The organism is Sphingopyxis macrogoltabida (genome assembly GCF_001307295.1).
In the GTDB taxonomy this organism is placed as follows: Bacteria; Pseudomonadota; Alphaproteobacteria; order Sphingomonadales; family Sphingomonadaceae; genus Sphingopyxis; species Sphingopyxis macrogoltabida_B.
In genome coordinates this window covers 342,815-399,374 of the sequence record NZ_CP012700.1, presented here as the reverse complement: position 1 = coordinate 399,374, position 56,560 = coordinate 342,815, and the positions used below count along the sequence as shown (strand labels likewise).

Genomic DNA, 56,560 nt, shown 5'->3' with positions numbered 1-56,560 from the left:
CAGCTTCTCTTCAGGCGACAATTGTCGCTGCGAGAAGGCATCGAGCTTTGATATGTCGCCGCCCAGAACCGAGCGAAGCAACTCCATCATCAGCCCCGCCTTGTTGCCGAAATAGTAGCTGATCAGAGCAGAATTGAGATCGGCCCGCCGTGCAATATCGGCGAGCGAAACATCAATTGATCCTCGCTCAACCATGAGATTGGCCGTTGCCTCAACCAGCCGATCGCGCGGCGGGGTTTCCGGCTCGGCTGTCTTGGCCCGTCGGCCTCTTGGTTTCATCGCAGGCGCCCTCATCGATCTCCCCAGCGCTTCCTGAATTCGGTCCTGTCGTGCCGACAGGACTCAAGCATACCAGCCGCACCGGCTTTAACAATGGCATAGCGACCGCCTGGGCCGCGCGGCGATGCCAGTATTGCACTTGGAGACCGCGGCGCAGTCTCGCAGGTAGACCAGGCTCGAAAATGGCTTGAGGCGATAAAAACATCTCATGCTCTGTATCAGCGGTTCCCCGAGCCGCTCCGTCCTCGCTTTGCGCCACATCGCAAGATTGCCCACCTGGAGCCCTTGGCGCGCGGAATGACCGCACCGCCGAGATGCAAACTTGTCATCGTTTAATTAATCGAGTAATTTTAGGCTCGGACCGCGGCCGGCTCGATCCTGCGAAGATCGGGTTTTGATCCCGAATCCTGAGGCCTCGAGATGTTGAAGGTAAAAAAATAGTGGAGAGACCGATGAGCCTGTATTCTGCGATTGATTTGCCCCATCACCCTGGAAATCATCCGTTCTGGCAGGAATCCTGGGTATTGGTGTTTCGTGATCCGGACACTGGCCTCGTCGGCTTCCTGCGCACGGGATCCTATGTGAATCAGAAGACCACGCAGACGCATTGGGGGATGGCATTCCCCGACGGAACCCGCTTCCGTCGCCACCTGCTCGACCGTCCTCTGGAGGCAGGCGATCGAACCGATGTCATGGCCAGTTCCGGAACGATGCGATTCACGATTCCCGATATGGAATATTGTCGCTTCGAGGCGTTCGACGACGATGCGGAAGCGGACCTGCGCATCTATGATTGGTATCCTTCGCAGGAATGGGAGGTGGTCGGAGGACCGGGTCATGGAACATTGACTTCGGGAGGCGACGATCATGGCCACCCGGAAAGCGCCGGCCGGGTGGAAGGCCGCGTCCGGATCGGCGACCGGGTGGTCACGATCGAGAATGGCATCGGCTACCGCGATCATGGCTACGGACCGCGCCCGCTACCGATGTTTCGCTCGGCGCGCTGGCATGCCGGCACGGTGGGCGAGAAGCTGAGCTACTCGCTGCTCACGATGCAGGCCGAGGATGGCGCCTTCGCCAAGATGGGCTATGTGATGCTCGATGGAAAGCGCGAGCCTATCCGGGATTTCCATACCGTCAATTGCACGCTGGGCGACGGCCTCTCGTCGATCGGCGGCTGGACTGTGGCGCAGCTCGAGAACGGCCAGACCCTTCGTATCGACGTCGAAGCTGTCGATGGCGTCGTGACTTCCACAGACCTCAACAATGGCGGTCCGAACTCTTCTCCGGCAGGGATCGAAGTTCTGTCTATCCCCAGGTGGCAAGGCCTGGAGGGCGTGTGCGATTTCAACATGATCGATAATGCCCATCGCGGCAATCAGGCGGTGTCGCACCTCTTTCTCGCCAACACGAACGACGGAATTTCCCAGCGGGGATTTGACCCCTCCTGGCTCCGCTAAAAAAGGCAGGCGACCGCGTATGTAACTGCTGCGGTCGCCGCAGCCGCAAGGACTCGCGATCTCGCGAGCGTCGCAGTGCGGAGAGGACGCTCGGGGTCGAGCGAACAAGTGGACCCTAAATTTCAGTCGATCGTGCCCGACGGCGGCAGCAAAATCTCCAGTCCGACCCTGGCGGCCAAATCCGCGGCGATCTTCGGCCCGCGTTCGATGACTGGCAACAACTGGCGCAATATGGGCTCCGGGAAATGCCGGAACGTCAGCACGTTGATGACCGCCAGCCGATAGGCCGTAAACAGCTCGAAATAGGGCATGTTGCGAAGCTTGCGCCCCGACAGTCGCTCATATTCTGCAATCCGCTGCTGATAACTCAGCGTCCCTTCCAGAGCCGGGACATCATTCTGGATGATCTGGTCGCCCATATGCGTGAAACAGACATCGCATTCGGGCGTCCCGAGAAAGCTCATCTCCCAATCGACCACGGCCGACACCGCAGTCCCGAGATAGAGATAATTGCCGAAGTTCGCGTCGCCATGACACAGGACCGTATCAATGTCGGCCGGCTCATTTGCGACGAGCCAATCCCGGAGCGGTCGCAGCGCTTCGAGATAGGGCTTGCAGTCGGCATATTCGAGCGAATCCCAATACCAATTTACCTCGCGCTCGATCGGACGCGCACCCGCCGCGCGCTTTTCCAGCCATTCGAGCCCGAGCGCCCGCCAGTCCAGCGCATGCACGCGCGCGAGCGCTTCGAGATAGCCCAGTTGCATCTCGCGCCGCGCTGCCGGCTCAGCGTCGGCGATGATGCCCGAAGTCATCCAGGTCATCGGCGCGCTCGCCCCCTCGACCATTCCCATCACATAGCCCGGGCGACCGAGAAGGTTGCCGTCCGGATCGAGCCAGATCTGTGGCGGAACCGGCACATCGGTGGCTTCAAGCGCGCGCTGCAGGTTGAACTGCGCGGTGACGTCATAGGCGTGGAACAGGCCGCGCGTCGGCATGAAACGCAAGACGAGACCCGACGAGCGCGGCTCGCCGTCTTCGGTCCAGCTTGCCTCGAACAGAAGAGTTCCGTTCGAACCACCCGCAGCTGTGCCGACTTCGCGCACGTTGGCGACTCGGACGTCCGAGACTCCCGCCTGCGCGCCGATAAACTGCATGAGCCGGTCGCCCCATTGATCGGGAGTGGTTTCGGCGAACCGCGCACCACGCTGATGCTTGACGATAGCTGCGCCAATCTGATCGACATCGAGTTCCGACATGACTCTCCCGTTTCTGTTCTGCCGCGCGGCCGGCTCTCGACCGCAGGTTGGCGCCCATCGCCCAGGCGGGATCCTCGGGCGATCATCCGCGGTGCTCGAACGATTGTGCCATGTTTCGTGACCGCAGACGACGCTCCCGCAACGAGGGCGAAGCACCATCGGGCCGATTGAGCAGCGAAAGTCAACGGATAATTAATTGAATACCTAAAAAATTCGTGGCGCGTGCCCGCTGCCCGTTCCTCCGCCGCAACGCACCGTTAAACCCGCCGCAGCAGCAGCCCTGTTGACGGCGGAAAGAAAATATAATTAGATGAGTAATTAATGAACGAACGATTTCCCGGGTTTCGAGGAATCGCGCGCAATGCGCAATGAAGGGACGAGGCCATGGAAATTTCGAAACTGTCACCGCTGCCGGATGATGTCGAGCTTCCGCACGATCCTGGGGAAGATCCGCAATGGCAGGAAAGCATTGTCCTTGGCTGGGCCGATCCCTCCCAGGAAATCGGCGGCTTCATCCGGATCGGCCATCAACCGAACCTCGGCCTTACCCGGTCCTGCTTTGGCGTGACCTCGCGTAACGGGCTCAACTATTCCCGCACAGCTGAAGGGCTTCCCCTTCGCGAAGCCGACCGGTCCGTCGACACGTTCCATGCCGATGGTTTCCAGTCCGCCACATTCGGCGTCCGCTCAAGCCGGTGGCGTGCCAGCGACGAGAATGTCGATCTCGATATCCAGGTCCGCGATGTGCACGCACCCTATGATTTCTGGGACCTCACTGGCATGCGGAACGAAACGAGCCGCGTGATGGCAGCCAATCATCTCCAGGCCGGCGGCACTTTTTCCGGGTCCGTTCGGATCGGCGACGAGCCCGAGCGCGCCATTTCGGGCTTTACCTATCGCGACCATAGCTGGGGCCCACGGCACATGGATAACCCCAATGCCGACATGTCTGCCGCCTGGTGGCTCGTGGGCTCGCTTGGTGAGGATTTTTCTTTTGGCTTCGGCGGCGGGCGTATGCGCTCCGGGCTCGAAAGTCTTTTCGGCTATATCGTAAAGGATGGCGAAGTGGACACCGCCGTGATCGAGGATGCGTCCGTGCTGATGGCATTTGACGGGCTATCCAATCGGGGCGGAACCGTCGTGGCCGTTTCGGAAAAATTTGGCCGGCTGACTTTCGAGGCCGAAGGATATGGCAATGTCTGGCTGGAACTTGGTCAGAAGCATTTCGAGATGGCGATGCCATGCACAATACGTTGCGGCAATCGCACGGGCGGTGGCCTCATCGACACGATCTTGAACCCACGCAATGGAACCGATCGTCCGACCTTCGTGGCGAGCGGCAGACTCGACAACGGTCTTTACCGCAGCCGGGCCGGGTTGAATCATCCATGAGCGGCTCGCAGACGATCGACCGCGAGGCGATGCGGAAAGGCCTTCGGGCCTGGCTGCGGCAGAAATTCGCCGAACTGGGCGACCTGACCTTGTCGCCCCTGCGTTTTCCCAGCGGCACGGGTAACTCCGCTGAAACGATGTTCGCTACCATGGCTTATGAAGCCGATGGCGAACATCGTGAACGCGCACTCGTCATCAGGCGACAACTCGCCGGGACGGACCTTTTCCTGGACGCCGATATCAGGCTGCCGCACCGGATGATGGAGGCGCTCGCGCTCCACCCCCATATTCCTGCCCCGCGCGCGCTCGGTGTCGAACCCGACCCGGCGCCGATCGGGAGCCCCTTCCTCGTGATGGAGGCGATCGAAGGACGGGTCGTTGACCAGGTGCCGAATTATAACGTCGAAGGGTGGCTCGCCGATTTGCCGATCGAACAGCGACGCGACATATGGCTGCGAGCGATCGGAACGCTGGCGCGGCTCCACCGGATCGACTGGCGGCAAGGCTTTTCCTTTCTGGACGACCGCCAGCGGGGCGAACCCGGCATCGATCAGTTCCTTGCCTGGACCAGAGACTGGTATATCTGGGCCAAAGCTGGTCGCCGGCTCGAAGTTGCCGACGCCGCCCTCGACTATCTCATGGCAAACAAGCCCCGGGACACCGATGTCAGCGTCCTTTGGGGCGATCCGACACCTGCCAATATGATGTTCGGACCCGACCTCAGCGTAGCAGCCCTGATCGACTTCGAAATGGCTTCCCTCGGTCCCGGCGAAGCAGATCTCGCATGGTGGCTCGAGGCCGAGGAAAATTTCTCGACGCTGTCGGGGGTAGCGCGGCTCGAGGGTCTGCCAAGCCGCGCCGAGATCATCGCCCATTACCAAGCCGAACGCGGTCGGCCGGTTGCCGATCTGGACTATTATTCGATGCTCGCCTGGTTCCGCATGAACATCGTGGGAATTCGCTTCTCGGATCGCCTCGTCGGCGAAGGGCGGATGCCAGCGGGGACGGACGTGCTGACAAACAATCCCGCGACGATGCTGATGGCGCGCAAACTCGGTATGCCGGACGCATCGCCGGGCGAAGGTTTCATGGCGATGGTCAATGGCATGGCCGGTGCGGGGGCGTGATCTTTAGTCATTACAAACAGAAAAGAAGGGATTGAGGTAATGGAAGCCGTGTTCTCGGATCATTGGGATTGCCCGCACCAGTTCAGCGACGAACCTAGCTGGCAGGAGAGCGATTGCTACTGGTTCTATGATGTCAAATTGGGCGTGGGAGGCTTCCATCGCATCGGCCAGAAGCCGAACAAGGGCACGGGCCAGCTGATGCTGTTCGTCTTCAAGACGGGCGGTGAACGCTTTGTCCTCAACAGCGCCCCGCGCAACGAGGTAAAATTAGGTGCGGACGCGCGCCAGTCCCGCAAGCAGGTCGTTGGCAGCCACACGGCCGAGGCTCTCGGCGACGGCAGGATGCGCTACACCTGGGACGAGCCTGAGTCTTCGGCTGATATCGAATTTTACGAGAGCTTCTATACACCGCGCAACTGGCCGTCGGGCAAGAATACAGAGCATTTCGAAGAAGCTACCAATTCCGATGGTCACCTCGAATGCGGCGGCCGCATTCGCGGGAAAGTCCGAATTGGCGACAATGAATATGAAATTGACGCTCTTGCCCATCGCGACCGGTCATGGGGGAAGCGCAGCGACAGCGCGCCCATGATGCATCGATATCGCATGTATACCGGCACCTGTGGTTCCGAACTCAGCTTCGCGGGCTTCTTTCTCGATTTCAACGAAACGACCCCGATGACAATGGGCTTCGTCGATCGCAACGGCAAGCAGGAGGCGATCACCAACCTGCGGGTTGCCGTGACCTTTGATTATGATGGCCTGACTCCGCTCGGGAGCATCGGCATCATGACGCTTGAGTCCGGCGAGCAGCTCAGGATCGAATCCAAGGTCGTTCAGGGGTTCCTCACACCTCTGCCGGCGATGGGCACATTCTCGCAGGACAATATCTCGACCTTTGAATATGGCGGGAAAACAGGGTTCGTCGATCTCGAAATGTGTACGAATCCTGGCCGGGGTTCATATATCCCGAACCAGGCGGACGTCAGTTTTCTTGCGATTGCCGAGGGGCTCAGCAAGGCCGAGGATTATATTATTTGAATCGACGTGGGTTGCCGGCGCCCGGAAAAGGCGCCGGCACGGCGACGCCCAGCCGGCAATCGCGTTTGAGAATGCGCGAAAGTGCCGGACCCGATGCTAATGATAGAGGGGCCGCGCAGCTGGCAAGCTGCGCGGTCCCTGTCCATTGTGGCCGGGTGCTGTCCGCCATGCCCCGATCCGCGGCGTCAATCGCCGTATATGCGTTTCGCGTTGGCGAGTTCGGCATGAAGGTGGGCGAGATAATAGGTCCAGACCTGTTCGAAGGCTGGCTGGAAGCTCCGCCCCGATAGCAGGATGCACTGCGTCTTGAAGAGAGGAAACAGTTTGAAAAAGTCATAATGTTCCGCCGGAGCGCCGGCCTCTTCCTCGAACCGAGCAAGATATTCTGCCTCGGTCGGTGTCCCGTCGACATGCTTGTCGAGCTGTTTCATCGTCTCGGTGAGGAAGACGATGAGCGCAAGGTCGGCCTCATTATGGCCGAGATAGGCGAGTTCCCAATCGAGCACCGCCGCAAGCCGCCCGTCGCGAAACATCACATTCGCGATCTGGGAATCGCCCTGTACAAGCGTTCCCTCGCGAACGGCTGGCTGGTGCGCGACCATCCAGCGGTGAGCCTCGACGATGGGCTCGAGCTTCGGATCGTCCGGCTCGGAGCTTAGCCTTGCTTCCGCGAGGAACCAGTTGAGTTCGCGTTCGATATCGGTTTCACCGCTTCCGCGCGCGAGCAGATGCGGCAGTTCGTCGCGTCCGATCGCCTCGCGGCGCAGGCGACCATGAAAGCCAGCGGCCTCGAGCATCATCGCCTTGCGCGCTTCCGGACTGACGTCGGCGAGCGGCCCCTTGGAGTACATTGCGGACGCGGGAGGCGTGCCCTCGATCCGCGCCATGACGAAAGACGGATAGCCGACAGCGGAACCGTCCGCGTCAAGCCATAGCGGCTCGGGCACGGGCAGACCGCGCTTGTATGCCGCGACGAGAGTCAGGAACTCGTCAGAAAAGCTCTTCTGCTTGATCATGGTCGTGCCAGGTGCGTAACGCGCGACCATGTCTTCCCGGCGACGCTCGCCGCTCCGCCCGAACTCGGCCGTGAACAACAGAATGCCGTTACTGGCACCGGATGATTGCGGGACAATGAAATTGCTGAGCGTGACGGGGGGTTCGATGCCGGGCTGCGCAGCAATGAAGGCTGCCAGCCGATCTGCGTCAATTTCCGGGTAGCCCGACTTCGCAGCCGCGACCGACTTGTCGTAGAACCCCTGCAATTCTTCAGTTTCCGCACTCATTTCAAATCAACTTTCCGTGTTCAATATTCTTCGGCGACGGGCCGGCCCGCAGGCCGGCCCTGGTGCCTCAGCGGATTTTCAGTGCCAGTTCCACACCATAGGTGCGTGGCGGATTATAGACCCCCGTGACCCCATTGAGCTGCACCACAGTCCCCTGGATATAATTTGTCTTGGTGATGTTCCGGACAAAGCCACGCACGGTGACCAAATCATTGGGTTCGTACGTCACGAATGCATTATACAGTTCATATGCCTTCTGCCGCAGCGAGGGATCATTATATTCGCGGAGGCGGTATCCGCTTGTAAAATAGGCCTCGCCGCGAAGCGTGATCTTGCCCGAACCGACGGGAAATTCGAGTTGCGTGCCGATCGTACCGGACGCACCCGGAGCCTTGTTGAGAGCCCGTCCCGCCAAATCGGTACCATCGGGCTCGCCAAAGATCGCGCCACCCGTCGACAGGAAGCGCTTATATTCGCTGTGTACGAAGCTCGCGTTGCCATCGAAGCTCAGCATATCATTGACCTGCAGCCGCCCGTCGATGTCCAGCCCGTAGATCTCGCTTTTCGGAGCGCCTACGACATTGGTCCCGAATATCGTCGACTGCTCGACCGAGATATTCTTGTAATCATAGTAGAAGGCCGAGAGGTTAAGCGTCGCACGCCTGTCAAGAAACCGCGTCTTGAGTCCCGTCTCGATGGCGTTGACCGTTTCCGGTTTATACTGATTGCCGCAGGTACTGTTGGAAAAGCCGCCGGACTTGTACCCACGCGACAACTGCCCATAGGCCATGACATCGTCCGACAGATCATGCTGCAGGCCTATGCGTCCCGTAGCCGACCAGTCGGTCACGCGCTGAAGCGGTGCGCCCGGACTGCAATCGGTCTGAACGACCGTGCCGCCGGGAAGCTGGAACGTCACCAACAGATCATTTTGCGACCGCTCGTAAAGACCCCGGACGCCACCAAACAGCCGGGTAGCGTCGCTCACGCTGATCGTGGCATCTGCGAATATGGAGGCGCTTTCGCGCTTCGAGCGGCCGTTGGACACACGGATGAGTGCGGACGGGCTGCCAAGCAGCCGTCCGTCGAGGGTAACTGAGCCGGTCGTTCGGTTGATTTCATTATAGTAAAAGGCCCCCACCAGCCAGTCCACCGGCCCACTGTCGCCCTTGAGGTTGAATTCCTGTGAGAAGGTCGAAACCCGGACACCCTGGGCGATCGGAATGGTCAGATTTGCAAAGATCGGGTCATTCGGATTTCCTTGCGCCAACGAGTCCAGCGAATTGTAATTGACGCGCAGGCGAGAAGCGCCGGTGATCGAGACAAGATTTACGTTGCCGCCGAGATCGAACGTGTTTTTCAGCGATGCCAGCGCGATGGACCGATTGCCGTCAAAAATGAGCGGTGAGTTCAACCGGCGAGGGGTGACGATCGTATCCTGGATCGGCAAGGACAGGCGGTTGAGGTCATAGGGCTGACGCACCGGGCCGTTGCTGGCTTCGCGCCGGTAGGTCAGGCGCGCTTCCATATCCCACCCGGGCGACACGTCGGCGTCGATACCGAAACGGCCACCGATGTAGCGCAGATCGTCGAGATCCTGGCCGGTCTGGAGATTCTTGACATAGCCATCGCGTTGGCCACCTTCGATGTAGAGCCGCGCGCGCACTCCGTCGCTAAGCGGGCCGCTGACATAAGCCGAGCCTTTGAGGTCGTCATAATTCCCGTAGCCCGCCGTAACGCCCGCTTCGAACTCGCGGGTAGGCGCCGCCGATATGAAGTTGACGATACCCGCCGTGGAATTCTTGCCGTAAAGTGTCCCTTGCGGGCCACGCAGCACTTCGATCCCGCCAAGGTCGAACTGGCCGAGGCCAGCGCCCTGAGGGCTCGAAAGATAGACGCCGTCGAGATGCAAGGAGACCGAATTTTCGCCCGCGCCGGTCGTGAAGGTGGTGCCGACGCCGCGAATGGAAATGTTGGAGTTGCCGGAAACAGGGTCGAACTTGAGGCCCGCAACCGCCCCCTGAAGCTCTTCAAGACCGCCAATCTGGCGATCCTCGATCATGCCCGCGTCGAGCGCGTTAATTACTGCAGGAACATCTTGGAGATTCTGGGACCGCTTCTGAGCTGTCACAATAATTTCGTTTAGCCCCGTCGAACTTCCATCGGTGTTGGCCGAGGCATCACGGCTTGCTGGCGCCTCGCTTCCCTCGATAGTGTCAGCCGCGCTGGCAGACGTCGATACACCGAGCATGATGCCCGCCATTGCCAACGCGGACACTGTGGCAAGCTGGTTTGATCGATTAATCACTTCAGTCTCTCCCTTCCCATTCGCGCGTCTCGGCGCGCATCCTTATTTTTGCGGGCTGTGATCTTTGAGGCGCAGACATGCAGCGTGCCCAGCGGCTAAGCGGTAGGCGCCGCACACCCGGCTAAAATCTTCAAAAATATATGATTTTCCATCCTCCCGTCGACTAGCTCAAGCCAGCCCCGAAACCCGCATAGTTTCAACTGGTCTGCGCCAGCATTCAGGCATAAATCCCCCAAGTGGTCATAATTGTCAATATAATAACGTTTTCGCCCAGTTTGCTTTTCAATTCGCCCCTTGAGTTGGGCTGATTGATCGGAAAATGAAGTTTGATCGCACCCCGCAAAGCGCTCGATCCTGATTTGCCGGCAGACTTGTCCGCGCCGGAAACGCAGCATCCGCCACATCAGAAATGGCAACACGCCGCTAAGAGGGACCTGGGCCGGCAAGATCGGGACCTTGGCAAAGCAGTTGTTACGGCTCGACCTGATGCTGCTCGATAAGCTTGGATATCCGCCCTTCAGACGAAGGGAGGGCGCTGCTCCCTCTGATCAGCAAGGCCTATGAGCGCTTCAGTGTGCACATCACTACAAACCCCGCGTTAGCAGACTGGCCCATCATCTTCGGTGATCCCAAGATGACTACGGCGCTGCTCGACCGCGCGATCTCGTCAGGACCGGGGAGGAAAGCCAGCGATGTCAAACGGCGTTCAAAAGGGACCCCCGATCGGCGTCGAAGAGGGACCCCTTTTTCGGATATGATGCTGGTTAGTTGAGGGTCGCCTTGCGCTGCGTGCGGCGGAGGGCGGGCGTAGCCCGACCGGAGGCGCGCGCAGCGCAAGATAGATTTTTGAAGGCGCCGAAGGTGGCGGTCAGCTGCGGTTTTTGAAGCGCCAGCTGTCGTTGCCCGTCTCGATGATATCGCAGTGGTGGGTGACGCGGTCGAGCAGCGCCGTAGTCATCTTGGGATCACCGAAGACGGTGGGCCACTCGCCGAAGGCGAGGTTGGTGGTGATGATGACGCTGGTGCGCTCATAAAGCTTGCTGTTGAGGTGGAACAGCAACTGCCCTCCGGAGCGGGCGAACGGCAGATAACCGAGCTCGTCGAGCACGATCAGGTCGAGCCGCGACAGCTGCGCCGCCAGGGTCCCCCCCTTGCCGATCCGGGTCTCCTCTTCGAGGCGTGTCACCATCGACGCGAGCCTTTGTGCCGTGGGCACGAGGTTTTTACGCCCTAGAATCCGGTGATTGCTGGGTGATTGCTGGGTGATTGCTGGTTGGATTACCACTGGGATTATTCCCCATAAAATCTATATTTTACAATATTTTAATTGAATAGGGGCATGAAATCTGGTATTTTCGCTACCGGCGCCGCTAGCCCCGGCGCCGCTGCATCACTTCTGCTTCGCGGCGATGTAGCGGCCGACCTGTTCGTCGAGCAGGTCGAGCGGCAGCGCGCCTTCGCTCAGCACCGCTTCGTGGAACTCACGGATGTCGAACCGCGGCCCCAGTTCGCGCTCGGCGCGCTTGCGCAGCTCGGCGATGCGAAGCTGGCCGACCATGTAGCTCGTCGCCTGCCCCGGCCAGTTGAAATAGCGGTCCACCTCGCGCGCGATATCGGTGTCCGAGACCGAGCTGTTGGCGCGGAAATAGGCGATCGCCTGATCGCGCGTCCACCGTTTCGAATGGATGCCGGTGTCGAGGACGAGGCGGATCGCCCGCCACACCTGGAGCGACAGCATGCCGAAGCGGTCATAGGGGGTTTTATACACCCCCATCTCGTCCGCCAGCCGCTCCGAATAGAGTCCCCACCCCTCCATATAAGCGCCATAACCGCCGAACTTGCGGAACTTGGGAAGCCCTTCAAGTTCCTGCTGGCGCGCGATCTGGAAGTGATGTCCCGGCGCGCCTTCGTGCGCGGCGATGCCCGCCACCTGCACCTTTTGCGTCTGGTTCATGTCGACGAGGTTGACGTAATAGATGCCGGGCCGCGACCCGTCGGCCGAAGGCTGGTTATAGAAGGCGGTGGGTGCCGTTCCCTCGCGCCATTTCTCCACCGCGCGCACCTCAAGCGCCGCCTTCGGCAACACGCTGAAATAGCGCGGCGCTGCCTCCATTACCGAAGCGACCACGGCCCGCGCATCGCGCAGATACTCCTCGCGGCCAGCCTCGGTATTCGCATATTTGAACTGGGGATCGGTGCGGATGTGATCGAAAAATTGCTCGAGCGTCCCCTCGAAGCCGACCTCGCGCTTGATCGCTTCCATCTCGCCGCGAATCTTCGCCACCTGTTCGAGGCCGAGCGTGTGGATCTGATCGGCGGTCAGGCTGGTGCTCGTCGCGCTTTTGAGCTGATCGGCATAATAGGCCGCGCCGTCGGGCAGGTTCCAGACGCCGAAATTACCCTTCGATTGCGGTTCGATTTCGTCCAGCACGGCAAAGAGCGCTTCGTAACCGCGCCGGAACGGCCCCTGCAACGCGTCGCGCGCGTCGCCGAGCAACTTGTCCTTCGCGGCCGCCGGCGCGTCGAGAGCGGCCACCTTTTTGCGGAAATCCGTCATCAGCGTCGAATCGGGGCCGTCGTCGAACGGCGCCCCGGTCACCACCCGGCGCGCGTCGGCGCGGGCCGGCGCGAAATTGACCTTGTTGGGCACGATTCCCGCCGCCGCCTGTTCGCGCATCAGCGCCGCGACCTCGCGCATCACGCGATCGGTATCGCGCAGGCGGGCGATATAAGCCTCGGCGTCGGCAATGGTGTCAATCTTGTGGTTGTTGATGAGCAGGACGGGAATCTCGCCCGCGGGACTGCCGTTCGTCGTCACCGGAAAGCGCAGTTTCCGAAACCGCGTCGATTCGCGGCCGCGTTCGACTTCATATTCGAAGAGGCGATAACTGACACGCGCGCGTTCGCCCAATCGATCGGGACGGAACCGCGCCTGCATGTCCTTGAGCTGCCGCTCGGCGAGCGCCTGCTCGCGCAAGGCAAAGGCGTCCGTATAATCGTCGAGCCGGTCGTAATCGGTCTTGAACCCGAGCACGGTCTGCGTTTCGGGACGCAAGGCCACCTGTTCGTCATAAGCCCGGTCGAGAAATTCGAGCAGCGCCGCGTCCTCCGCCCCCGACTGCACCGTCTGTGCGAACGCGGGCGTATGGAACGGGACGAGCGGCAGCGCCGGCAACAGCAGCAAGGCAAAAGCTAGGCGCATCATATTCTCCTGTCGCATCATCCGTTTCCTTCCCTGTCCTCTCACGGGAAACATGGACCGTCCAACCAAAATCGAGCACGCGGTCGCATTGCCGTTTCGCCGAGATATCGCAAACCCTATTGCATCGCCGGCAATTTATGACACTTATGTATGAAATATAGCAATGCCCCTGCGGGAAAATTTGCCAACACGGAGATGGCCATGACGATTACGATCCTTGAAAACGCCCGCCTGTTCGACGGCACCAACGCCGATTGCCCGACGGGCATGTCGGTTGCCATCGAAGGCGGCACGATCAAGGAGGTGTCCGAGCGCCCGATCGCCGCCGACGGCGCGCGGCGGATCGATGTCGGCGGCCGCACGCTGATGCCGGGGCTGATCGATCTGCATATCCATGCCTATATCTCCGATGTGAACGTCCAGCGCGTCGATGCGATGGGCCCTGCGCACCGCACCGCGCATGCCGTGCGCATGCTCGGCCATGCACTCGATTGCGGCTTCACCACGGTGCGCGATATCGGCGGCGGCGACTGGTCGCTGTGGCGCTCGATCGAGGAAGGCCTCATTCGCGGCCCCCGCTTTCTCTATGCGGGGCGCATCGTGTCGATGACCGGCGGCCACGGCGATATGCGGCCGATGAGCCATGATGGCCATGGTCATGGCGGCGGCTTCTGCCAATGCGGTCAGGCGAACAGCCTGACCGTCGTCGCCGACGGCGTCGATGCCTGCATCGCAGCGGTCCGCGAAGAATATCGGCGCGGGGCGCATACGATCAAGATCATGGGGTCGGGCGGCGTCGCGTCGCCCACCGACCCGATCTGGATGAACCAGTATCGCGAGGACGAGGTCCGGGCGATCGTCAATGAATGCATCGAACGGCGCAGCTATGCCTCGGCGCATTGCCATCCGACGAGCGCGATCCGGCGCTGCGTCGAATTCGGGGTGCGCTGCATCGAACATGGCACACTCATCGACGACGAAACCGCCGCCTTCGTCGCCGAGCGCGGCGCCTTCATCGTCCCGACGATGGCGATCATCTTCGCCTTGCGCGAGCTTGGCCCGCAGATGGGCTTTCCGCCCGAAAGCCAGGCAAAGCTCGACGAGGTCTTCGGCGAAGCCCTGTCGGGCATGGACCGGATGCGGCAGGCAGGCGTCAAGATCGGCTTCGGAACCGACCTGCTCGGCGACACCTATACGCGCCAGTGTACCGAATTCACGATACGCAGCGAGGTATTCACCCCGCTCGAGATCCTCCGGCAGGCCACGTCGATCGGCGCCGAAGTGCTGCAGATGCAAGGCAAGCTCGGCTGCGTCGCCGCGGGCGCCCACGCCGACCTGATCGTCGTCGACGGCGATCCCTTGTCGGACATCGGCCTGCTCGCGCGGAACGGCGAGGCGCTACCGCTGATCATGCGCGCCGGCGAGATCGTCAAGAACCGGCTGGGGTAAAATACGGCGGCTTAGCGGCTCGCAGCGGCCGGGGTGACGATCAAAGAGAAGGCGGTTTCCGGCCGATTGTCTCCCCTCCCTAAAAGGGAGGGGAATGGCGTAATCCCACCCCCAAACCGACATCCCACATCAAAGCGTTCCGGCGCGCGCGAGGTCGCCGGGGAGCGACTTGATCGCCATCCAGAAATGAAGCGCGGCCCAGATCCCGGTCAGCCCCGCAAAGGCGAGTGCGATACGCAGCGATTGCGCGGGATCGGCGATATGCGGCGCGATCAGATCCGACGCGATGCCGATCAACTGCGGCGCGATCGCGAGGTTGGCGATGTTCGCAGTGAACAGCACCACCGCGACGGTAACGCCGCGCATGTCGGGGCGCACCAGATTCTGGAGCAAGGCCAGCATCGGGCCGACATAGACGTTAGTGAACGGGATGAAGAGCCACAGCAGCCATAGCGCCATAGCCTTGTCGCTCACGCTGTGCGCGAGCACGCCCGGGATGGTGATCAGAAGCGTGACCCAGGCGAGGAAATGGCATTGCCATTTCGGCGCCATGCGGGCGAGCTTGAAAGTCACCAGCGTCGCGGCGACAAGCGCGGCGGCGCCGCCGACGCCGCTCATCATCCCGACCTCGAACCCCGCCTCGCCAACGCTGAAGCCGTGCGAGCGCGCGAGGAAGGCGGGTGTCCACCAGACGAGGCCCATGCCCGAGAAGGTGGCGATCGTCGCGCCGGCGATGACGTGGACCAGCGCGCGCTGCGAACGGATGAAGGCGATCGTCTCACCGATACCCGGGGCCTTGGCGGCGGCCGCGGCGACATCGCTCGCACCGCGCTGCGGCTCGCGGACGGTCAGCAGGAGAAGGAGCACGGGAATGCTCGCGAAAGCGAAGACGATCAGGCCGTGCCGCCATCCGAAGCGCTCGGCAAGCAGGCCGCCGCCGATACCCCCGATCCCCGACCCGATCGCGATGCCGAGCGCGAACACCGACATGGCGATGATCCGTTCCGACGGCCTGAAATAATCGGCAAGGATCGAATGCGATGGCGGCGTGCCCCCCGCCTCGCCGACCCCGACCCCGATGCGCGCGAGCAGCAATTGCCAGAAATTCTGCGCCATGCCGCAGGCGGCGGTGAACAGCGACCAGACCGAAAGCGCCCACATGATCATGTTGCGCCGGTTGACGCGGTCGGCAAGCGCGCCGAGCGGCAGCCCTGCCGCGGTATAGAATATGGCGAGCGCGACCCCGGTCAGGAAACCGACCGACGCGTCGCTGAGCTGGAATTCCGCCTTGATCGGCTCGATCAGCGTGGAGAGCACGAAGCGATCGGCGATGTTCATCGCATAAACGAGCGTGATCACCGCGAGCGCCCAATAGCGCCTCTTCAAGACCGGATGCGACGCGGATCCCTCGCGCGCTGCCCGCGCATCGGCCTGTGTCGTCATGATTGCCTCGCCCTCCTCGTCTCGGCCGTTCGCGGACCGCCCATCCTTTCCCGTGATAATGCATTTTAATACATATATGTCTATTGCGAATTTCCGATGAGTCTACGGCAGCCCTCCGGCGTCGCCGATCGAGCGCCAACGCCGCAATAGGCCGCAATTCAAGCTGGATAGAGTGTATGTATTTTTTAAAACGCTGTTTAATTTATATTTTTCTCAGCATGAAATGACCTCCGAAAACCCTACCGAAGCGGCGAAAATGAAGGATTGCATCCGGAGGCATAATATAAGACAGTAATGCATATTTCGAGTCACCGCGCTGAATCGGGCGACGGTGGCCGCCATGAGGAAGGGAGCACCAGATGAATATCGACAGGCGAACCGCGCTCGGCGCCTTCGCAGCCACTACCGCGATAGCAACGACGTCGGCGTTCGGCATCACCGCAAAGGCCTTTGCGGCAACCCGAGGAGATGTTGATTTGTCACCGAAATCATGGCCCGCGGGCGAATATGCCCGTTATATGAAGGCGCAGGGCGTCGACAGGACAACCGCCGGTTCGGCTCAGGGAAAACAGGGCGCGGTCACCGTAGCCTATGGCGGCCTCGCCGCACGCGCCGGCCTCGAGGCGTTGAAGCAGGGGGGCAATGCGATCGACGCCGCGATGACCACCGCGCTCACCCAGGTGGCGCTCACCATGGGCGCCCCGATCAGCTATTTCGGTATCATGTCGCTCGTCTATTACGAGGCGAAGAGCGGCAAGACCTATACGATGAATGCCGAGTGGAACACGGTTGCGGGCGAAACCGACCCGCAGTCGATCCCCGGCGCGATCGACTTTTCGAGCACCGAGGCGCTGCAGGGCAAGGGCGAGCCGAGCGGCCGCACCGCACTCGTCGGCGGTTTCATGAAGGGGGTCGAGGCCGCGCACAAACGCTTCGGCAAACTGCCTTTTGCGAGCATCTTCGAACCGGCGATCCACGTTGCGGAAGAAGGCATGCCGGTTACCGCCCAGCTCGAAACGGTATTCCAATTCCGCGACAAGGACATCCGCCGCCTGCCCGAAACCCGCGCAACGCTCGTCAAGCCCGACGGTTCGGCCTATGCCGAGGGCGACCTGTTTCGTCAGCCGAAGCTCGCCGAAACGCTGCGCGCGGTCGCGCAGCAGGGCGCCGGTTACATGTATGGCGGCGCATGGGGCGAAAAGCTCGTCGCGGCGATCCAGGCCGATGGCGGCAAGATGACAATCGACGACCTCAAAAATTATCAGGTGATCTGGGCCGATCCGCTGGTCGCCGACCTGCGCGGCGGATATTCGATCCATACCAGCCCGGCGCCGAACTTCGGCGGCTTCTCGATCATCGAGGCGCAGAATCTCGCCGACGCGGCGGGCCTGTGCGGCGGCGGGCATTGGACCAAGTCGTCCGAACAGCTCAAAAAGGCGCTCGAGATCACGCAGCTCTTCGGCATTTCGATGTTCCCCAAGGAAGCGCAGAACGCCATCTATCCGGGCATCGATTTCAGCGACGCGTCGCGCGTGACCAAGGCGCACGCCGCCGCGCTGTGGCAACAGATCGAGGGCGGCAAGACCTTCACCAAGTGGAAGCGGACGACACCGATGCATTCGGACGACGTCGTCGCGATCGACGGCGAAGGCAATATGGCGGCGATCACCCACTCGATCAACTGCGTGAACTGGGGCAAGACGGGGATCTTCGTCGACGGCATTTCGATCGGCGACCCGGCCTCGTTCCAGCAGGCTGCGATCGCCCGCGTTACCCCGGGCGAACGGCTGCCGGCGCCGACCGAAACCGGCATCCTGCTCAAGGACGGCGTGCCCGTGGTCGCCTTCGCGTCGATGGGTGCGGGTCTCCACCAGCGGACCTTCCAGGGGCTGCTCAACGTCACCTGCTTTGGCATGACGGTCGAGGACGCGATCAACGCCCCCGATTTCTTCCTGCCCTCGGTCGATCCCGCGACCAGCGAGACGACGCTCGTCGTCCCCGAGGGGCGCTTCGATCACAAGGTCCTCGACGGTACCGGCTACGCCTGGCGCGAAATGCCGCTCGAAGAGGCGCGGCTGGGCGGCGAAGGCAAGTGGGTGGCGATCAGCCGCGACCCGAAGACGGGGCTGCTGCACGCCGCGTCGCACAACCGCAACAACAGCGACGCGGTCGCTTTCTGATCGCGCTCCGGGACGCCCGCCGCCGGCGCGGCGCCCCGGCGACACACAATAGCGAAGATGGAGGAAAGCAGCGGCGCGCCGCTATCCTTGCCCGTGTCCGCAACAACAGAGGGGACGACCAATGACCAAAGCACAATTTTTCGCCATCGCATCGAGCATGACAGCCATCGTCGCGGCGACGCCGGCGAGCGCGCAGGACAGCGGCCCGGCAGGCTCCGACAACGAGATCGTGGTCACCGCCAACAAGCGCGAGGAAAATCTGTTCGACGTCCCCTCTTCGGTGAGCGCGGTCAGTGACCAGTTCATCGACCGCATCCGCGCGAACAATCTTTCCGACATCGGCGCCTATGTCCCCGGCCTCAATGTCCAGCCGAGCGGCGGGGACAGCAATCGCCTGGTCGTCCGCGGCCTCAGCACCGGTTCGCAGGATTTGAGCCCCACGGTCGGCGTCTATGTCGATGATGCGCCGTTCGGGGCGAGTACCGGCCTTGCGCTCGGCGCGGTGTTCAGTCCCGATCTCGACCCGTCCGACCTTGCGCGGGTCGAAGTGCTGCGCGGCCCGCAGGGCACGCTGTACGGCGCGAACACGCTCGGCGGGCTCGTGAAGTTCGTCACCAAGGCGCCCGACCTGTCGAATTTCAGCGGCCATGCCAGCATCGACCTGTCGACGACGCGGCAGCATGGCGCGGACGATCCCTTTCGCACCGTGCTGCGCGGCGGCGTGAACCTGCCGATCGTCCAGGATGTCGCGGCGCTGCGGGTGAGCGGCTTTTACGACACAACAAACGGGACGCTCACCGACGTGCGCACCGGCCGCGATTCGCTCGGCGGCAACAGCCGCAAGGGAGTGCGGGCAAAATTGATCATCGAGCCGACCGACAATCTGTCGATCACCCTGAGCGGCGCCTATGCACGCAATGATTCGCCCCGCACCCTGTCCTTGACGGCCAACGCGCAGACGCTCGAACCGACATACGGCGACTATGCCGATTATGCCTATTCGGACAGCTATTCGCGGTCGCGCTATTATGTCCTCCAAGGCAATATCCGCTATGAATTCGCAAACGGCATCTCGCTGAGTTCGACGACGAGCTATTCCGATTTCAAGGTCGATCTCCAGTCGGATCTGACGACCGTTTTCCAGCCCGCATTCAGGGCATCGCCGTCGACCACGGCCCTCGCGCCCTTCCTGCAATTCTCCGGTCCGGTGCGCCCGGTCGTGAAACGCACGACGCAGGAATTGCGGCTCGCCTCGCCGTCCTCGGGCAGCTTCGAATGGCTCGTCGGCTTCTTTTACGACGACCAGGACAGCAATTATCTGAGCGGGATCAATTCGACCTTCAACTTCGGCGCGACACCGCCCCCGGCGCTTGCCCCGATCGTCGGACTGCTCGCCGATTACCAGACGGTGACGACGATCAACCACTATAGGGAATATTCGGGCTTCGCGAATGCGAAGCTGTCGATCACCCCGACGATCGATCTGGGCGCCGGGGTCCGCTACAGCCATAACAAGCAGGCCTATACGAGCGCCCGCACCGGCTTCCTCGTGCTCGTCGGCGCGCTGCCGGCGTCGGGCGGCGGAACATCCTCCGACGATGTGTGGACGGCATCGTTCGACGCGAGCTGGCATTTCGCTGCCGACAGCATGCTCTACGCCCGCGCCGCACGCGGTTACCGCCCCGGCGGCCCGACCGCGACGGGAACGAGCTTCGACCCCGACACCACCTGGAACTATGAAGCAGGCGTCAAATCGTCGATGATGGACGGCAAATTGCGCACCAGCCTTGCCGGCTTTTTTGTCGACTGGGACAATATCCAGGTCAATTTCTTCAACGGCACCAACACGGTCATCGGCAACGCCGGCAGCGCGCGCAGCATGGGCGCGGAATTCGAGGGCAGCTATTCGCCGGTCGACGGACTGACGCTGGGCGCCAACCTCACTTATACCGACACCAAGATCACGTCGCTGCTCGCCGGTCAGACGACCGGCGCCGCGCTCGGCGACGAATTGCCCTATGTGTCGAAATGGGCGGGGGCGCTGCGCGCCGACTATTATTTCCCGGTCGCAGGCACCGCGGGCGGCAATCTGGGTGCCAGCCTCCGCTATCGGAGCGCTTTCGACGGAAGCTTCCCGGGCGATACAGGCTCGACCTTCTATCGTCTTCCCGAAACGGCGTTCGTCGACGTGCGCGCCGGGATCGAACTGAACGAGGGTTTCTCGGTCAACCTGCAGGTCCTCAACGTCACCGACTCGCGTAAGCTGACCAGCGCGTCGAGGGTATTGGGGACAAGCGAAGCGAACGCCGACCTGTTCGGCCAGCCCGCATCGGTCGCTTATGCGCCGGGCCGGACCTTCACTATCTCGCTCACCGGGAAATTCTGAGGGAAGCTTGTGTCGCCCCCGCGAACGGCGTGGGCGACACATAGGCGATGCCATCGTTTCGGCGGGCGATCATTCGTGCGCAAACTGCCGCCGGATTCGCCGCATCCCGAGCCAGGTCACCGCGAGTGCGATGGGAACGGCGATCGCCATCAGCACGCCGTGCCCCGCCTCGCCGAGCGCAAGACCCTTGCTGGCATAACCGATCAGCCCGACGAGATAATAGCTGATCGCGACCACCGACAGCCCTTCGACCGTCTGTTGCAGCCGGAGCTGCAGGTCGGTGCGGCGATCCATCGAGGCGAGCAGGTCGCGGTTCTGGCGCGACAGCGCGGTATCGACGCGCGTCCGCATCAGCGAGCTCGTCCATGCGAGCCGCTGCGACAGGTCCTCGAGCCGCGCCGAAAAGGAGATGCAGGTGCGCACCGCCGGCAGCAGGCGGCGGTCGGTGAAATCGGCCAGCGTCTGATACCCCTGCACCCGCCCGACGCGCAGGCTGGCGAGCCGGTCGTGCGAGATTTCCGAATAGGCGCGCGACGCGCTCATCCGGTACCGCGTCTCGGCGACGACGCCGGCGAGTTCGGCGCTGAGCGCCGACAGGTCGCGCAGCAACGTCTCGTCGGCGCTTTCCCCGGTTGCAATCGCCGCCGAAAGCGCGGCGAGCCGCGCCTCGAACCCCGACACTTCGGGGGTCAGCCGCTGCGCCATCGGCAGACCGAGCAGCGCCATGTTGCGATAATTGCCGAGTTCCTGAAGGCGCTGGACAACGAGCGAAGCCTCGGGCCCGGTCAGGCCCTTGTCCGCCAGCAGCAGGCGCCCGAAGCCGTCCCTATGAATCCGGAAATCGGACCAGATCCGCCCCGCCCCGTCGGCGACGTCACAGACGACGAGGTCTTCGGCCGAAAAATAATCGGCGGCGCGATCGGCGATCGCCGCATCGCAAAAGGCGAATTGCGTTGCCCGAACCACCTTCCCCGGCAGATCCGCAAACCAGCGGTCGGGGATCGCGGCGAAGGCATCCGGATCGAAGGGGTCGTCGAAGGCGCCCGCGCGGATGAACATATAGCTCGAAAATTCGGTGTGCCGTTCCCACACGATGCGCATGTCGCCGCGTTCGCCGAGCAGGAAATTCGCCCCATCCTTCGCCTCCGCAGCATCGAATGCGAACAGTTCGGCAAGCTTGTGCCGTTCGAGCGCGATGTCGCCGCGGTCGCCGGACAGCACGACCTGCATCATGCGCGTCGGAGCAGCCATCGGAGGCAGCTTGCGGACATGCATTTCGCTCGACAGCGCCGCCCGCAGCGGATGATCTTCGAGGCCAAAATCGCTGTGCCGCATGTCGCCCCCGAATGCTCGCCCGAACCATCACCTTGAACCGGCAGTCGGACCCCTGCCCGCTCCGCCGTTCCCGGCCGCATCACCTATCGAAAATGCGGCCGGGCGCAAGCGATGGCGGCACCGCCGGGGAGAGAAATCGGCCGGCCGCATCCGGATCGCGACGAGGGACCGCCGCACCTTGCTCGCAATTTAATTCATAAATGCATTTAACTTGCAAGGCACGCCCGAACGGCCCTCGCCAGTGCGTTGGCATTTCGCGATGGCCTGCGAAATTATCATGCATCGATGCACGCCGGCTTTGTTGTTTCGCGAAAATATGACATGGGGGAAGTGCGATGTCCGATTGCCCGGACAGCGGGCGCAACGGGGAATATGAAACCTATGGCTGGACGCACGCCGAAAAATACGGTGCAAGACTGGATCGAGGCCGCGCAGCGAACGCTGGTCGATGAAGGCATCGCCGGGCTGAAGGTCGATCGCCTCGCCAACCGGCTTGGCGTGACGCGCGGCGGATTTTATCATAATTTCAAGGATCGCGACGAATTCTTCGAGCAGATCATCCGGCATTGGGAAAATAGCTGCCGCTTCCTGCCCGACGATCCGCCGCCGCCGCGCCCGGGCGATGCCATCGAATGGCTCGATCGCGTGATCGGCAGGCTGATCGAATCCGACGGTTATGATTACCGGTTCGACCTTGCCGTGCGCGAATGGGCCCGCGCCGACAAGCGTGCCGAATGGGCGGTCGAACGCGCCGACCGCGAGCGGCTCGATACGCTGCAGAAATTCTTCGAGGCGATCGGCTGCGACAAGGAGCATGCGGCGATCCGCGCCCGCGTCTTCTATTACCACCAGATCGGCTATTATGCGATCGGGGTCCGGCAGAGCATTGCCGAGCGCCGTCGCAACGCCGAACTCTATATGGACATATTGTGCGGCGAAGAGGAGCTGAAAGCCGCGCGCGCTGCCGCCGCGAAGGGACGCAAGGCCCGCGCCGCCTGACGCACGGGCCCGAGGCCTAGCGCCGGAGCGGAGGTATCAGGGCTTGTCGGCATAGGCCTTCACAAGGTCGAACATATAATCGCGCCCGACATAGATCGCTTTCACCTCGACGCGTTCGTTGAGACCGTGGACGCCATTGCCGTCGGGGTCGCCCCAGATTCCCGGGATGCCATAGGTCGGAATGCCGACCGCACCGAGGAAGGTCGCATCGGTATACCCGTTGGACATCGACGGGATCACCTTCAGCCCCGGCCAATATTGGGCGACGAGCTTTTCCATCGGACCGATGATCTTCGGATCGAGCGGCGGTGCCGGGGGCGCGGGGCGCTTGGGCGGTAGCTGGGTGACGGCGACGCCGGGATCGCCGATCACCTTTTCCAGCTCGGCCTTGATCGATTCGATGCTGTGGCCGGGGAAGATGCGGCAATTGATGTTCGCCCTCGCGCGCTGCGGCAGCGCGTTGGGCGCATGTCCGCCGTCGAGCAGCGTGGCGACGCACGTGGTGCGGATATTGCCGTGGAGGAAACGATCCTTGTCGACGATCGCCAGCGCCGCCTTGTCGGCCGGATTCTTGGCCAGCGCCGCCATCGCATTGCCTGTCTCGTCGCCGCGCGCCGCGCCCGCCTCGGCGAAGCGCCGCGTCACGTCGGTCATTTCGACAGGAAATTCATATTCGTCGATCTTGGTCAGCGCGCGCGACAGCTGGTAGATCGCATTGTCGCGCACCGGCACCGAACTGTGCCCGCCGGGGTTGCGCGTTTCGAGGCGGAAATTGGCGAAGGTCTTTTCGCCGACCTGCACCGACTGGCCGAGCACCTTGCCCTTGCCGTCGCTGTCACCGCCGCCGCCCTCGTTGAGCGCGAATTCGGCGTCGATCAGCTCGCGCTTGTTCGCGGCGAGCCATTCGACGCCGTTGAACGCGCCGTTCGTCTCCTCGCCGCAGGTCAGCGCCAGCTTGACCGTGCGTTTGGGCTTATAGCCTTGCTGCTTGAAGCGGATCAGCGTGTCGACCCACACCGCCGCCTGTGCCTTGTCGTCGAGCGTGCCGCGACCATAGAAATAGCCGCCTTCCTCGATCAGCTTGAACGGATCGCGCTCCCAATCCTCGCGCTTCGCCTCGACGACGTCGATGTGCGCGACGAGCAGGATCGGTTTCGCCGCCTTGGCGGTGCCGGGATAGACGGCGACGAGACCGCCCTCCTTCGGATGCTCGGGCGTCGCGAACAAGGTCAACTGGTCGTCGGCAAAACCCGCCGCCTTGAGCCGCGCCGCCATCCGTTCGGAGGCGAGCGTGCAACTGCCCGACGACAGCGTCGTGTTGGTTTCGACCAGCTCACTGTAGAGCTCGCGGAAGGCCAGTTGATCGGGGCGGGGATCGGCGGCCTGGGCAGCCGCGGGCGCGAGCACGGCAAGCAGGGCCGCGGCGGAGATCAGTTTCTTCATGCCACTGGTGTAGCGCGGCGAAACCGGCTGTCATCCCTTAATCGCGGCCGTGCGGCATCGTCACCTCGCGCGTGATTCCGATCGCATCGAGGAACGCGGCGTCGTGACTGACCACGAGCAGCGCGCCGTCATAGGCCGCGAGCCCCGTCTCGACCGCGGTCAGCGAATCGAGGTCGAGATGGTTCGCAGGCTCGTCGAGGATCAGCAGTTGCGGCGGCACCGGCGCACCGAGGACACAGGCGAGCCCGGCGCGCAGCATCTGGCCGCCGCTCAATGTTCCCGCAATGCGGTCGGCGGCGTCGGCGCGAAAGCGGAAGCGCGCCAGCGCGGCGCGGCACGCATTGTTGGTCGTGCCCGGATTGCGGACGAGGAAATTGTCGGCAATCGACAGCGCCGGGTCGAGCAGGCTGACGCGCTGGTCGAACAGCGCAAAGGGCACGGGCACATGGACATGGCCGCTCCACGGCGCGAGTGTTCCGGCGATCAGCGCGAGCAAAGTCGACTTGCCCGATCCGTTGGGGCCGGTGATCGCGACCCGCTCGGGACCGGTCACGGTCAGCGAAAAATCGTCGATGACCGGGCTACCTTCGACATAGCCCGCGCCGACGTGATCGAGCGACAGCACGGTGCGCGACGAGGGCAGGCCGGTCGAGGGCAGGCCGACCGACAGCGGGTCGATGACCTCGACCTTCGCGCGGGCGGCGGAAAGCTGTGCCTCGGCCTCGCCGCGCTGGCGTTCGGCGAGGCGGCGGTTGGCGCCGACGCTTTCCTCGGCGCGGCGCTTCAGCGTACCGAGCAGGATCGCGGGCTCGTCGCCGCGCGCCGCCTTGCGCCGCCCGCCGGCATCGCGGCGTGCCTGCCGTTCGGCGGTGACCTGCGCCTGGCGCCGGACCCGGCCGAGTTCCTTTTCGGCGCCCGCCAGCTCGGCCTCGGCCGCGGCAGCCTCGATATCCTTGCGCGCGCGATAGTCGCTCCAGCCACCGCCGTAACGCGCGCCGCCAAGCGTCGTGAGCTCGACGATCGCATCCATCCCCTCAAGTAATTCGCGGTCGTGACTGACGACGAGCGCGCCGCCGCGCCAGCCGTCGAGCAGCCCGCGCACCGCTTCGCGGCCTTCGCGATCGAGATTGTTGGTCGGCTCGTCGAGGAGCAGGAAATCGGGCGCCGCGAACATCGCGCCGGCAAGCGCGGCGCGCGTGCGCTGGCCGCCGGAGAGCGACGCCAGCGGCGTGTCGGGCGGCACGGGCAGGCCGACATTCGCCAGCGCTTCGTCGATCCGCGCTTCGAGCGTCCAGTCGGCATCGGCGATCTCGTCGACGCTCGCCCTGCCCGCCTCGGCCTTGCGCAGCAGGGCAAGCCCGGCGCGCGCGCCGAACAGGTCGGCAACCTGCTCGTCCGCGGCGACCTGTACCGTCTGGCGCAGCATCGCCACGCTGCCGTCGATCGCGATATGGCCGGCGGACGGCGCGAGTTCGCCGGTCAGCAGGCGCAGCAGCGTCGATTTGCCGACGCCGTTGCGGCCGACGATGCCGATACGTTCGGGCGGGAACTGGAGGTCGAGGTCCGAAAGGACGGCGCGGCCGTCAGGCGTGGACCAACTGAGACGGGAAACGGTGATCGATGGCATGGACATGGACTTTCCTGGCGGCAAGGCGGGGCTGCGTTGCGGTCAGGTTCCGGTCCATGACGAAGTCTCCAATCGATGAGGCCCGAATTTAGGGTGTCCGGCGGACAAGTGCAAGAACCGCCACGCTTTGTTTGCCGGGCAAGGGATGATATCGGCGATACGCGATGGAACGACGCGCCTCCTGTCACTGCGGCACGCTGCAGCTTCGATGCACCGGCGAGCCGTCGAAAGTCTCGCTCTGCCACTGCCGCGATTGCCAGCGGCGCACCGGTTCACTGTTCAGCGTTGCGGCTTTTTTTCCGCGCGGTTCCGTCAGCCTGGCGGCGGGCGAAGCCAAGACCTTCCGGCGTCCGTCGGCGAGCGGGTTCGAGGTTTCTTTCCATTTCTGTCCCGGATGCGGTTCGACCCTGTGGTGGGAACCCGAACGCATGCCGCATCTGGTCGGCGTCGCCGTCGGCAGCTTCGCCGACCCCGATTTCCCGATGCCGGCGCAAGCGGTGTGGGCCGAGGACAGGCATCGCTGGCTGGAACTGCCGGCTGAAATGCCCGTCCATGCCCGCAACCCAATCAAGACGGCGGCACCCGAATGAAGCCTTCGATGCTCTACCGTCCGGCAGGTTTGGCCGCCGCCCTGCTGATGCTCTCGGCCTGCGCGGGCGGCAATTTCCGGCCGGTGAGCGACACGCCGGTGCGGATCGGCAAGCCCTATGCGGTGCGCGGCACCACCTATGTCCCCGCCGCCGCGCCGGCTTATGATATGGTCGGTTATGCGAGCTGGTACGGCAGCGAGTCGGGCAACCGCACCGCCAACGGCGAACAATTCCGTCCCGGCTGGATCACCGCCGCGCACACGACGTTGCCCCTCCCCGCCTATGTCGAGGTGACCGCGCTCGATACCGGGCGCCGTATCATCGTGCGGATCAACGATCGCGGGCCCTTTGCCGCCGGCCGGATCATCGACCTGTCGCGCGGCGCCGCCGAAGAACTGGGCATGAAGGCGCAGGGCCACGCCGCGGTGCGCGTGCGGCGGGTCGAACCGTCGGAGAAGGATCGCAAGCGGCTGCGCAAGGGCAAGGCGGCGGCGTCGCTGTCCCCGGTGCCGCAGCGCGAACTCGAACGGCTGCGGATGCGGCTCCCCGCGAAAGCCCGCTAGAGCCAACCGATGCTCTTGAAGCGCCAGTAAAGTCCTGCGCAGATCGTCGCCATGGCGCCGACAATCAGCGGGTAGCCGAAGGTCCAGCCGAGTTCGGGCATATGCTCGAAATTCATCCCGTAGATCCCCGCGATCGCCGTCGGCACCGCAAGGATCGCGGCCCAGGCGGCAAGCTGGCGGGTGATCACGCCCTGCCGCTGCTGTTCGAGCATGCCGTTGGTCTCGATGACCGAGGCGGCGATGTCGCGCAGCCCGCTCAGGCGGAATTCGGCGCGCTGGACATGGTCCCATATGTCGCGAAAGAACGGGCGCACCGCCGGGTCGATATTGGGCAGGTCGTCGTCGGTCGCGAGGCTGTTCGCAACCTCCTTCATCATCCCGACGAAGCGCTGGAAACGAATGATCTCGTGACGCTGCGCATAGAGGTGCCGGATTTCGGCAGCGTCGAGCGGCGTGTCCATCACGCTGTCCTCGACCAGCAGCAACCGGTCCTCGATCGCGTCGATCACCGGGAAATAGCCGTCGACGATGAAATCGAGGATCGCATAGAGGACATAGTCGGGCCCATGCGCGAGCTTGGCCGGCAGCGTTTCGAGCCGCGCCCGCACGTCGGTATGCGTGCGCGCCGACCCGTGGCGGACGCTGACGAAGAAATGCGGGCCGAGGAAGAAAGCGGTCTCGCCGGGCTGGATCGTATCGCCGTCGAGATTGGCGGTTCGGGCGATGACGAAAAGCTGGTCGCCATAGGCTTCGACCTTGGGCAACTGGTTCGCCTTCAGCGCATCCTCCACCGCAAGCGGATGGAGGCCGAAGCGCTTGGCGATCGCGGCCAGTTCGCCGGGCGTCGGTTCGTAGAGCCCGAGCCAGAAGAAATCGCCGTCGTCGCAATCCTCGGGGATCGCCTCGTCCGCGCCAAGTTCGCGGATGAGCTTGCCATCATGATAGACGCGGGCGGCCTTGATCGGCATCGGCGGTACTTCCTTGCTGTGCGGCGCCTACATAGGGCGCGCGGCATCGAAGAGAAAGGTCGCGGTCCGTTACATCGGGAAATGTCGGCTTTCGGCCGGAAGCGGACCTTCTCCCCTCCCGCTTGCGGGAGGGGTCGGGGGAGGGTCTGTAACGGCGCAACACGCCCTCCCCGCTGCGGCTAGCCAGCAAGCTGGCAAGCCTCGCTCCCCCTCCCGCAAGCGGGAGGGGAATATAGGCGTACCCTCAAACGTCCGCTCACCACCCCAATGCGGACCTCTCAACGTCAATGCCCCATGTCGGCGGCCGACGCCGCCTGCGCCCCCGGCCGCGGCGGGCGCAACAGGATCACCAGCGGCACCGACGCCAGCGTGATCCACATCATCAGCCAGAAATCGTCGATATAGGCGACCATCGCCGCCTGCCGGTTGATTTCGGCATTGACCATCGCGAGCGCTGTATCGCCGACGATCCCGAAACGGTCGGCGGTCGATGGGTCGAGCAGGCTGACCGAACTGTTGGTGATATGCGCGGCAAGATCCTGGTGGCTCGTCTGCGTGTTGGCGCCGAGCAAGGTCGTGACGACCGAGATGCCGACCGAGGCGCCGACGCTGCGGAACAGGTTGAGCAGGCTCGATCCGTCGGTGCGATATTGCGGCGGGATCGTCGCGAACGCCATGGTGTTGAGCGGGATGAAGATCAGCCCCATGCCGACCCCCTGCACCAGCCCGCTGACGATCACCGGCCAGCTTCCCATCATCAGCGACCAATGGCTCATCTGCCACAAGGAATAAGCGGCGATAAACAGCCCCGTGCCGACCATCCAGCGCGCATCGACCTTGCCGAGCAACTGGCCCGCGACCCACATGCTCATCAGGATACCGACACCGCGGACGGCGAGGACAAGCCCCGTATCGATCACCGGCCAGTCGAACAGCCGCTGCAGCATCGGCGGCAGCAGCGCCATCGAGGAGAACATCACGACGCCGATCACGACCATGAAGCCCATCGCGGTGACGAGATTGCGATCGGCGAGCATCGCGCGGTTGAACAGCGGCGACCGCGCGGTCAACAGGTGGATGATGAACATCCAGAGGCAGGCGACGCTGACCCCGAGTTCGATCCAGATCTCGGTGCTGTTGAACCAGTCCTGGTTCGCGCCGCGGTCGAGCATCAGTTGCAGCGCCGCGAGCCCCAGCGCGAGCATCGAAAAGCCGAACAGGTCGAAGCGGCGACTGGTCGTCTTCGTGGCGGGGAGGAGCGCCCACATCATCGCGAGGGTCAAGAGGCCGACGGGCAGATTGACGTAAAAGACCCAGCGCCAGTTCGCCTGTTCAGTCAGCCAGCCGCCCAATATCGGCCCGAGAATCGGCCCGACCATGATCCCCATGCCCCAGATCGACATCGCCCGTGCATGGCGTTCGGGCGGGTTGATATCGAGCATCACCGATTGCGACAGCGGCCCGATGAAGGCGGCGCTGATCCCCTGCAGGAAGCGGAACGCCACCATCTCCTCGAGGTTCTGCGCGGCGCCGCATGCCATCGAGGCGACGATGAAGCCCGCGACCGCGGCGAGGAACAACTGGCGGCGCCCGATCCGGTCGGCGAGCCAGCCGGTGATCGGCATCGCGACAGCCGACGCGATGATATAACTGGTAAGCACCCAGTTCACCGTCTCGCTCGTCGCGCCGAGCGACGACTGCATGTGCGGGATGGCGACGTTGGCGATCGTCGTGTCGAGGATCTGCATCACCGACGCGCCCATCACGGCAACGGTCAGCAGGCCGCGATACCGCACCCGTTCGTGCAAGGGCACGCTGTCGTCGACCGGCAGCGCCGCCGCGGCCGACCGACGTGGGGATGCTCGGGTGGCCATGGCTATTTCGTGAAGACCCGCACTTCCGCCGACAGCCCCGCGATCATCTCGCGCGACGGCTTTTCGTCGAAGGCGATACGGACCGGAACGCGCTGCGTCACCTTGACCCAGTTGCCGGTGGCGTTCTGCGCCGGCAGCACCGAAAATTCGCTGCCGGTGCCGGCGCCGATCGTCAGCACATGGCCGCGCACCTTCAGCCCCGGATAGGCGTCGAAGCTGATTTCGGCGCGCTGGCCGATGCGCATGTCGGCGAGGTCGGTTTCCTTGAAATTGGCCTCGACCCACGGATGCGCGGTGTCGACCAGCGTCACTGCGGGCAGGCCCTGAACCATCATCTGGCCGATCTGCAGCCGGTCCGATTGCGCGACGCGCCCGGCGCTCGGCGCGCGGACTTCGGTGCGGCCGAGGTTGACCTCAGCCTGCGCGCGCTGGACGCGCGCCGCCTCGACCTGCGGGTTGATGCCGCTCGCGGGGCCGGCGGCGAGCTTGGTGCGCGCCTCGGCCGCGACCGCTTCGGCCTGCCGCACCTGCTCGCGCGCCAGCGTCATCGCGTGGCGCGACGCGTCATAGGCGGCTTTGGTGGTAAAGCCTTTTTCCATCAGCGCTGCCTGACGCGCGAAATTCACCTCGGCGAATTTGACGTCCTCGCGCGCCGCGGCGATATCGACGCTCGAGGTGTTCGCACTCGCCGAAAGGTTGCCGACCTCAACCTCGGCAGCGTCGATCGCAGCGGTCGCCTGCGCGACGGTCAGCGCATAGGGTTCGCGATCGATGCGGAACAGCAGTTGGCCGGCCTTGACGATCTGGCCGTCGCGCACCGCGACCTCGGTGATGCGTCCGCCGACTTCCGCAGCGACCGAAACCTTGTCCATCTGGACATAGGCGTTGTCGGTCGACACCGACCCGCCGCTCGTCAGCCAGTACCAGCCGCCCGCCGCTATCAGCGCCAGCGGCACACTGAGCAGGAGCAGACGGCTCCGCCATTTCGGCGTGTCCTTGACCACCGGTTCGGGAGCGACGGCGGTCTGCGCCGGCGGGACCGGGTCGGCCTTCGGCGCGGGCTTGGGCGGCTTCGCTTCCTCGGCGACGGGGCGGGTGGGAGAAATCTGGTCCATCAGGCGGTCTCTTTTTGGTCTTTTTGGCAAATGCGGCGCGACAGGTTGGCGCGGACGCGCTCGACAAGCCGGGTCAGCTCGTCGCGTTCGACATCGCTCAGCCCGTCGGTGGCTTCGGCGACGACGTCGCGTGCCGTCTCGCGCAGCGTGTCGAGCAAGGGTTCGGCCGATGCGGTCAGGTGGAGCTGCCACGCCCGCCGGTCGGTCGGGTCGGCGCGGCGCTCGACAAGGCTCGATTCCTCGAGCCGGTCGATCATCCGCGACAGGGTGATCGGCTCGACCTCGATCAGTTCGGCGAGCGGCCCCTGACGGATGCCCGGATAACGCGCCAGATAGGACAGCACGCGCGATTGCAGCGCCGTAATCCCGCTATCGCGCGTGCGCGCATTATACGCGCGGCGAAACATCCGCGCCGTATCGTTCAGCAGGAAACCGATCGTCTCGCTCATGGCATTCGACATAATAGCAGTAGCTATTATAAGCAATGAAATTGGTGCAACGCAAAAACATCCGCCGCGGCGCAAAATGTCCCGGCAGCGCTTGCGCGCCATCGCCCTTTCCGGGCAGGATGTACCCATGAGTCTTGCCGCAGACCTGTTCTGGTCCTCTCGTTCGCCCTACTCCTATCTCGCGATCGGCCGCTATCGCGCGCTCGCGGCAAGCCACGATATCGTCATCAACCTGCGCCCGGTCTATCCGCTGGCGATTCGCCAGCCCGATTTCTTCGAGCGCAGCCATCCCAACTGGCTGAGCTATACGATGCGCGATATGATCCGAGTCGCGCAGTTCCACGGCATTCCATTCGGACCGCCGCGCCCCGATCCCATCGTTCAGGACGTCGCGACCCGCGCGATAGCGGCCGACCAGCCCTATATCTATCGCCTGACGCGGCTGGGGCAGGCGGCGGCGCGGCGCGGCAAGGGGCTCGCGTTCGCCGACGAAGCCGCGCAGCTCATCTGGGGCGGCGCGCAGGACTGGCATAGCGGCGATCATCTGGCGGGCGCCTCGCGGCGCGCGGGTCTCGACCTTGCCGAACTCGACGCCGAGGCGGTGGCCGATGCCGAAGCGCTCGACACCGAAATTGCCGCGAACCAGGTCGCGCTAGAGATTGCGGGCCACTGGGGCGTGCCGACACTGGTCTTCGACGGCGAGCCGTTTTTCGGGCAGGACCGCATCGAAATGGCGCGCTGGCGGATGGAGCAAAAAGGCTTGCAGGCCCGATGAGCGACGCGCTGACCGGCGGTTGCCAGTGCGGCGCCACCCGTTTTTCGGCGACGCATGCCGACCGCGACGCCTATTGGTGCCATTGCCGCATGTGCCAGCAGGCGCTGGGCAATGTCGCGGCCGCGTTCTGGAATGTCGCGAAGGAGGTCGTCCAATGGACCGGGCGCGAGCGCGCGACCTATATGTCCTCGCCGTTCGGCCGCCGCGGTTTTTGCGGCGAGTGCGGCACGCCGCTGAGCTTCGACTATCCCGACAGCCCGAATATCGACCTGACCGTCGGGGCGCTCGACGATCCCGCGGCGGTGCGGCTGGCGAGTCATTTCGGCGTCGAAAGCCGCGTCCACGGCTGGACCGCGGGCGAAGGCCTGCCCGAGATGCGCAGCGAGGATCATGCGCCGTTGCAGGACCGCTGGGCCCGGGCGCGCGGCGAAGGGGAATGACGATCGAACCGCAATTTTTCGAGGCGCGCGACGGCGTGCGGCTGGCGTGGCGCGAGATGGGACCGCCAACCGGCCCCGAAACCGGCGACGCCCGCCCCCTGATCCTGCTCCACGGCCTGTTTTCGAGCGCCGAGGTCAACTGGATCAAATTCGGCACCGCGGCTCGCATTTCCGAAGCGGGCTTCCGCGTGATCATGCCCGACCTGCGCGTCCACGGGTCGAGCGAGGCACCGCACGAGCCCGAAAACTATCCGCCCGACGTGCTGGTGCACGACCTTCAGGATCTGATCGCACATCTCGGGCTTGCCGATTTCGACCTCGGCGGCTTTTCGCTCGGCGCGCGTACCAGCGTCCGCGCCGTCGTCGCGGGAATGACGCCGCGCCGGCTGATCCTCGGCGGGATGGGTCTCGCCGGCCTCGCCGGGTGGCAGCGGCGCGGGCAGTTCTTCAAGCGCGTGATCGCTGAATATGAGACGGCGAAGCGCGGCGATGACACCTGGCTGTCGATCCAGTTCATGAAGACGATGAAGATCGACCGCGTCGCCGCGGCGTTGTTGCTCGACAGCTTCACCGACACCTCGCCCGACATGCTGGCGGCGCTGACGATGCCGGTCCTGCTGGTCTGCGGCGAGCAGGACCAGGACAATGGATCGGCCGAGGATCTGGCCGCCGCGCTGCCCGACGCGCGGCTCGTCACCATCCCCGGTACGCATATGTCGAGCGTGACCGAGCCCGCGATGGGCGAAGCGATCGTTGCATTTGTGACCGCTTGACCCGGCCGCGGCGGCGGTTCAGATTGCGGCCATCGCGCCGCCGAGCGCCTGACAAAATATCCGAGGACGCACCCATGAAAGCCATGATTTCAACGCTGTCGCTTGCCCTGTCGCTCGCGCTTGCCGGCCCCGCCGTTGCCGCCCAGAAACAGAAGGACGCCCCGGCCGCCAAGGCAGCGAAGCCGACCGCCGCCGATGCCGACGCCTTCATCGCCGCCGCCGAGAAGGATTTGTTCGACTATACGGTCGAGGGCAGCCAGGTGAACTGGGTCAACGCGACCTATATCACCGAGGACACCGACGCGATGGCGGCGCGGATCAACGCCGTCGGCACCGAGAAGGCGGTCAAATATGCGCTCGAGGCGGCGAAATATGCCGGCGTCGAGGGGCTGAGCCCCGACACCAAGCGCAAGCTCGACATCCTGCGCACCGGCCTGGTCCTCCCCGCCCCGACCAAGCCTGGCGCCGCGACCGAGCTCAACAATATCGCGACCGACCTGCAGTCGCAGTATGGCAAGGGGCGCGGCACGCTGAACGGCAAGGAAATCTCGGGATCGGACATCGAGGCCGAGATGGGCAATCTCAAGAACACCCCCGCGCAATTCGCCGAAATGTGGACGAGCTGGCACGACAAGGTCGGCGCGCCGATGAAGGACGATTATGCGAAGATGGTCGGCATCGCCAACGAGGGCGCGAAGGAGCTCGGCTTCGCCAACACCGGCGCGATGTGGCGATCGGGATACGACATGTCGCCCGAGGAATTCGCGCAGACGACCGAGCGTTTGTGGCAGGAAGTGAAGCCGCTCTATCTGGCGCTCCACACCTATGTACGCTGGAAACTCAACGAGAAATATGGCGACGCGGTACAGCCCAAGACGGGGCCGATCCGCGCCGACCTGCTCGGCAATATGTGGGCGCAGGAATGGGGCAATATCTACCCGCTCGTCGCGCCGGCGGGGGCGGGCGACCTCGGCTATGACATCGGCGACCTGCTCCAGGAAAAGGGCAAGGGACCGCTCGACATGGTCAAGGCGGGCGAGAATTTCTATTCGTCGCTCGGCTTTGCGCCGCTGCCCGAGACCTTCTGGAAGCGCAGCCAGTTCACCAAGCCCGCCGACCGCGAGGTCATCTGTCACGCCTCGGCGTGGGATATCGACAACAAGGACGATATCCGCATCAAGATGTGCATCAAGGTGAATGCCGACGATTTCGTCACCATCCACCACGAACTCGGCCACAATTATTACCAGCGCGCCTATAACAAGCAGCCGTTCCTGTACCTCAACGGCGCCAACGACGGCTTCCACGAAGCGATCGGCGATTTCGTCGCGCTGTCGATCACGCCGCAATATCTGGTCGACATCGGCCTGCTCGACAAGGCGAAGGTGCCGAGCGCCGACAAGGATATCGGCCTCTTGCTGCGGCAGGCGATGGACAAGGTCGCCTTCCTGCCCTTCGGCCTGCTCGTCGACCGCTGGCGCTGGGGCGTCTTCGACGGCACGATCAAGCCCGCCGGCTATAACCAGGCGTGGACGCAGCTCCGCCTGCAATATCAGGGCATCACCCCGCCGGGCGAGCGTCCGGCCGATGCATTCGACGCGGGCGCGAAATTCCATATCCCGGGCAACACGCCCTACACCCGCTATTTCCTCGCGCGCATCCTGCAGTTCCAATTCTATGAAGCGGCATGCAAACAGGCGGGCTGGACCGGGCCGCTCCATCGCTGCTCCTTCTATGGCAACAAGGAGGTCGGCGCGAAGCTCGGCGAAATGCTCGAAATGGGCGCGTCGAAGCCGTGGCCCGACGCGCTCGAAGCGTTCACCGGCAGCCGCGAAATGTCGGGCAAGGCGATGGCCGACTATTTCGCGCCGCTGAAGGCGTGGCTCGACGAGCAAAACAAGGGCAAGCCGTCGGGCTGGTAAGCGCGCGGCCGGCCGGTTGCGGACGCTAGCGTAATCATATCCGTCACCCCGGGCTTGACCCGGGGCCTGCCTTTTCTTTGATCCGGCGTTGGAAGAAGGAAGGCGGGTCCCGGGTCAAGCCCGGGATGACGACTTAACAAGCGACGGCTCCCCACCCCAGCCGCCGCAGCAAATCCGGCGTCAGGGCAGTGCTACCCCCAGCGCCGCCGACAGGTCGGCGAGCGCCTGTTCGCCGCTCGTCACCTTGATCGCGTGCATCCCGAGCTGGCTCGCCGGTTTGCAGTTGATGCCGAGGTCGTCGAGGTAGATGCAGTTCGCCGGCTCGACGCCCAGCGCCTCGCACATCATCAGATAGATGGCGGGGTCGGGCTTGCGGACGCCCGCCTTGCTCGATTCGATAACATGCGCAAAGCGCGCCATGATGCTTGCGACCTCGTTCGCGGCTTCCTCGCTGCGCGTCATGCCGGCGCCCTTGATGCCCTTGCCGCCGGGGACATTGTTCGTAATGCACGCGATGGTGAAGCCTTGCGCTTTCAGCGTGTCGAGCGCCGCGACCATCGCCGGGCGGACGGCGCCCGCGATAACCGCGAGCACCGCTTCGCCTTCGAGCTCGTGCCCCAGCGCGCGCGCTTCGGCGGCAAAGGCGGTGTCGAAGCTCGCCGCATCGATCTCAGCGCGTTCGAATTTCGCCCAGGCATTGTCGTCGGGGTTCGTCGCATTGACACGGCGGACGAAATCGCGCGGCAGCCCGCGCTCGTCCTCCAGCCGGTTGAACGCTTCGAAGGGCGAGGCGGTGATGACGCCGCCGAAATCGAAGATGACATGGGTATAGCGAGACATGGCGCGGCTAGAGCGCAGATTGACGTTAACGTCAACCGCCCGGTCGGGGTTCGACGACGATCCCCGCTCTTGGGTCGGCGCGGCCCGCGAGCATGTCATGGTACGCGGCGAGCGCCGCCTCGCTCCCCTGCCGCTTGTCGATCGCCGTCAACCGCGGCGCGACGTCCATGAAGCCGAGCCAGGCCTCGGCGATTTTCTGCCCGAACGCTGCCCCGCCCCAGTCGGCGATGCGTTTCTGGCTGCGCCCCGGCGCGAAAAAGCCCTGCCGTTCGGGACCGGGCAGCGCAGCCTCCCCGGCGTCGGCGTCCCAGTGCGACTTGCCGACGATGATCGAGGCCTTGAGATTATGGCCGAAATGGCTGTGCACCGCCCGTGTCACGGCGCCATTGCCCGCCATGTCGACGAGCGCGGAGGGAGCCGCGGCATTTAGCGTCAAGATGTCTTCGTACGCGATCACGCGATCATAGATATGCTGCGCGTCGAGATCGGCGACGTTCGCCTTGCTTGTCAGTCCGATCGTCTGTGGCCGCGGCCCCTGCCGCTGCGCGATCGAGAAGCCGAGCCCGATCGCGGTCTTGCTCGACGCGCTCGCGATCAGGATCTGGCTCGCGCCATAATCGCCATCATCCTCGAACTGATCGGCGATCAGCCACCCGGTCAGGAACAGCGGGCGGAAGACTGGCCAATAATCATGGTCGGCGGCGCGATAGTCGGCCAGCGCCTCGATCCGCTGATAATTGTTATAGATCGGCGGCAGCGTCGTCCGCCGCGGCGTCACGTCGGTGAAGCCGCCGGGCCCCGCATTGCCGACGGTCAGCACTGCGTGGCTCGCCATTGGATAATAGCCATAGAAGCGGTCACCGGCGGCAACGGCCTCGGCGGCGCTCTCGATGACGGTCGCGAAACCCCATACGGGGAGTCGCCCCGGCTCGCCGCGCTCGGCGAAGAAATCCCAATAGCCCTGGTCGTTGCCGAACAGCCCGGCCGGCTTGCCGAACACCGCATAGGTGATGTTGTTCGCGGTCATCGCGTAGCTGTCGAGGCGGACGCGCACCTGCCCCGGCGCGAGCGGCGCAGCGGTATCCTCGACCAGATCGGCCCTCGTGATATCGTCACGATCGATATCGATCGCCCAGCCAGCTCTGCTCATGTCCGGACCCCTCCGATTGGCTTGCCCGCGGCTGCGGGATGAACGATAGTCATACAGATGACACTGCCCCTGACAATCGCGGTCAAACGCATCCACGAACCGGCCGGTCCCGGCGACGGCGTGCGTTTCCTCGTCGACCGGCTTTGGCCGCGCGGCGTGTCGAAGGAAAAGGCGGCGCTCGCGGCGTGGCTGAAAACGCTGTCGCCCAGCGATGGCCTGCGCAAGCGCTATCACGGCGAAACCGCCGATTCGGACGAAGCGTGGGATGCGTTCCGGCTCGACTATTTCGCCGAACTCGATGCGGGCGGCGACGAAGCAAAAGCCGCACTCTTCACGCTCGACGCGGCGGCGCAGGCGGGTCCGGTGACCTTGCTCTATGCGGCGAAGAGCGAGGAGCGGAACAATGCCGTTGCGCTCCGCGAATGGCTGGAGCGCCGCTAACCCACCGTGGTTCCGAGCAGCGATCCGATCGCGATCGTCACCGCCATCGCCGCCGCACCCCAGAAGGTCACGCGAACGACGGGGCGCAGCATCGGTGCCTTGCCCGCCCATGCCCCGAGCGCGCCGAGGATGGCGAGGAAGACCAGCGAAGCCGCCGAGACGGTGAAAGGCAAGGAATCGCCGCTGTCGACCAGCACCGTCCCCAGCGGCAGCGCTGCGCCGATCGCGAAACTCGCCGCCGAAGCCGCCGCCGCCTGCACCGGCCGCGCCGCCATCGCATCGGTCATGCCAAGCTCGTCGCGCAGATGGGTGTCGAGCGCGTCATGCGCGGTGAGCTCAGCCGCGACCTGTTCGGCGAGCGCACGAGCGAGTCCGCGCTGCTCGTAAATCTGCGTCAGTTCCTCGAGCTCGAATTCGGGATCGGCGGCGAGGTGGCGCTTTTCCAGCTCGACGTCGGCCTTTTCGGCGTCGCTCTGCGAGCTCACCGACACATATTCGCCCGCCGCCATCGACATCGCGCCCGCGACGAGTCCCGCGGTGCCGGTGACGAGGATCGAGGATTGCGACACGCCCGCCGCGGCAACCCCTGCGATCAGGCTCGCGGTCGACACGATGCCGTCGTTGGCGCCGAGGATCGCGGCGCGCAGCCAGCCGATCCGCGTGACGGCGTGGGTTTCCTCATGCATCACGGCGCTCCCTGTTGCGGGCGGCACCGCTGAACCTCAGCGGGCGCGTTCCGACTTCAGCCCTGCTGCCGCGATCCCGGCGGCGGCGCAAGCGGCATCGTCGGCCGGCGCCTCGCCCGACGCCCCGACTCCGCCCAGCCGCGTGCGCCCGTCGGCGCTGAAGATCGGTACGCCGCCCGGCACGGTGACGACGTGCGGCGCGTCGGCAAAGCCCGGCGTTCCCTTCACCGCTTCCTCCATCCCGCTCGTGGGAAAGCCCCACGCCGCGACCGCGCGCGCCTTGGCGAGCGAGAAGTCCATCATGCCGAACACATTGCCGTCCATCCGCCAGGTGGCAACCGGGTGGCCGCCCAGATCGACGACCGCGATCGCATGCCCCTGCCCCTTGGCGCGCGCGTGCGCGGCGCAGCCCTTGACGATCGCGTCGGCCTGTTCGGCTTTCAGCACCTGCGCGCTTGCCGGTGCCGCGATCAGCAGCGCCGCGACCCATATCATCCTCATCCTCGCCTCCCCAATGGGGCGCGGGGTCAGTATTGGAGCTGCAGCCCCGGCCTGGCCCAGCGCGTCTTCACGAGCCGGCCCGTCCCCGACAAGGTGATATAGGCATCCTGCCGGTCGGGCCCGCCGAAGGCGATGTTGGTGGTGAAGATATCGTCGGTCTCGACAAATTCGACGAGCTGTCCGTCGGGACCGACGACCGAAATCCCGCATTCGCCGATCGTCGCGACGCAGATATTGCCGTTCGCCTCCATCGCCAGGCTGTCGAAGAATTTATAGCCGGCGGGGCGATAGAGCGGGATGCCCGGACCGCCCGGGCCCGCGCTGTCGTCGACCTTGCCGGGCGCGACGATATTGAACTGGGTCAGCCGGCAGGTGTAGGTCTCGGCGGCGTATAGTTTCGTCCCGTCGGGCGAGATGCCGATGCCGTTCGGGTTATAGCTCGGGAAGATCACTTCCTCGATAAAGCTGCCGTCGGCCTTGGCATAGAAGATGCCGACGATGTCGTGGCAGCGCGCCGCATAATCGACCTTGCCATGATCGGTGAACCAGAAGCCGCCATGCGCGTCGAACATGATGTCGTTGGGGCCGCGCAGCGTGATGCCATGGTCGCCGCTTTTGTAGAGCACTTCGACCGCGCCCGTCTCGATATCGATGCGCTCGATCCGACCGCCCGAATAATCGTCGGCGATACCGTGCGGCGCGAGATAGCCGTTCGATTCGACATAGTTGAAACCTCCGTTGTTGCAGCAATAAAGCTTGCCGTCGGGACCGATCGCCAGCCCGTTGGGGCCGCCGCCGGGGGTCGCGATGACGTCCTTCCTGCCACCGGGCCAGCAGCGCGTGATCCGCTTCGCCTCGATCTCGACGACGATGACGCTGCCGTCGTCCATTACCACCGGCGCCTCGGGAAAGCGCAATCCGTCCGCGATCAGTTCAAACTCGGCCATATCCTCTCCTCTTCCTTGTTTTCCCTATCCTCGTCACCCCGGACTTGATCCGGGGTCCCGCTCAGCAACGCCGAATAAGCGGGATCCCGGGTCAAGCCCGGGATGACGAAGTGGAAGTGTCTCCCTTGCGTGTCCGCACTTGCTGTGCTTTGCGCCCATCATGCCCGTTCGCACGCTCTTCGCCACCAATTTTTACGAGGCCGATATCGGCACGCGCGAGCTGCTCGAAGAGCTGGAGGAAAGCAGCCGCCTGTTCGCCGAAGAGGATGGCGCGGGGCGGCGGTGGAGTCGCGAGCATGGTTATAAGGGCTACACCAGCTACGCGAGCCTCGGTGACCTGCCCGAACGCGATCCCGCCTTCCACGATCTCAAGAAACTGCTCGACAAAGAGGTCAAGGCGTTCGCCAAGGCCTGCCACTTCGACCTCGCCAAACCGCTCAAGCTCGACAGCCTGTGGGTCAATATCTTGAAACCCGGCGGCACCCACAGCGGCCACATCCACCCGCACAGCATCGTCTCGGGCACCTTCTACGTTGCTGTTCCGCCGGGTTCGGGTGAACTCAAGCTCGAAGACCCGCGCCTCGCGATGCTGATGGCGGCGCCCGGCCGCACCGACGACGCGCCCGAGCATCTTTTGCCCTTTGTCTATGCCGAGCCGGCGGCGGGCCGCGTCTTCCTGTGGGAAAGCTGGCTGCGCCACGAAGTGATGCCGCATTCGGGCAAGGCCGAGCGGATCAGCATCAGCTTTAACTATCGCTGAGCCGGTCCTATATGGGCGCGATCTGACCACCCCCTTCAGGATTGCCCCATGACCGCGACCTACGACGCCGACCTCCAGCTTTTCATCGATGGTGCCTGGCGGAGCGGCGAGGGGCGCGACGAGCGGCCGGTCTATAATCCCGCCACCGCAGGCACGATTGCCGGGCTGCCCGTCGCGTCCGCCGCCGACCTCGATGAGGCGCTCGCCGCGGCGGAACGCGGCTGGCCGGTGTGGCGCGCAAAAACCCCCGACGAGCGCGCCGCGCTCATGCACAAGGTCGCAGCAACGATCCGCGAGCGCGTCGAGCATATCGCGACGCTGATGACGCTCGAACAGGGCAAGCCGATCGGCGAAGCGCGCGGCGAGGTGCTGTCGGCGGCGGGGCTGTTCGACTATTTCGCCGAACAGGGCAAACGCATCGAAGGCCGCGTCCTCCAGCGCCCGGCCGGCCAGCGCGCGATGGTGCTGAAACAGCCCGTCGGTCCGGTCGCGGCGTTCAGCCCGTGGAACTTCCCGGTCAATCTGATGGCGAAAAAAATCGCCCCGGCGCTTGCCGCGGGCTGCGTCGTCATCGCCAAGGCGCCCGAGGAGACGCCGGGCTGCACCAGCGCGATCATGCGCTGTATCGCTGACGCCGGGGTGCCGGGCGACGTCGTCCAGCTCGTCTATGGCGACCCCGACATGATCAGTCGCCACCTGCTCGGCAGCCCGGTGATCCGCAAGGTCAGCTTCACGGGCTCGACCGCGGTCGGCAAGCATCTGATGAAGCTCGCCGCCGACCGCGTCCAGCGGATCACGATGGAACTCGGCGGCCATGCGCCGGTGCTGATCTTCGACGATTGCGACCTCGAAACCACGCTCGACAAGGTGGTGTGGCAGAAGTTCCGCAACGCCGGACAGGTGTGCATTTCGCCGACGCGCTTCTATGTCCAGCAGGGCATCTATGACGCCTTCGTCAAGGGCTTCGCCGAACGCACGGCGAAGGTGAAGATCGGCAGCGGCCTCGACGCCGACACCCAGATGGGCCCGCTCGCCAACGCGCGCCGCGTTCCCGCGCTCGAAGCGCTGGTTGCCGATGCGAAGGCCAAGGGTGCGCGCGTGATCGCGGGCGGCGAGGCGACGGGCGACGGCTATTTCTTCCAGCCGACCGCGATTGCCGACGTGCCGCTCGAAGCCGATGCGATGAGCCACGAACCCTTCGGCCCGATGGCGCTGATCCGTCCCTTCGGCAGCGAGGACGAGGCGCTCGAAGAGGCGAACCGCCTGCCCTATGGCCTTGCCGCCTTCGCCTTCACCGAGAACGGCCGCCGCATCAACCGCATCGCCGACCAGATCGAAAGCGGCATGGTGGGCGTGAACAGCTTCGTTATCTCGGCGCTCGACGCACCGTTCGGCGGGATCAAGGAATCGGGCTTCGGCAGCGAAAGCGGCCCCGAGGGCCTCGACGGCTATCTCGCCACCAAGGCGGTGCATATTTATTGATGTCCGCGGCCTCCGCGAAGGCGGGGGCGGCGTTCAGTCTCTTTCCAGCGCCACGAAATCGCGCGCCATCGGCGCCAGATGCGCGCCGCCGTCGACGAAGATCGTCTGCCCCGTCACCGCCTCGGCGCGCGCCAGCCAGGCAACCGCGTCGGCAATCTCGGCCGGCGTCGGCAGCGCGCCGAGCGGCATGCGCTGCGCCAGCCGTTCGACCTGCGCGTCCGAATAATTGTCGGTCGCCATCGTCAGCCCCGGCGCGACGGCATTGACGCGTGCGCGGCCCCCGAACGCCACCGCCAGCGTTGCCGTCGCCTGCCACAGCGCCGATTTCGACAGGCTGTAGGCGATCTGGTCAGGCACCGGATGGACAACGCGCTGGTCGACGATATTGACGATCGCCGGACGCCGTCCTTCGCTTGCCGCGACGAGCGCCTTGGCGAGCATCACGGGCGCATGATGATTGACCTGCATCATTTCGGCCAGCGCCGCCGCCGACAGTTCCGCCCATTCGCCCTCGGCGAACAGCGCCGCATTGTTGACGAGCAGGTCGGGCACGCGGCCGAACTTGGCGATCACCGCAGGCAGCAGCGCCTCGACCTCGGCCGGATCGGCCAGGTCGGCGGCGAAGCGATGGCTGCGCGCGCCGGTTTCGGCGAGCGCGTCGGCCAGCACCGGATCGGCCTCTGCCGCCGACCTTTTGTGCAGCGCCAGCTCATAACCTTCGCGCGCCAGCCGCGCCGAAATCGCGGCACCGACCCGGTGCAATCCGCCCGTGACCAGCGCCAGCTTCCGCGTCATTTGCGCCCGCCCGGCCGGCTTCTGCGCATCGTGATGCCGATCTCCTCGCCATCCTCGGCGATCGCGAGCTTGACGATCTTCACCTCGACCTCCTCGACCTTGTCGTCCTGCAGGAACAGGGTGTCGATGATATGGTCGGCGACGCTTTCGATCAGCACGAAATGCACGTCGTTCGGGATACCCTCGGTCGCCGCGAATTTGAGGTGCATATAGTTTTTCGAATGGCTGAGCGGCGTCACCGGATCATAATAGTCCGCCATCGCCAGTTTGGCGCGCACCGCAATGCGCAGCGGCTGCGGCAGGTGGGTTTCTTCGGAATAAATGCCGGTCAGCACCTGGGTCGTCAGACCCGCCACCTCCAGCCACAATGTATCGGTCACAAGAAATTCCTGTCCGTCGGGGGCGACATTCGGCTTTGCAACGACGACCCCGGTCCCTAAAGCGCCGCCGCATTAGCGAAAGGGTGCGCGTTGGTCGAGTTACTTCCATTGTCCGATATCGAGCCGCAGGCCGTCGAGGATCTCCTCGACGCCGCTTTCGGAACGGATCGCTTTGGACGAATCGCCTACCGCCTGCGCGAGGGCGTGGAGGCGGTGCCGGCGCTCAGCTTTGCGCTGATCGAGGACGGGGTGCTGGTCGGCACGATCCAGTGCTGGCCCGTCGCGCACCGCTCGGCAAGCGGCGCCGTCCCGCTCGTCATGGTCGGCCCCGTCGCGGTCCGCCCTGACCTCCAGCGCGGCGGCCACGGCCGCGCGCTTATGGCGCAGATGCTCGAAGCGGCGGAAACGCAGGCCGACAGCGCGCTGATGATGATCGGCGATCCCGAATATTATGGCCGCTTCTTCGGTTTCACCGCCGACGCGACCGCGGCGTGGGACTTGCCGGGCCCGTTCGAACGGCGGCGCCTGCTCGCCCGGGCGGTCAACGGGCATGGCCTGCCGACCGCGCCGGGGATGATCGGGCCGCGGTAGTTAAGTGCCCACCGTTTTCGGCATCCGCTCCTTCCTGTCGCGCGGCGGTGGGGGAGGAACGGACGCCCGCTATCGGCCGGTTGCGGACCTAACCATCGTGATCCCCCGGCGAAAGCCGGGGCCCAGATCATGATCGCGCAAACGTCGGCTTTCTATCGCCCTGGGCCCCGGCTTTCGCCGGGGTACAGATTAGGGGTAACGACAGCTCCCCACCCCATAGCCGACGTCCTCCCTCGCCTTCGGGATTGCCGCCACCAAAAAAGCGCTGTCCTACATTATTTCGCCCACATAGCCTTTCCGCATGATCCCGATCGACCGCTCCAAACCGTGTTTTCAGTGTGAAGTTGCGCAGTTTTCCGCCAATTTCCACAGTCGAGCTCCGCGCGCGCTCGGGCGAAATCCGGGGTCCGGATCGAAGGTTCGGACCTTGCCGTCATCGGCCCCCGCTGTCGCCCGAAGGCACGTCAGCAAGTCGGCAAAAACTGCAATCGCGTGTGAAGTTGCGCATTTTTCCGCGGCTTTCCCCAAACGGACGTCTCGCACTCTTCGGCGCGGCGCGCCTTTACTTGCGCCTCCACATTCCTATGTCAGTCGGATGGTCACGCCTGCCCCCTCGCTTCCGAAGGACTTCGCGCAACTTTCGCTCGCCGAGGCCGCCGAACTGCTCGCGGCGCGCAAGCTGCCGCCGGTCGAGCAGTGGCATCCCGAACGCAGCGGCGACAGCGCGATGGAGATTCGCGCCGACGGGAGCTGGTATCACGAGGGCGGACGGATCAACCGGCCGGCGATGGTCAAGCTGTTCTCGACCATCCTCCGCCGCGAACCCGATGGCGGCCATGTCCTCGTCACCCCGGCCGAAAAACTGTCGATTGCCGTCGAGGACACGCCCTTCCGCGCCGTCGAGATGAAGAGCGAGGGCGAAGGCGATACCCGTAAACTCGTTTTCCGGCTCGACACCGACGATCTCGTCATTGCGGGCGCCGATCATCCGCTCGGCTTCGGCAGCGATCCCGACAACCCCGATCCGCGCCTGCATGTGCGCGGCGAACCCGGCAACGGGCTCGAAGCCCGCATCGATCGCGCGCTTTATTACGAGATCGTCGACATGGCGCTGGCAGACGGGGCCGAACCGCCCGCAATCTGGTCGAATGGCACGCGCTTCCCGCTGGTGGACGCCTGATGCTGTCCGAAAAGCTGCGCGCCGCGCTCGATAATCTGCTCCCCGAAGCGGGCGAGGACGAAACCTATCTGATGGACGGCCTGCCGACGCTGCGCGATGCGGCGGTGCTGATCGCCTTCACCGACCGCCCCGACCCCGGCGTCATCCTGACCCAGCGCCCGCAGTGGCTGCGCAGCCATGCCGGGCAGGTCGCCTTTCCCGGCGGCAAGATCGATCCCGGCGACCGCGACGCGATCGACGCCGCGCTGCGCGAAGCCGAGGAGGAGATCGGGCTCAGCCGCCATGACGTGATGATCGCCGGGACGACCGAGGCCTATCGCTCGGGTAGCGGCTACCACATCACCCCCGTGCTCGGCGTGATCCCGCCCGACCTGCCGCTCGATCCAAACCCCGACGAGGTCGAGGACTGGTTCGAAGTGCCGCTCGACATATTGTTCGACCCGGAAAACTACATTCAGCAGCACGCGCATTGGCAGGGTCACGATCGGCATTATTATGACATGCACTGGCAGGGGCGGCGGATCTGGGGCGTGACGGCGGGGATCATCATCAATCTGGCGCGGCGGATGCCGGCGGGCTGGCACCGGTGACCCGGCTGCCCGCTGCCGAGTGGCAGGATCGTCCGGGGCTGCACCGCATCGTCGCCGCGCTCACCGCCGATGGCGGGAAGGTCCGGGTCGTCGGCGGCGCGGTGCGCGATACGCTGCTCGGCCTTGCGGTATCGGACATCGACCTCGCGACACCGCTGCTGCCGCAGGAGGTTGTCCAGCGGCTCGAAGCCGCCGATATCAAGGTGATTCCGACCGGCATCGCGCACGGCACCGTCACGGCGATCGCCAGCGGCGACCATCACGAGATCACGACGCTGCGCCGCGACGTCGAAACCGACGGGCGCCGCGCGACGGTCGCCTTCGCCGACGACTGGTGCGAGGATGCGGCGCGGCGCGATTTCACGATCAACGCGCTCTACGCCGATCCGGCCGATTGGCGGGTCGACGATTATTTCGGCGGCCTCGCCGATCTGCCGGCGGGTTGCATCCGCTTCATCGGCGATGCCGCGACGCGGATCGCCGAGGATCATTTGCGCATCCTGCGCTTCTACCGCTTTGCGGCGCGCTTCGGACGGGGCGAACTCGACGCCGCCAGCCACAGCGCGGTCATCGCCGCACGCCATTCGCTGAAAAGCCTGTCGCGCGAACGCATCGCCGACGAACTGCTCAAAATTCTTTCCCTGCCGGAACCCCGGAGAATCGTGGACCAAATGGCGGCAGACGGGATTTTCGAGGTAGTCCTGCCAGAACTCGCCCCGGACTTTTCCCAACGACTGAGCGAACTGACCGAAAACGAGCGTCAGGCTGGGGTTGCCCCTTCGCCCCTGCGCCGCCTTGCGGCACTGCTGCCCGCCGACGCTGCCATTGCCGAACAGGTCGCGGCCCGGCTGCGCCTCTCGACGCGGCAGCGCAAACATCTCGCCGCTCTGGGCGGACACCGCGCCGATACCGTCAGGCCGGTCCGGCAGCTAGCGCATTCGATCGGCGTCGACGCCGCGCGCGACGTGCATCTACTCGCGGACGACGCGGCTTCGGCAAAGGCTGCGGCGCGGGCGTTATCGGGCTGGGCCGTCCCCGAAATGCCGCTCAAGGGCGGCGATCTTGTCGCGCGCGGCATCGCGGCGGGCCCCGAAGTCGCCCGCATCCTGAAAGCGGTCGAGGTTGCGTGGGTGGCGGAGGATTTTCCCAATGCGGCGCGCGTCGCCGAAATCGCCGATCAGAAGATCGGCCGCACCAGCGACTGACGCCAGTAATCGAGCGCCGCCTTGCCTTCCATCGGCCGCGCGAACAGAAAGCCCTGCCCGAAATCGCAGCCGAGCGCCGACAGCAATCGGGCCTGATCGGCGGTCTCGACCCCCTCTGCTGTCGTTTTCATCCCCAGCACTTCGGCAAGGCTCTGGATCGTCCGGACGATTGCCACCTTGTCGCGGTCGTCGACCATATGCTCGACGAAGCTGCGGTCGATCTTGAGCACATCGATCGGCAGCCGCTGGAGATAGGCCAGGTTCGAATAACCGGTGCCGAAATCGTCCATCGCGACCCGTGTATCGAGCGCCTTCAATTCGCTCAGGACCGACAGCGCGAGGTCGGGATCGCCGATGATCGCGCTTTCGGTGAGCTCGATCATCAACCGCTCGCCGCCGATCTCGTGCGCCGTAAGCGCCTGCCGCACCACCGCGGCGATGTCGTCGCGGACGAGCTGGATCGCCGAGACATTGACCGAAAAATAGCAATCGACGGGCGCGCCGTTCTGCCGGTCCCAGTCGGCGAGCACCGCCGCAGCCTTGCTGATCACCCGCTGGCCGAGCGGGACGATCAGCCCCGAATCCTCGGCGATCGGGATGAATTCGGTCGGCGGCACCGACTTGCCCTCGCTATTGTCCCAGCGGGCCAGCGCCTCGAACCCGGCGACCTTGCCGCTCGCCAGCTCGATCAGCGGCTGGAAGGCCAGGTGCAGCCGGTCTTCCTCGATCGCGTTCCTGAGTTCGGTTTCTAGCCCGAAGCGATTGTCCGACAGCATTGCGGCTTCGGGTTCGTAGATTTCGATCCGGTCGGTCTGTTTCGCCCGCTTGAGCGCAATTTGCGCGTGGCGGATCTGGTCACCGATATCGGTGTCAATCGCGGGCTGAATCGCACAGCCGAGCGCGCAGTCGACGCTGACCTTGAGCGTGCCGATGCGGAACGGGTGATCGAAGCAGCCGCGGATGCGCCGGGCCATTTCGCGCACATCGGCGCGCCCGCCCGACACGCGCGACGAGATGGCGAATTCGTCGCCGCCGGTCCGCGCCAATATGTCGCCGCTGCGCAAGCTCGACTTCAGCCGCCGCGCTACCGTGATGATCAGTTCGTCGCCCGCGAGCGGCCCGATATGCTCGTTGATGCGGCTGAACCGCGCGAGGTCGAGCAGCAGGATCGCATGGTCGCCGGCGGCGTCGCCGGCGGAGCGCAGTTCGACGAGTTCCTCGAATCCGGCGCGATTGGGGAGGCCGGTCAGGCTGTCGGAAATGAGTTCGCGGCGCAGGTTGCGCTCGGTCATCATTTCCTGCGTGCGGTCGATCAGGGTCAGGAGGAACAGCGAGTCGTCGCCGCATTCGTCCGACAAAGGTCCGATCGACCCGCGCAGGTCGCGCGCCGCGGGCCCTTCGCCAAGCTGGCAGGAAAATTCCTGCGTTTCGTCGGGGTGGCGCGCCGCGCGTTCGATCGCCCGCAGCAGCTCGATCGGCGCGTTGGCGCCCGCCGGCGACAGGCTCAGCCGGTCGAAAGCGGCATTGCTCGCGTGCAGGCTGAAATTGCCGCGCTCCATCGGACGGATCAGCGCCGCCGGTACAGGAAGAGCGTCGATCCAGCCGACGTAAAGAGAGGGCCGGTCCGGACCGGTTCTGTCGATAGGCATAATAGCGGGTTTTGACCGACCTTTCCCCATTACCCAATGCGTAAAGTAGCGGGGGTAAAGAAGCTATTTACGGCAACATGGAATATCGGTCAGCCGAAACGATTGTTGCGGGGAAAGCCGGTCGGCGGCATCCGTCCCGCTGCACCGCGCGCGACGCGCCACGGGGCAAGGTCGGTTTCGGTCCGGGTGCGGCCGGTATCGCCGCCCATCGCCCAGCTCAGCCCATCGGCGAATGCAAAGCTCACCGCATCGGACAGGCCGCCGTCGCGGTAACGTTGCAGCATGACACCCTGCCCGCGCGCCATCACTGGCACCTCCGCCACCGGGAAGACGACGAGTTTGCGGTTCTCGCCGACCACCGCGACGCTGTCGTCGCCGGCCGCGATCCTGCGGACGACGGCAAGCTGCGCTTTCGGCTTCAGGTTAACGACGTTACGGCCCTTGCGCGTCTCGGCGATCACCTCGCCCATCTGGACGATAAAACCGTGCCCGCTCGACGAAGCGAGCAGCAGGCGGCCGTCGGCGGTCGCGGGGACCATCGCGACGATCCGTGCCTCGGGGTCGATGTCGACCATCAGCCGGAGCGGCTCGCCGAACCCGCGCCCGCCGGGCAGCTTGTCGGCGCCGACGGTGAAGAACCGCCCGTCGCTCGCCGCGATCAGCAGCTTGTCGGTGGTCTGGGCATGCACCGCGAAAGCGAGCTCGTCGCCTTCCTTAAACTTGAACTCGCCCCACTGGTCGGCGGCGACATGGCCGCGCTGGGCACGAATCCAGCCGCGCTTCGACAGGATCACCGTCACCGGTTCCTTCTCGATCATCGCATCGAGCGGAATTTCACGCGCCGGCGCGGCTTCGGCAATCGTTGTCCGCCGCGCCCCGAGCAGCGTGTCGAGGCCATAGACGGCGCGCAATTTCTCCAGGTCCTTGCGCAGCCGCGTCTTCTGGCGATCCTTGCTCGCGACCAGCTTCGCCAGCTCTTCGCGCTCGGCGATCAGGTCGGCCTGCTCGCGCTTCAGCTCCATCTCTTCGAGCTTGCGCAAAGACCGCAACCGCATGTTGAGGATCGCCTCGGCCTGCCGGTCGGTCAGCATGAACTCGGCGATCATCACTGCCTTCGGATCGTCCTCGGTGCGGATGATCTCGATGATGCGGTCGAGATTGAGGAAAGCGATGAGGTAGCCGCCGACGAGTTCGAGCCGGTCGTCGATCTTGCCGATGCGGTGTTCGGCGCGGCGGACGAGGACGATGATCTGGTGCTGCAGCCATTCGGTGAGCAGCTGGTGCAGCCCCATCACCTTCGGCGTCCGCGTCGCGTCGAGGACGTTGAGGTTGAGCGCGAAGCGGCTTTCGAGATCGGTCAGCCGGTACAGGCTTTCCTTGAGCACATCGGGGTCGACGTTGCGGCTCTTGGGTTCGAGGACGATGCGCAGATCCTCGGCGCTTTCGTCGCGGACATCCTCGAGGATCGGCAACTTCTTGTCGGCGATCAGCTGCGCGATCTGCTCGATCAGCTTGCCCTTCGCAACGCCGTACGGAATTTCGCTGATCACGAGCTGCCAGGTGCCGCCCGCCTGCTTCTCGATACCGCTCTCTTCCCAGACGCCGTCGGCGCCCTTGCCGGTCGAGAAACGCGCGCGGACGCGAAAGCCGCCGCGGCCGGCTTCATAGGCCTGCGCGATGGTCTCGGCGCTGTCAACGACGATACCGCCGGTCGGGAAATCGGGGCCCTTCACATGTTCGAGCAGTTCGGCGAGCTCGGCGCGCGGATTCTCGATCAGCACCAGGGCTGCGTCGATCACCTCGGCGGCATTGTGCGGCGGGATGTTCGTCGCCATGCCGACCGCGATCCCGCTCGCGCCGTTGGCGAGCAGGTTCGGAAACAGCCCCGGCATGATTTCGGGCTCTTCGTCCTCGCCATTATAGGTCGGCCGGAAATCGACCGTCCCTTCGTCGAGCCCCTGCATCAGGTCGATCGCGACGCGCGTCAGCCGCGCCTCGGTATAGCGGTAGGCGGCGGCGTTATCGCCGTCGATATTGCCGAAATTGCCCTGCCCGTCGACGAGCGGATAGCGGAGCGAGAAATCCTGCGCGAGGCGGACCATCGCATCGTACACAGCGGTGTCGCCATGCGGGTGGAACTTGCCGATCACGTCGCCGACGACGCGTGCCGACTTCTTGTAACCCTGCGACGGATCGAGCCGCATCGCGCGCATCGCCCATAGCAGGCGGCGGTGGACCGGTTTCAACCCGTCGCGCAGATCGGGCAGCGACCGCGCGGTGATCGTCGACAGCGCATAGACGAGGTAACGTTCGGACAGCGCGCTGTCGAACGGGGTATCGATCATGCCGGGAACGGGTTCGTTATTGTCGGGATCGTTGGTGGTATTCGCCATGCTTCGCCGCCGATAGCAAGGCTCGGCTGGCAAGGCAAAGGCGAAGCGGCCGAAATTCGGAAGCGGCCAAAATTGTCTCGCTCAGCCCTCAATCATCGAGGCATCGGACCTTAGCAGCGGCGTGGAAAACCGGCGGGCAAATTTTGCCGCACGGAAAATATAATTGAAAATGACTCGCAATAACATATAAGCCGCGCGCTGCCGCATTCTTCGGCGCGCTGGAAAGGACCCCGATGTACGACTTTGTCGACCGGCCGGTGGAAAGCCTCTGCAACGGCGGCCGCTTCCTGCTGTGGGCGATGCGCGGGTGGGTGTCGGCGACCGAGCGCGGGCGATGCCCGCCGCAGGCGCTGTGCCGCGGCTTCGCGGCCGTCGATGCTGCCGATGCGCTCCCCGATTTCCACATCGCAATGGCGCTGCTCGGCGGCGAAGCCGTCGAAACGCTGCACCTCGCCCCGATGCCGTGCCTCCAGATTTCAGAGGGTGAAGCAATTCTGCTTGGACTCTGGCGCGATTTTTCGCTGGAAGGCTGCACAAATGCACGCGCAACGCTGGCATTGCTGGCCGGGCAAGAAAGCGTGGATCTGATCGCCAAAGCGATGGGCGCCACCGTCGACCGGCTGGTCGCGGCGGGATTCGACATGCCGGCCCTCGCGGCCGGCACCATGACACATCAGGAAAGTCCAAAGTGATGAGTGACCGTATTGCCGAAGCAGCCAAGCTTGCCCCCTCCGCCTCACTGACGGTCGAGGAGGTGCGTTCGGTCCGCCACTGGAACGAACATCTGTTCAGCTTCACGATCACGCGGCCACCGAGCTTCCGCTTCCGCTCGGGCGAATTCGTGATGATCGGACTGCCCGGCGGCGAAGGGCGTCCGCTGCTGCGCGCCTATTCGATCGCCAGCCCCGCCTATGCCGAAGAACTGGAATTTCTGTCGATCAAGGTGCCCGACGGCCCGCTGACCTCGCGGCTGCAGAAGATCCAGCCGGGCGACCCCGTCTATCTGGGTCGCAAGCCGACCGGCACGCTCGTCGCCGACGCGCTGCTCCCCGGCAAGCGGCTGTTCATGCTGTCGACCGGCACCGGGCTGGCCCCCTTCCTCAGCCTTGCGCGCGATCCCGACATTTATGAGCGCTTCGACCAGATTTCGCTCGTCCATTGCGTCCGGCGGGTCAGCGACCTCGCGTTCCGCGCCAAACTGGAAAGCCAGCTCGCCGGCGACCCGCTGGTGCAGGATCAGGCGCTGCTGCAATTCCATTATCTGCCGACGGTAACGCGCGAGCCGTTCCGGACCGAGGGACGCATCGATGCGCTGATCGCAGGCGGCCAGCTGTTCGGGCATCCGCTGACCGGCCCCCTGGAGTTCGATCCGGCCGGCGACCGCATCATGATGTGCGGCAGCATGGCGATGATCCGCGACCTCCAGGCGCGTTTCGGGGAACTGGGCTTTACCGAAGGTTCGAACGCCTCGCCGGGCGATTTCGTGATCGAACGCGCCTTCGTCGGCTGACGCACCCGCGCTTGCATCCCCCCGCGCTTTCGCGCAAGTCGCTCGGCGGAAGGGGAAAACAAGTGGCGCGTATCGAAGACGATCCGCCGGGGCTCGCGGCGCGAGCGGTTCGCCGGTTGCTGTTGCTCCTGTACCGCCTGCGCGGCTGGAAGGCCGTCGGCGAGGTGCCCGAACCGCGGCGCTTCGTCCTCATCGCCGCGCCGCACACCAGCAACTGGGACTTCGTCAACTTCCTCGGGCTCACCGCCGACAAAGGCATCCGGCCGCATTTCATGGCCAAGCTGTCGCTTTTCCGCTGGCCGCTCGGCGGTTTCATCCGCCAGATGGGCGGAGTGGCGGTCGATCGCCGCAACAGCGGGCAGGTCGTGCAACAGATGGTCGACGAATTCGCGCGCCGCGCCGAATTCATGCTGACGGTCGCCCCCGAGGGAACGCGCGGAAAGGCGGCGAAATGGCGAACCGGCTTCTACCAGATCGCGCTCGCGGCAAAGGTGCCGATGGTCGTCGGAATGATGGATTATCGCACCAGGACTGGCGGGCTCGGCCCGCTGATCTGGCCGACGGGCGATTTTCGCGCCGATATGCTGAAGGTGCTGGAGGTCTATAGGAGCTGCGTTCCGAAATTCCCCGATCGCGCGGTGCGCTCGATCGATGATATCGTCGGCAGCGAGGTCGAAGCAGGAGAGCGCGGATGAGCGATGCGGCGATATTGCTGGCGGTCAATTTCGTCGTCCTGATCGGCGCCATATTGCTGTTGTGGCGCACCGCCGTCGCGATCCGCGATGTGTCGTTCATCGACGCCTTCTGGGCGTTCGGCATGGTCCTGCTCGCATGGGGCGCGGCGGCGCAGGCCGGTTTCGGCGGGCTGCGCACCCAATTGACCCTCGTCCTCGTGACGCTTTGGGGCGTCCGCCTGGCGACCCATCTTTTTCTGCGCTGGCGCGCGACCGGAGAGGATCCGCGCTATGTCCGGATCATCGGCCGGACGATGGAAACGAAAGGATGGAGCTGGGGCAAGACGGCGCTGCTCTCGGTATTCCTGACGCAGGCGCCGCTGTTGTTCCTGACCTGCCTTCCCGCCCAGCTCGGCATCTGGGCGAGTGCGAGCTTCCCGCCCGCGACCATCGGCTGGCTCGCCAAGATCGGCATGTTCGCCGCGCTGGCCGGGATAGCCTTTGAAACCATCGGCGATCTCCAGCTAAATAAGTTCCGCAACGACCCGGCGAACAAGGGCAAGGTGCTCGACACCGGCCTGTGGCGTTACACGCGCCATCCCAATTATTTCGGCGATGCGCTGACCTGGTGGGGTATCTGGCTCGTTGCCGCCGACGCGGGGTGGGAGATTGCCGCCGCCAGCGTCATCGGCCCGATTTTCCTCACCTTCACCCTGACGCGCTGGTCGGGCAAGGCGCTGCTCGAAAAAGGGCTGCACAAGACGCGCCCCGATTATGCCGATTATGTCCAGCGCACTTCCGGATTCATCCCGTGGCCGCCAAAAGCTCCCGCGACCAGGGCCTAGGCGGCGAGGCCGCCGCGGCCGATGCCGGCGCGCTCGGCGACGCGCCGCGCATCCGCGCGATCCTGACCGCGGCGGCGCGTACGGGACGCAGCGTCAGCTATTCCGAACTGCTTGGCGATCTGGGATTCCGTTTCACCCGCCCGAAGATGCGCGCCGTGTGCCGGACGCTGGGCGAAGTCGACCGGCTCTGCGCGCTCGATGGCGAACCCGATCTTGCGGTGTTGGTGGTACGCGAAAGCGACCGCCTGCCCGGGCAGGGCTGGTGGGTCGGCGGCACCGCGCTGCTGCTCGGATATGATGGCCCATGGGAGGGGGCGGCGGCGGCCCGCTTCATTCGCGAACAGCAGCAACTGGCATTCGAATATTGGGCCGGGCGGTAAGTCCAGCCAAGCCCCTCGACTTTGCCCGCGCGGAACGGCAAATTGCCGCTGCCCCCAAACCAAAGCGAGCCCCCTATGAAACATGTCCCGACACTTGCCCTCGCCGCGCTGGTTATCGCCGCCTGCTCGGCGGGTACCGCGCCGAGCGAGGCTGCCCTGGCCGATATCGCCAAGCTCGACGCCTCGGGCGACCAGCCCGCGACGCCGGTCGCCGACGCACCCTTCACGGTGCAGGAGATCGCCGATTTTAACGAACCTTGGGCGATGACCTTCATTCCCGGCGCGAAGCTGGCGCTGGTCACTGAGCGGTCCGGCAAGCTGAAACTATGGCAGGAAGGCGGATCGACGCTCGATGTCGCGGGCGTCCCCAAGGTCGCCTACGGCGGCCAGGGCGGCTTCGGCGACGTCATTCTCGCGCCCGACTTTGCACAGTCGGGCACCGTCTATCTGAGCTGGGTCGAGGCCGGCGCTGGCGGCACCTTCGGCGCCGTCGTCGGCAAGGCGAAGCTAGAGCAAGGCAGCGCCCCGAAGCTTTCGGGCCTCCAGATCATCTGGAAACAGGACCCCAAGGTCACCGGCCGCGGCCATTTCTCGCATCGCCTCGCCTTCTCGCCCGACGGCCGATATCTGTTCATCGGCTCGGGCGAACGCCAGAAATTCGACCCGGCGCAGGATATGAAGGCCAATCTCGGCAAGATTGTTCGCCTGAACCCCGACGGCAGCGTGCCCGCCGACAATCCCTTTGCCGATCAAGCGGGCGTCACCGCACAAATCTGGTCGCTCGGCCATCGCAACATCCTCGGGCTCGCCTTCGATGGTACGGGCCGGCTCTGGAATCAGGAAATGGGGCCGAAGGGCGGCGACGAGGTCAACCTCGTCGAGGCCAAGGCCAATTACGGCTATCCCGTCGTGTCGAACGGCGATCATTATGACGGCAAGGATATTCCCGACCATCCGACCCGGCCCGAATTCGCCGCGCCGAAACTGTGGTGGAACCCGTCGGTCTCGCCCGGCGGACTCGTCTGGTATGGCGGCGATGCTTATCCGGGCTGGAAGAACAGCCTGCTGATGGGTGCGCTGTCGGGCGAGGGGCTGATTCGCATGGCGATCGACGGCGACGCGCTCCACAAGTCGGACCGCTGGGATTTCGGTACCCGCATCCGCGAGGTCGAAACGCGCGAGGACGGTACGGTGTGGCTGCTCACCGATGGTGAGAAGGGCAAGCTGTTGAAACTGGTGCCGAAGCGCTAATATCAGGCCCATGATCCGCGGTTTTCTCACCCGCCGGGCCGAATGGCCCGCGCGCATCCCCGACCCCGATGCGCCGCCGCCGCTGTCGCTGCTGTGGCGCGAGGCGGGCGCCCTGCTGCGCGCGATATCGGGACGCATCCGCCCGATGCCGCCCGAACCCAATCCCCACAGCGATCACCCGCCGGTGATGGTGCTGCCGGGTTTCCTGTCGGGCGACTGGGCGACGAAGGCGCTGCGGGCTGACCTCCGCCGCGCCGGCTTTCGCTGCTATGCGTGGGGCCTCGGTTTCAACCGCGGCGCGACCGCCGACATCGTCGACCGCATCGATACCCGCGTCCAGTGGATCATCGACCGCACCGGCCACACGCCCGCGCTGGTGGGATGGTCGCTCGGCGGGATTTACGCCCGCGAATATGCCAAGCACCACCCCGACAAGGTCGCGCGCGTCGTCACGCTCGGCTCGCCCTTTTCGGGTTCGCGCCGCGCCAACCGCGCCTGGCGGCTCTACCACCTCGTCGCGCGCCACCCCGTCGACAATCCCCCCATCGACTTCCACCCCGCGCCGCGCCCCAGCATGCCGACCTTCGCGCTGTGGTCGAAGCACGACGGCGTCATCGCCGCTGGCAGC

The 56,560-nt window shown here is 64.6% G+C and carries 50 protein-coding genes and 2 pseudogenes (2 of these 52 cut by a window edge); 29 read left to right on the top strand and 23 right to left on the bottom strand.

The window, feature by feature from the left end:
• Positions 1-294 carry the start of a TetR family transcriptional regulator gene (locus tag AN936_RS01965; protein WP_082639779.1) on the bottom strand. Its footprint begins 363 nt before the window's first position, so only the first 294 of its 657 coding nucleotides appear in the window; the start codon lies at positions 292-294; its stop codon lies off the left edge, out of view.
• Between the two features lie 437 nt (positions 295-731).
• Here AN936_RS01965 and AN936_RS01960 point away from each other — a divergent pair, with 437 nt between their 5' ends.
• Complete coding sequence (locus AN936_RS01960) at positions 732-1,739, top strand: DUF7064 domain-containing protein (RefSeq protein ID WP_058801215.1); 1,008 nt, start codon at positions 732-734, stop codon at positions 1,737-1,739.
• Positions 1,740-1,861: 122 nt separating this feature from the next.
• Here AN936_RS01960 and AN936_RS01955 read toward each other — a convergent pair whose 3' ends face one another.
• Positions 1,862-2,998 (bottom strand): phosphotransferase family protein, encoded by a 1,137-nt coding sequence (locus tag AN936_RS01955; protein ID WP_054586672.1) that lies wholly within the window; start codon positions 2,996-2,998, stop codon positions 1,862-1,864.
• 384 nt (positions 2,999-3,382) lie between these two features.
• On the opposite strand from AN936_RS01955, the gene AN936_RS24970 reads away from it, so the two are divergent.
• Genes AN936_RS24970 through AN936_RS01940 form a run of 3 tightly spaced genes read left to right on the top strand, consistent with a single transcriptional unit; the run spans position 3,383 to position 6,558 of the window.
• Positions 3,383-4,390 carry a DUF7065 domain-containing protein gene (locus AN936_RS24970; protein WP_054586671.1) on the top strand — a complete coding sequence of 336 codons (1,008 nt, stop codon included), beginning with the start codon at positions 3,383-3,385 and terminating at the stop codon, positions 4,388-4,390.
• Entirely contained in the window at positions 4,387-5,517 is a 1,131-nt protein-coding gene (locus tag AN936_RS01945) for a phosphotransferase family protein (protein WP_054586670.1), read from the top strand. The genes AN936_RS24970 and AN936_RS01945 overlap by 4 nt, the downstream gene beginning before the upstream one ends.
• Before the next feature lie 39 nt (positions 5,518-5,556).
• Positions 5,557-6,558: a DUF7064 domain-containing protein gene (locus AN936_RS01940; protein WP_054586669.1), complete on the top strand. Its 1,002-nt coding sequence runs from the start codon at positions 5,557-5,559 to the stop codon at positions 6,556-6,558.
• 185 nt (positions 6,559-6,743) lie between these two features.
• On the opposite strand, the gene AN936_RS01935 is transcribed toward AN936_RS01940, so the two are convergent.
• Positions 6,744-7,841 (bottom strand): phosphotransferase family protein, encoded by a 1,098-nt coding sequence (locus AN936_RS01935; RefSeq protein WP_054586668.1) that lies wholly within the window; start codon positions 7,839-7,841, stop codon positions 6,744-6,746.
• A 67-nt stretch (positions 7,842-7,908) separates the two neighbouring features.
• The gene (locus AN936_RS01930) at positions 7,909-10,104 is read right to left on the bottom strand and encodes a TonB-dependent receptor (protein WP_084758109.1); all 2,196 of its coding nucleotides are present in this window, start codon (positions 10,102-10,104) and stop codon (positions 7,909-7,911) included.
• A 486-nt stretch (positions 10,105-10,590) separates the two neighbouring features.
• Here AN936_RS01930 and AN936_RS24575 point away from each other — a divergent pair.
• A pseudogene (locus AN936_RS24575) lies at positions 10,591-10,807 on the top strand (ATP-binding protein); the annotation flags it as partial.
• A gap of 210 nt (positions 10,808-11,017) precedes the next feature.
• Here AN936_RS24575 and AN936_RS01925 read toward each other — a convergent pair.
• Positions 11,018-11,338 (bottom strand): annotated as a pseudogene (locus AN936_RS01925) (ATP-binding protein); the annotation flags it as partial.
• Positions 11,339-11,539: 201 nt separating this feature from the next.
• Entirely contained in the window at positions 11,540-13,354 is a 1,815-nt protein-coding gene (locus AN936_RS01920; RefSeq protein ID WP_054590043.1) for a DUF885 domain-containing protein, read from the bottom strand.
• A gap of 198 nt (positions 13,355-13,552) precedes the next feature.
• Between AN936_RS01920 and AN936_RS01915 the strand changes: the two genes are divergently transcribed.
• Positions 13,553-14,800: a metal-dependent hydrolase family protein gene (locus AN936_RS01915; protein ID WP_054590042.1), complete on the top strand. Its 1,248-nt coding sequence runs from the start codon at positions 13,553-13,555 to the stop codon at positions 14,798-14,800.
• A 129-nt stretch (positions 14,801-14,929) separates the two neighbouring features.
• Here AN936_RS01915 and AN936_RS01910 read toward each other — a convergent pair whose 3' ends face one another.
• Complete coding sequence (locus AN936_RS01910; protein ID WP_054586666.1) at positions 14,930-16,243, bottom strand: spinster family MFS transporter; 1,314 nt, start codon at positions 16,241-16,243, stop codon at positions 14,930-14,932.
• 359 nt (positions 16,244-16,602) lie between these two features.
• Between AN936_RS01910 and AN936_RS01905 the strand changes: the two genes are divergently transcribed.
• Both AN936_RS01905 and AN936_RS01900 read left to right on the top strand, forming a co-directional pair.
• Complete coding sequence (locus AN936_RS01905; protein WP_054586665.1) at positions 16,603-18,423, top strand: gamma-glutamyltransferase; 1,821 nt, start codon at positions 16,603-16,605, stop codon at positions 18,421-18,423.
• 121 nt (positions 18,424-18,544) lie between these two features.
• Positions 18,545-20,809 carry a TonB-dependent receptor gene (locus AN936_RS01900; RefSeq protein WP_054586664.1) on the top strand — a complete coding sequence of 755 codons (2,265 nt, stop codon included), beginning with the start codon at positions 18,545-18,547 and terminating at the stop codon, positions 20,807-20,809.
• A 69-nt stretch (positions 20,810-20,878) separates the two neighbouring features.
• On the opposite strand, the gene AN936_RS01895 is transcribed toward AN936_RS01900, so the two are convergent.
• Complete coding sequence (locus AN936_RS01895) at positions 20,879-22,144, bottom strand: DUF3422 family protein (protein ID WP_054586663.1); 1,266 nt, start codon at positions 22,142-22,144, stop codon at positions 20,879-20,881.
• Between the two features lie 372 nt (positions 22,145-22,516).
• Here AN936_RS01895 and AN936_RS01890 point away from each other — a divergent pair, with 372 nt between their 5' ends.
• Positions 22,517-23,143, top strand: a complete 627-nt coding sequence (locus AN936_RS01890; RefSeq protein WP_158500031.1) for a TetR/AcrR family transcriptional regulator — start codon at positions 22,517-22,519, stop codon at positions 23,141-23,143.
• A 36-nt stretch (positions 23,144-23,179) separates the two neighbouring features.
• Here the strand turns inward: AN936_RS01890 and AN936_RS01885 are convergent, their stop codons facing one another.
• The gene (locus tag AN936_RS01885; RefSeq protein WP_054586661.1) at positions 23,180-24,586 is read right to left on the bottom strand and encodes a M20/M25/M40 family metallo-hydrolase; all 1,407 of its coding nucleotides are present in this window, start codon (positions 24,584-24,586) and stop codon (positions 23,180-23,182) included.
• A gap of 37 nt (positions 24,587-24,623) precedes the next feature.
• Positions 24,624-26,219: an ABC-F family ATP-binding cassette domain-containing protein gene (locus tag AN936_RS01880; RefSeq protein ID WP_420496827.1), complete on the bottom strand. Its 1,596-nt coding sequence runs from the start codon at positions 26,217-26,219 to the stop codon at positions 24,624-24,626.
• Between the two features lie 158 nt (positions 26,220-26,377).
• On the opposite strand from AN936_RS01880, the gene AN936_RS01875 reads away from it, so the two are divergent.
• Positions 26,378-26,803 carry a GFA family protein gene (locus AN936_RS01875; protein ID WP_054586659.1) on the top strand — a complete coding sequence of 142 codons (426 nt, stop codon included), beginning with the start codon at positions 26,378-26,380 and terminating at the stop codon, positions 26,801-26,803.
• Entirely contained in the window at positions 26,800-27,366 is a 567-nt protein-coding gene (locus AN936_RS01870) for a septal ring lytic transglycosylase RlpA family protein (RefSeq protein ID WP_084758107.1), read from the top strand. The genes AN936_RS01875 and AN936_RS01870 overlap by 4 nt, the downstream gene beginning before the upstream one ends.
• Here the strand turns inward: AN936_RS01870 and AN936_RS01865 are convergent.
• The 4 genes from AN936_RS01865 to AN936_RS01850 all read right to left on the bottom strand — a co-directional run bounded on the left by AN936_RS01865 (position 27,363) and on the right by AN936_RS01850 (position 31,772).
• Complete coding sequence (locus AN936_RS01865; RefSeq protein ID WP_054586658.1) at positions 27,363-28,334, bottom strand: magnesium and cobalt transport protein CorA; 972 nt, start codon at positions 28,332-28,334, stop codon at positions 27,363-27,365. The two genes, AN936_RS01870 and AN936_RS01865, sit on opposite strands and share 4 nt — an antisense overlap.
• A gap of 284 nt (positions 28,335-28,618) precedes the next feature.
• On the bottom strand, positions 28,619-30,208 hold the full coding sequence (locus tag AN936_RS01860) for an MDR family MFS transporter (RefSeq protein ID WP_054586657.1): 1,590 nt from the start codon (positions 30,206-30,208) through the stop codon (positions 28,619-28,621).
• Positions 30,209-30,210: 2 nt separating this feature from the next.
• Entirely contained in the window at positions 30,211-31,323 is a 1,113-nt protein-coding gene (locus AN936_RS01855; RefSeq protein WP_084758106.1) for an HlyD family secretion protein, read from the bottom strand.
• Positions 31,323-31,772 carry a MarR family winged helix-turn-helix transcriptional regulator gene (locus AN936_RS01850; RefSeq protein ID WP_054590039.1) on the bottom strand — a complete coding sequence of 150 codons (450 nt, stop codon included), beginning with the start codon at positions 31,770-31,772 and terminating at the stop codon, positions 31,323-31,325. The genes AN936_RS01855 and AN936_RS01850 overlap by 1 nt, the downstream gene beginning before the upstream one ends.
• Positions 31,773-31,899: 127 nt before the next feature.
• Here AN936_RS01850 and AN936_RS01845 point away from each other — a divergent pair, with 127 nt between their 5' ends.
• The 4 genes from AN936_RS01845 (at position 31,900) to AN936_RS01830 (ending at position 35,682) form a co-directional block, all read left to right on the top strand.
• Complete coding sequence (locus tag AN936_RS01845) at positions 31,900-32,547, top strand: 2-hydroxychromene-2-carboxylate isomerase (RefSeq protein ID WP_054586656.1); 648 nt, start codon at positions 31,900-31,902, stop codon at positions 32,545-32,547.
• Positions 32,544-32,987: a GFA family protein gene (locus AN936_RS01840; RefSeq protein ID WP_054586655.1), complete on the top strand. Its 444-nt coding sequence runs from the start codon at positions 32,544-32,546 to the stop codon at positions 32,985-32,987. Before AN936_RS01845 ends, AN936_RS01840 begins: the two co-directional genes overlap by 4 nt.
• Entirely contained in the window at positions 32,984-33,760 is a 777-nt protein-coding gene (locus AN936_RS01835) for an alpha/beta fold hydrolase (RefSeq protein ID WP_054586654.1), read from the top strand. The genes AN936_RS01840 and AN936_RS01835 overlap by 4 nt, the downstream gene beginning before the upstream one ends.
• Positions 33,761-33,834: 74 nt before the next feature.
• Positions 33,835-35,682, top strand: coding sequence for a M2 family metallopeptidase (locus tag AN936_RS01830; RefSeq protein WP_054586653.1), 1,848 nt, complete (start codon positions 33,835-33,837; stop codon positions 35,680-35,682).
• Positions 35,683-35,862: 180 nt separating this feature from the next.
• Here the strand turns inward: AN936_RS01830 and AN936_RS01825 are convergent, their stop codons facing one another.
• Positions 35,863-36,522: an HAD-IA family hydrolase gene (locus AN936_RS01825; RefSeq protein WP_054586652.1), complete on the bottom strand. Its 660-nt coding sequence runs from the start codon at positions 36,520-36,522 to the stop codon at positions 35,863-35,865.
• A gap of 31 nt (positions 36,523-36,553) precedes the next feature.
• Positions 36,554-37,672 carry a DUF2855 family protein gene (locus AN936_RS01820; RefSeq protein WP_054586651.1) on the bottom strand — a complete coding sequence of 373 codons (1,119 nt, stop codon included), beginning with the start codon at positions 37,670-37,672 and terminating at the stop codon, positions 36,554-36,556.
• A 57-nt stretch (positions 37,673-37,729) separates the two neighbouring features.
• On the opposite strand from AN936_RS01820, the gene AN936_RS01815 reads away from it, so the two are divergent.
• Positions 37,730-38,113, top strand: coding sequence for a DUF488 domain-containing protein (locus AN936_RS01815; RefSeq protein ID WP_054586650.1), 384 nt, complete (start codon positions 37,730-37,732; stop codon positions 38,111-38,113).
• On the opposite strand, the gene AN936_RS01810 is transcribed toward AN936_RS01815, so the two are convergent.
• From AN936_RS01810 to AN936_RS01800, 3 genes are read right to left on the bottom strand one after another with little or no spacing between them, the layout of a single operon-like run.
• Positions 38,110-38,799, bottom strand: a complete 690-nt coding sequence (locus AN936_RS01810) for a VIT1/CCC1 transporter family protein (RefSeq protein ID WP_054586649.1) — start codon at positions 38,797-38,799, stop codon at positions 38,110-38,112. The genes AN936_RS01815 and AN936_RS01810 overlap by 4 nt on opposite strands.
• Before the next feature lie 36 nt (positions 38,800-38,835).
• Entirely contained in the window at positions 38,836-39,300 is a 465-nt protein-coding gene (locus tag AN936_RS01805; protein WP_084758105.1) for a GlcG/HbpS family heme-binding protein, read from the bottom strand.
• Between the two features lie 26 nt (positions 39,301-39,326).
• Positions 39,327-40,247 (bottom strand): SMP-30/gluconolactonase/LRE family protein, encoded by a 921-nt coding sequence (locus AN936_RS01800; protein ID WP_054586647.1) that lies wholly within the window; start codon positions 40,245-40,247, stop codon positions 39,327-39,329.
• A 160-nt stretch (positions 40,248-40,407) separates the two neighbouring features.
• Here AN936_RS01800 and AN936_RS01795 point away from each other — a divergent pair, with 160 nt between their 5' ends.
• Together AN936_RS01795 and AN936_RS01790 are read left to right on the top strand one after the other, a co-directional pair.
• Positions 40,408-41,007, top strand: coding sequence for a TIGR02466 family protein (locus tag AN936_RS01795; protein ID WP_054590038.1), 600 nt, complete (start codon positions 40,408-40,410; stop codon positions 41,005-41,007).
• Positions 41,008-41,055: 48 nt separating this feature from the next.
• Positions 41,056-42,489: an NAD-dependent succinate-semialdehyde dehydrogenase gene (locus AN936_RS01790; RefSeq protein ID WP_054586646.1), complete on the top strand. Its 1,434-nt coding sequence runs from the start codon at positions 41,056-41,058 to the stop codon at positions 42,487-42,489.
• A gap of 33 nt (positions 42,490-42,522) precedes the next feature.
• Here the strand turns inward: AN936_RS01790 and AN936_RS01785 are convergent, their stop codons facing one another.
• Both AN936_RS01785 and AN936_RS01780 read right to left on the bottom strand, forming a co-directional pair.
• Entirely contained in the window at positions 42,523-43,284 is a 762-nt protein-coding gene (locus AN936_RS01785; RefSeq protein WP_054586645.1) for an SDR family oxidoreductase, read from the bottom strand.
• Positions 43,281-43,664 carry a dihydroneopterin aldolase gene (locus AN936_RS01780; protein ID WP_054586644.1) on the bottom strand — a complete coding sequence of 128 codons (384 nt, stop codon included), beginning with the start codon at positions 43,662-43,664 and terminating at the stop codon, positions 43,281-43,283. Before AN936_RS01780 ends, AN936_RS01785 begins: the two co-directional genes overlap by 4 nt.
• A gap of 90 nt (positions 43,665-43,754) precedes the next feature.
• Here AN936_RS01780 and AN936_RS01775 point away from each other — a divergent pair, with 90 nt between their 5' ends.
• The 4 genes from AN936_RS01775 (at position 43,755) to AN936_RS01760 (ending at position 47,230) form a co-directional block, all read left to right on the top strand.
• Positions 43,755-44,255, top strand: a complete 501-nt coding sequence (locus AN936_RS01775; protein ID WP_054586643.1) for a GNAT family N-acetyltransferase — start codon at positions 43,755-43,757, stop codon at positions 44,253-44,255.
• 595 nt (positions 44,256-44,850) lie between these two features.
• Positions 44,851-45,435, top strand: a complete 585-nt coding sequence (locus AN936_RS01770; protein WP_054586642.1) for a DUF1285 domain-containing protein — start codon at positions 44,851-44,853, stop codon at positions 45,433-45,435.
• Positions 45,435-46,025 carry a CoA pyrophosphatase gene (locus tag AN936_RS01765; protein ID WP_149037570.1) on the top strand — a complete coding sequence of 197 codons (591 nt, stop codon included), beginning with the start codon at positions 45,435-45,437 and terminating at the stop codon, positions 46,023-46,025. The genes AN936_RS01770 and AN936_RS01765 overlap by 1 nt, the downstream gene beginning before the upstream one ends.
• A complete protein-coding gene (locus AN936_RS01760) occupies positions 46,022-47,230 on the top strand; it encodes a CCA tRNA nucleotidyltransferase (RefSeq protein WP_054586640.1) in 1,209 nt (402 codons plus the stop codon). Before AN936_RS01765 ends, AN936_RS01760 begins: the two co-directional genes overlap by 4 nt.
• On the opposite strand, the gene AN936_RS01755 is transcribed toward AN936_RS01760, so the two are convergent.
• Together AN936_RS01755 and parC are read right to left on the bottom strand one after the other, a co-directional pair.
• Positions 47,203-48,879 carry a putative bifunctional diguanylate cyclase/phosphodiesterase gene (locus AN936_RS01755; RefSeq protein WP_234715709.1) on the bottom strand — a complete coding sequence of 559 codons (1,677 nt, stop codon included), beginning with the start codon at positions 48,877-48,879 and terminating at the stop codon, positions 47,203-47,205. The two genes, AN936_RS01760 and AN936_RS01755, sit on opposite strands and share 28 nt — an antisense overlap.
• An 89-nt stretch (positions 48,880-48,968) precedes the next feature.
• Complete coding sequence (gene parC / locus AN936_RS01750; RefSeq protein ID WP_054586638.1) at positions 48,969-51,272, bottom strand: DNA topoisomerase IV subunit A; 2,304 nt, start codon at positions 51,270-51,272, stop codon at positions 48,969-48,971.
• Positions 51,273-51,505: 233 nt separating this feature from the next.
• On the opposite strand from parC, the gene AN936_RS01745 reads away from it, so the two are divergent.
• The 7 genes from AN936_RS01745 to AN936_RS01715 form a co-directional block, all read left to right on the top strand.
• Positions 51,506-51,964, top strand: a complete 459-nt coding sequence (locus AN936_RS01745) for a hypothetical protein (RefSeq protein ID WP_054586637.1) — start codon at positions 51,506-51,508, stop codon at positions 51,962-51,964.
• The gene (locus AN936_RS01740; RefSeq protein ID WP_054586636.1) at positions 51,964-52,782 is read left to right on the top strand and encodes a ferredoxin--NADP reductase; all 819 of its coding nucleotides are present in this window, start codon (positions 51,964-51,966) and stop codon (positions 52,780-52,782) included. The genes AN936_RS01745 and AN936_RS01740 overlap by 1 nt, the downstream gene beginning before the upstream one ends.
• Before the next feature lie 62 nt (positions 52,783-52,844).
• Positions 52,845-53,477: a lysophospholipid acyltransferase family protein gene (locus tag AN936_RS01735; protein ID WP_084758104.1), complete on the top strand. Its 633-nt coding sequence runs from the start codon at positions 52,845-52,847 to the stop codon at positions 53,475-53,477.
• Complete coding sequence (locus AN936_RS01730; protein ID WP_054586635.1) at positions 53,474-54,301, top strand: DUF1295 domain-containing protein; 828 nt, start codon at positions 53,474-53,476, stop codon at positions 54,299-54,301. The genes AN936_RS01735 and AN936_RS01730 overlap by 4 nt, the downstream gene beginning before the upstream one ends.
• Positions 54,268-54,681, top strand: a complete 414-nt coding sequence (locus tag AN936_RS01725; RefSeq protein WP_084758103.1) for a ribose-phosphate pyrophosphokinase — start codon at positions 54,268-54,270, stop codon at positions 54,679-54,681. Before AN936_RS01730 ends, AN936_RS01725 begins: the two co-directional genes overlap by 34 nt.
• 75 nt (positions 54,682-54,756) lie before the next feature.
• The gene (locus tag AN936_RS01720; protein WP_054586634.1) at positions 54,757-55,932 is read left to right on the top strand and encodes a PQQ-dependent sugar dehydrogenase; all 1,176 of its coding nucleotides are present in this window, start codon (positions 54,757-54,759) and stop codon (positions 55,930-55,932) included.
• Between the two features lie 10 nt (positions 55,933-55,942).
• Positions 55,943-56,560, top strand: partial view of an esterase/lipase family protein gene (locus tag AN936_RS01715; RefSeq protein WP_054586633.1) — the 5' portion only. It continues 159 nt past the right edge of the window; 618 of the gene's 777 nt are visible here — the first part of the coding sequence; the start codon lies at positions 55,943-55,945; its stop codon lies off the right edge, out of view.

Excerpts from the sequence above, each read along its gene's own strand:
- AN936_RS01920 (WP_054590043.1), bottom strand. The coding sequence starts at position 13,354 with ATGATGCGCCTAGCTTTTGCCTTGCTGCTGTTGCCGGCGCTGCCGCTC.
- AN936_RS01830 (WP_054586653.1), top strand. The coding sequence starts at position 33,835 with ATGAAAGCCATGATTTCAACGCTGTCGCTTGCCCTGTCGCTCGCGCTT.
- AN936_RS01870 (WP_084758107.1), top strand. The coding sequence starts at position 26,800 with ATGAAGCCTTCGATGCTCTACCGTCCGGCAGGTTTGGCCGCCGCCCTG.
- AN936_RS01810 (WP_054586649.1), bottom strand. The coding sequence starts at position 38,799 with ATGCATGAGGAAACCCACGCCGTCACGCGGATCGGCTGGCTGCGCGCC.
- AN936_RS01800 (WP_054586647.1), bottom strand. The coding sequence starts at position 40,247 with ATGGCCGAGTTTGAACTGATCGCGGACGGATTGCGCTTTCCCGAGGCG.
- AN936_RS01930 (WP_084758109.1), bottom strand. The coding sequence starts at position 10,104 with ATGGCGGGCATCATGCTCGGTGTATCGACGTCTGCCAGCGCGGCTGAC.
- AN936_RS01730 (WP_054586635.1), top strand. The coding sequence starts at position 53,474 with ATGAGCGATGCGGCGATATTGCTGGCGGTCAATTTCGTCGTCCTGATC.
- AN936_RS01945 (WP_054586670.1), top strand. The coding sequence starts at position 4,387 with ATGAGCGGCTCGCAGACGATCGACCGCGAGGCGATGCGGAAAGGCCTT.
- AN936_RS01790 (WP_054586646.1), top strand. The coding sequence starts at position 41,056 with ATGACCGCGACCTACGACGCCGACCTCCAGCTTTTCATCGATGGTGCC.
- AN936_RS24970 (WP_054586671.1), top strand. The coding sequence starts at position 3,383 with ATGGAAATTTCGAAACTGTCACCGCTGCCGGATGATGTCGAGCTTCCG.
- AN936_RS01720 (WP_054586634.1), top strand. The coding sequence starts at position 54,757 with ATGAAACATGTCCCGACACTTGCCCTCGCCGCGCTGGTTATCGCCGCC.
- AN936_RS01805 (WP_084758105.1), bottom strand. The coding sequence starts at position 39,300 with ATGAGGATGATATGGGTCGCGGCGCTGCTGATCGCGGCACCGGCAAGC.
- AN936_RS01895 (WP_054586663.1), bottom strand. The coding sequence starts at position 22,144 with ATGCGGCACAGCGATTTTGGCCTCGAAGATCATCCGCTGCGGGCGGCG.
- AN936_RS01860 (WP_054586657.1), bottom strand. The coding sequence starts at position 30,208 with ATGGCCACCCGAGCATCCCCACGTCGGTCGGCCGCGGCGGCGCTGCCG.
- AN936_RS01770 (WP_054586642.1), top strand. The coding sequence starts at position 44,851 with ATGGTCACGCCTGCCCCCTCGCTTCCGAAGGACTTCGCGCAACTTTCG.
- AN936_RS01935 (WP_054586668.1), bottom strand. The coding sequence starts at position 7,841 with ATGAGTGCGGAAACTGAAGAATTGCAGGGGTTCTACGACAAGTCGGTC.
- AN936_RS01915 (WP_054590042.1), top strand. The coding sequence starts at position 13,553 with ATGACGATTACGATCCTTGAAAACGCCCGCCTGTTCGACGGCACCAAC.
- AN936_RS01820 (WP_054586651.1), bottom strand. The coding sequence starts at position 37,672 with ATGAGCAGAGCTGGCTGGGCGATCGATATCGATCGTGACGATATCACG.
- AN936_RS01855 (WP_084758106.1), bottom strand. The coding sequence starts at position 31,323 with ATGGACCAGATTTCTCCCACCCGCCCCGTCGCCGAGGAAGCGAAGCCG.
- AN936_RS01890 (WP_158500031.1), top strand. The coding sequence starts at position 22,517 with ATGAAACCTATGGCTGGACGCACGCCGAAAAATACGGTGCAAGACTGG.
- parC (WP_054586638.1), bottom strand. The coding sequence starts at position 51,272 with ATGGCGAATACCACCAACGATCCCGACAATAACGAACCCGTTCCCGGC.
- AN936_RS01840 (WP_054586655.1), top strand. The coding sequence starts at position 32,544 with ATGAGCGACGCGCTGACCGGCGGTTGCCAGTGCGGCGCCACCCGTTTT.
- AN936_RS01845 (WP_054586656.1), top strand. The coding sequence starts at position 31,900 with ATGAGTCTTGCCGCAGACCTGTTCTGGTCCTCTCGTTCGCCCTACTCC.
- AN936_RS01785 (WP_054586645.1), bottom strand. The coding sequence starts at position 43,284 with ATGACGCGGAAGCTGGCGCTGGTCACGGGCGGATTGCACCGGGTCGGT.
- AN936_RS01940 (WP_054586669.1), top strand. The coding sequence starts at position 5,557 with ATGGAAGCCGTGTTCTCGGATCATTGGGATTGCCCGCACCAGTTCAGC.
- AN936_RS01865 (WP_054586658.1), bottom strand. The coding sequence starts at position 28,334 with ATGCCGATCAAGGCCGCCCGCGTCTATCATGATGGCAAGCTCATCCGC.
- AN936_RS01835 (WP_054586654.1), top strand. The coding sequence starts at position 32,984 with ATGACGATCGAACCGCAATTTTTCGAGGCGCGCGACGGCGTGCGGCTG.
- AN936_RS01880 (WP_420496827.1), bottom strand. The coding sequence starts at position 26,219 with ATGTCCATGCCATCGATCACCGTTTCCCGTCTCAGTTGGTCCACGCCT.
- AN936_RS01885 (WP_054586661.1), bottom strand. The coding sequence starts at position 24,586 with ATGAAGAAACTGATCTCCGCCGCGGCCCTGCTTGCCGTGCTCGCGCCC.
- AN936_RS01825 (WP_054586652.1), bottom strand. The coding sequence starts at position 36,522 with ATGTCTCGCTATACCCATGTCATCTTCGATTTCGGCGGCGTCATCACC.
- AN936_RS01795 (WP_054590038.1), top strand. The coding sequence starts at position 40,408 with ATGCCCGTTCGCACGCTCTTCGCCACCAATTTTTACGAGGCCGATATC.
- AN936_RS01745 (WP_054586637.1), top strand. The coding sequence starts at position 51,506 with ATGTACGACTTTGTCGACCGGCCGGTGGAAAGCCTCTGCAACGGCGGC.
- AN936_RS01850 (WP_054590039.1), bottom strand. The coding sequence starts at position 31,772 with ATGAGCGAGACGATCGGTTTCCTGCTGAACGATACGGCGCGGATGTTT.
- AN936_RS01765 (WP_149037570.1), top strand. The coding sequence starts at position 45,435 with ATGCTGTCCGAAAAGCTGCGCGCCGCGCTCGATAATCTGCTCCCCGAA.
- AN936_RS01960 (WP_058801215.1), top strand. The coding sequence starts at position 732 with ATGAGCCTGTATTCTGCGATTGATTTGCCCCATCACCCTGGAAATCAT.
- AN936_RS01910 (WP_054586666.1), bottom strand. The coding sequence starts at position 16,243 with ATGACGACACAGGCCGATGCGCGGGCAGCGCGCGAGGGATCCGCGTCG.
- AN936_RS01955 (WP_054586672.1), bottom strand. The coding sequence starts at position 2,998 with ATGTCGGAACTCGATGTCGATCAGATTGGCGCAGCTATCGTCAAGCAT.
- AN936_RS01875 (WP_054586659.1), top strand. The coding sequence starts at position 26,378 with ATGGAACGACGCGCCTCCTGTCACTGCGGCACGCTGCAGCTTCGATGC.
- AN936_RS01900 (WP_054586664.1), top strand. The coding sequence starts at position 18,545 with ATGACCAAAGCACAATTTTTCGCCATCGCATCGAGCATGACAGCCATC.
- AN936_RS01740 (WP_054586636.1), top strand. The coding sequence starts at position 51,964 with ATGAGTGACCGTATTGCCGAAGCAGCCAAGCTTGCCCCCTCCGCCTCA.
- AN936_RS01755 (WP_234715709.1), bottom strand. The coding sequence starts at position 48,879 with ATGCCTATCGACAGAACCGGTCCGGACCGGCCCTCTCTTTACGTCGGC.
- AN936_RS01905 (WP_054586665.1), top strand. The coding sequence starts at position 16,603 with ATGAATATCGACAGGCGAACCGCGCTCGGCGCCTTCGCAGCCACTACC.
- AN936_RS01815 (WP_054586650.1), top strand. The coding sequence starts at position 37,730 with ATGACACTGCCCCTGACAATCGCGGTCAAACGCATCCACGAACCGGCC.